Genomic DNA, 57671 nt, shown 5'->3' on the forward strand with positions numbered 1-57671 from the left:
CCCGGTGTCACATGTCACCGAGCACCGCCCCGCCCCAGGCCCTGCCCCAGGCCCTGCCCGGGGCACCCTTCAGGGGCGGGGCACGTTCCGCAGGTTGGAGCGGGCCAGCTGGACCATCCGGCCCACTCCCCCGTCCAGCACGATCTTGCTCGCGGAGAGCGCGAAGCCGGTCACCATGTCGGCGCTGATCTTCGGCGGGATGGAGAGGGCGTTGGGGTCGGTGACGACATCGACGAGCGCCGGACCCTTGTGCTTGAAGGCGTCCTTCAGTGCGCTTTCGAGCTGCTTGGGCTTCTCCACCCGCACGCCGTACGCCCCGCAGGCGCGGGCGACCGCGGCGAAGTCCGGGTTCTTGTTGGACGTACCGAACGACGGCAGGCCGGCGACCAGCATCTCCAACTCGACCATGCTCAGCGAGGAGTTGTTGAACAGCACGACCTTCACCGGCAGGTCGTACTGCACCAGCGTCAGGAAGTCGCCCATCAGCATGGTGAATCCGCCGTCGCCGGACATCGAGACCACTTGCCGGTTCCGGTCGGTGAACTGGGCCCCGATGGCCTGCGGGAGCGCGTTGGCCATCGAGCCGTGGCTGAACGATCCGATGACCCGGCGCTTGCCGTTGGGGGAGAGATAGCGCGCGGCCCACACGTTGCACATACCGGTGTCGACGGTGAACACGGCGTCGTCGTCGGCCAGTTCGTCCAGCACCGAGGCGACGTACTCCGGATGGATCGGGACGTGCTTCTCAACCTTGCGGGTGTACGCCTTGACCACGCCCTCCAGCGCTTCGGCGTGCTTCTTCAGCATCCGGTCGAGGAACTTGCGGTCGCTCTTGGCCTTCACCCGCGGGGTCAGACAGCGCAGGGTCTCGCGGACATCGCCCCAGACCGCCAGATCCAGCTTGGAACGACGGCCCAGGTGCTCGGGACGCACATCGACCTGGACGATCTTCACATCGGTCGGGAGGAAGGCGTTGTACGGGAAGTCGGTGCCGAGCAGGATGAGGAGATCGCACTCGTTGGTCGCCTCGTACGCGGCGCCGTAGCCGAGCAGGCCGCTCATCCCGACGTCGTACGGGTTGTCGTACTGGATCCATTCCTTGCCGCGCAGCGCGTGCCCCACCGGGGCCTTCACCCGTTCGGCGAACTCCATCACCTCGGCGTGGGCGCCCGCCGTGCCGCTGCCGCAGAACAATGTCACACGTTTCGCCTCGTCGACCATCCGGCAGAGCTTGTCGATCTCCTCGTCACCGGGCCGGACCGTCGGCCGCGAGGTGACCAGCGCGTGCTCGATGGACTTCTCCGGGGCGGGCTGCGAGGCGATGTCGCCCGGCATCGTGACGACGCTGACCCCGCCCCGGCCGATCGCATGCTGGATGGCCGTCTGGAGCAGTCGCGGCATCTGCTGCGGATTGGAAATCATCTCGTTGTAGTGGCTGCACTCCTGAAAGAGCAGCTCCGGGTGGGTCTCCTGGAAGTAGCCGAGACCGATCTCGCTCGATGGGATGTGCGAGGCGAGAGCGAGCACGGGAGCCATGGAACGGTGGGCGTCGTAGAGACCGTTGATGAGGTGCAGATTGCCGGGGCCGCACGATCCTGCGCAGGCCGCCAGCGAGCCCGTGATCTGGGCCTCCGCGCCCGCGGCGAAAGCGGCGGTCTCCTCGTGCCGGACCTGGATCCAGTCGATGTCCCGGTTGCGGCGGATGGCGTCGACGACCGGGTTGAGGCTGTCGCCGACGACACCGTACATACGCTTGACGCCCGCCCGGACGAGGATGTCGACGAACTGCTCCGACACGTTCTGCTTGGCCATGGGTGCGTACCCTTTCCGCGCTTCGGCTTCCGGACTCCGCATCCATCAACCCATGGCGCGCGCGGTTACGCCTCCCAGACGCCCACGCCCGTACGGTCGTCGGCGTACCCCTTCACCCGCAGTTGGGTGTCCGCGAGGAAGGTGACAAGACCCGGCGCCGTGCCGGGGGCCCAGCGTCCGGCGAGCTCCCGGGCCAGGGCGGGCTCGCCGCGCAGCGGTTCGGCCAGTCCGGGGCTGCACAGCAGCAGGGTGTCCCCCGGTCGGGCCACCGAGCCCCGGAACCGGAACGGTTCTGCTGGTGGGTCGAGCGGGGTCCCGGCGTACGACGACGCGGGGGCGGTGACGGCCGGATCCATGGTGAGGCGGTCACTGTCGGGGCCGTTCCCGGGGGACGCGGGGCCGGATCCGGCCCCGGAGTCCGCGCAGGTGTCGCCGGCGGCTGCCGGAACCTCCGGTTCGAGGTCCTGCCAGATGCCGTCGCGCAGCCGGAGGAGTCCACCGGCGCCGATGCCGAAGAAGATCCTCGTACGGCATTCGGGGTCCGCCGGCAGCAGGAGGCAGCGCAGGCCCGCGGTGTACTGCCGCGGTTCGGTCCCCAGCTCGGCGGCGCGGGCGCGCAGCTTGCCGTACGTGCGGTCGGTGAGGCGGTTCAGGCCGGACTTGAGGTCTCCGCGGCGGCCCGCCCTTATGTCCTCGGAGAGCCGGGCATGGCTGCGGCCGACCGCTGCGCCGATCCAGCGGCAGGCATCGGCCGCCGCCAGATGCGCCGACTCGGTGGCGCGGGCCCCGGTCGCGACGGCGACCAGGACCAGTGCGTGCTGGTCGGTGCCGAAACGCGCGGTGAGCAGCGCGTCACGGCGGGGCTCGCCGCGAAACCGTGCGGAGTCCCCGCGCACGGAGGCGGCGCGCAGGGTGTACGTGCCGTAGCGGGCACCGTCGAGCACGGTGTCGGAGACGAGACCGTCCAGCTCCTGCGGGACGGTGGTGGGCAGCGCGGTGGGCTCGGCGTCGTAGGTGGGCGGTCGGTCACCCACATGGCCGATCACGGAACGGGGGACGGACGCGGTTTCGCGCTCGGCCTCCGGTGCGGGTGCGGCAGGTACGGCGGCCGTGGTGTCAGGGGCGGACGGGGCGACGGGCACCAGCGGGGCGGCGGGCCTCTCGGCGACCGGCCGTCTGGGCAGCGGCGGCACGGACGGGACCGGCGGCACCGGCGGCACGGACACCGAGTCGCCGATCGGCGGCTCGATCGACGGCCCGATCGGCGGCTCCGGGGCCGGCGGCCGGTCGGGCGCGGGAGGGGGATCCGCAGGAACCGGAGGTGCGGCGAAGGTACGCGGCTGCGACGGGCCGGCCGGGGACGCCCCCGACACCCGTACGGTCGCGGCGGGCGGCTCCCACGGCGCACGCTCCCCCGCCGGCCGGGGCACGGCCACCGCGCTCCGGGACCCGCCCTCCGCCTTCCCCCTCGGAGGCGCCGCCTCTCCCGCGGGCGTCGTCCCCGTCTCCCCGTCGGATCCCCCGCGCCCGCCCGGACCGCGCCCGCCCGGACCGCGCCCGCCCGGACCGAGCGCGTCCGGACCGAGCGCGTCCGGACCGAGCGCGTCCGGACCGAGCGCGTCCGACGCCGAGTCGAAGCGGTCGTCGAGACTGTCGGCCGCGTCGCTCGTCCCGGTGTCCCGGGCGTTCTCGTCGTACAGCCTGCGCCACCAGTCGTCCTCGTGGGTGGCGGACCTCTCCCCCTGCTGACTCATGACCTTATTGTCGACCGCGGGGGCCGTACGAAAACGGGTCATCCGGAAAAAGTGGCCGCGAACATGGGTCCGCCGGGCGCCCCCACCCCCCACGGGAGGGACCCCCGGCGGACCGGTCAGGTCGTGATCAGCGCACGGCGTACGCGTCGTTCACGGTCTGGATGACGGAGTTGCCGTTGGCGTCCGTCAGTTCGGTCTTCAGGGTGACCGGCTTGCCGGCCGCGCCCGCGTGGTTCACGGTCGCGGTCCAACGGCCGCCCCGCTGTGCGGTGGTCGCGTCGATCCAGGTCTCCCCGCCGTCGTAGGAGTACGAGACCTTGGCCGCGGTCAGCTTGCCGGGCGTGTAGCCGGCGTGACCGGTGACGCTGAGGCCGATCGTCTGACCGTCCTTCGCCGCGAGGGTCTTGAGCCCGTCGGCCGCCAGGTCGTAGCCCGGGAAGAGCAGCGGAAGGCCCTGGGAGTAGGCGTTCTCGTCGCGCTTCGAACGGAACTTCCACGTGGTCTCGGTGCTGGTGGACCGCTTCCACACGGCAGAGGGCTGACCGAACTTGGCGGTCTCCATGGTGAGTTCGTACGCGGCGTCCTCCGCCGGGACGGTGAACGCCCCGGACGGCCAGCCGGACTCGCCGATCACCTTGCCACCACTGCTCAGGCGTATGTTGCCCATGTCACCGAAGGAGCCCTGGAGACCGGCGTGCTCGCTGTCGCTCCAGAAGCCCGGGGCGACACCGATCAGGTTGTCCTGGCGCTCGCCGGCGAGCTGGAGCTTTCCGGCGGCGTCGCGCGGGGCGGCCGGAACGGGGATGCCCCGGTACCAGTTCTCCGTACGCTTCGAGCCCGCCGTGTAGGTGCGCGGCTGGTCGACCATCATCTCGCCCCAGGGGAAGCTGGAGGAGAGGTACCGCACCCACGCGGTGTCGCCCGCCGAGTAGTACTCGGTGCGCTTGCCGGGGACGGCGACGTAGTCGGTGACGGCGGAGAACGTCCCGCCGTACGGCCGGTTGATGATCATCGTGTCGACGTAGTCCGCCGCGACGCCCATCGCCTCGTAGTCGGCGGTGACCTTGCCGAGCTTGGTGTCGCGGACCTTGTAGGTGCGGTCCGAGGTGACCGGTCCGGTCTCGGGGAACGCGAGGTTGTAGACGAACGGGCTGACCGCGGTGGCCTTCCAGCGCAGCTTGACCGGGCCGTCGGCCAGGGCGGCCTTCAGCGCATCGGCCTCGCCCGCCTCGATGCCGAGCGCGGGCAGCGCCGACGAGGCGTAGCCGACGGACGGCTGCCAGGGGCCCGCGGAGGGGCGGTGGGCGATGACGGCCTTGGCACCGGCGGCCTGGGCGTCGCGCGCCTGGGTGTACACATTGCCGGCGTCGTCACCGACCTCGACCAGGGCGATCTTCCCTGCGACGCCCGCGGCCCTCAGCTCGTCGGGGGTACCCGTACCGGCGTCGACGAGTGCGGCCTCGCCCGTGCCGTCGAGGTTGGCGGAACCGGTGCTCGCCGTCTTCGGGTGCAGTTCGACGCCGCCGACGACCGACAGCTTCTCGATCTGCGGGGCGTAGGCGCGCCAGAAGCTGGTGAACTCGAAGTCGCCGTCACTCGCCCTGCCCTGCACATCGGCCAGGTAGTTCTTGACCGCGGAGCCGCCGGTGATGGAGCCCGAGTGCAGCCAGACATCGTCCCAGCTGCGGCCGAACGCGAGCGTCGTGGAGCGGTTCTCGGAGGCGCGGTCCTCGGTCTTCACCTGGATCCGGTGGGCCTTGCGGGCGTCCAGGACCAGGGTGGTGTCCTTGGTGACGTTCAGCTGCGGCCGCGCGAGGTAGGCGACGGAATCGGCCAGGCTTCCGGTGGCGTCCTTCGGGTCGGGCGAGGTGACGAAGCCGGAGACGAAGTACGCGCCGGGGCGCACCTGGTAGACCTGGTCGGTGGCACCCTCGTTGAAGCGGCGTTCGCCGCTGGCGTTGTCGGTACCGATGAGGTCCAGCGACGAGGAGCCGGCGGCGGGCTTGCCGGTGCGGTCGACGAGCTTGACCCGCAGGGTGACGGTCTCGGCCCCGACGTACAGCGAGAACGGGGTGGAGACCTTGACGCCGCCGGGGCCGGTGGCCAGCACACGTCCGGTGACGTCGCCGTACTGCGCGGCCTTCAGCTTCGCCGTCGGGTCGATCTTCAGCGGGACCTTGACGGTGGCTCCGGCCGGAACGGTGACGGTGCTCGCGTCGAGCTTCGCGACGGAGGAGCGGACGGCGGAGCCGTCGTTTCCGGTGACGCCCTGGACCTTCAGCGACAGCTTCACCGGCTTGGTGCCGGAGTTGGTGTACGGGACGTCGACCGTGGTGCGGTCGCTGTTGTCCTGCGGCCAGTTGAAGGTGCCGCCCTGGATGGCGGGGGCGCCGACGAGGGTGGTGTCGATGGCGGCCTTGACGTCGAGGCGACCGCCGCCGGTCTCGCGTACGTCGCCGGGGATGTCGCTCTTCGCGGACGAGACGAGCGCCGCCTTGATCTGCTGGGCGGTCCAGTCGGGGTGACGCTGCTTCACGATGGCCGCGGCGCCCGCGACATGCGGGGTGGCCATCGACGTGCCGGACATCGTCTGGTACGCGTAGATGCCGCGGCCACCGGCCGCAGCGGCCGAGATGCCGACGCCGGGGGCGGCGATCTCGGGCTTGAGGGTGTGCGATCCGGTCACGGGTCCGCGGCTGGAGAACTGGGCCGTGGAGTCGTCGCGGTCGACGGCGCCGACGGTCAGCACGCTCGGGGCGCAGCCGGGCGAGGAGACGGTGTTCAGCGTCGGGCCCGAGTTGCCGGCCGCGATCACGAACAGGGTGCCCTTGTTCTGGGCGAGTTCCTCGGCGGCGACGCTCATCGGGTCGGTGCAGTCGGTCGGCTCCGGGCTGCCGAGGCTCATGGAGACGACGTCGGCCTTCTGGTCGACGGCCCACTGCATGCCGGCGATGATCCAGGACTCGGCGCCGGAGCCGCTGTCGTTGAGGACCTTGCCCGCGAGCAGGTCGGCGCCGGGGGCGACGCCCTTCTTCTTGCCGCCGCTGGCCGCGCCGGAGCCGCCGACGGTGGAGATGGTGTGGGTGCCGTGGCCCTGCCGGTCGTCGGTGCTGTCGGAGTCGGTGAAGTTCTCCGAGGCGGTGACCCGGCCCTTGAGGTCGGGGTGTTCGGCGTCGACACCGGTGTCGAGCACGGCGACCTTGGTGCCCTTGCCGTCGTATCCGGCGGCCCAGGCGAGGTCGGCGCCGATCTGCTTGGTGGACCGGTCGAGGGTGGCCTGAACCTTGCGGTCGAGCCAGAGCTTCTTCAGGCCGGAGGCCGAGCGGGACCGGGTGTTGGTGACGTCCGACCAGAAGTCGGCGGCCTTCGTCTTCTCGGCCTTGAGGGCGACACCGTCGATGGCGTCGAGCGCGACTCCGCGCTTGGCGCCGCGCGGGGTGGCGGGCACGGAGCGGGCCTGCTCCTTGCCGTAGACCGCGATCAGCGGCAGCGACTTGGCGTGCGCGTCGTCGTAGCCCTGCCGGATGAGGCCGGTGACGTTGAAGAGTTCCTCGTCGACCTTGCCCGCGGCCAGCGCGGCGGCGGCGGTGTCGGGGTAGACGTACAGGCCCTTGCCGGACTGCCTGGTCTGTACGAGGGGTACGGTCCCGTCCTCACGGGGCAGCGCGGTGACCGACGCGGCTCCCGAACTGCCCGTACTCACCAGGACCTTGTCGCCGGTGACCAGCGTCACGGTGACCGGCTTGCCCTTCTTCGCCTCGGCGGCGACGCTGCCGGTCAGTGGTCTCTTCCCTGTCGCGTCGTCCTGCGGCGCTGCCGCTGACGGTGCGATCGCGGTGACGGCCAGGACGGCGGCGGTGGCCGCTCCCAGCGCCGTGCGCGATATCGGACGCATCGCTCTCCCCAAGTGAATCCGGAATCAACTACGCAAACCGCAGCCTTCCGGCGGTTGTTGGTACTGCGGTGGCGCCACATTGGCAGAGCGAAGAGCGTTAAAGGGATGATGTACACGGCGGGTTTACGCCGTGGCCGCTTTCCGCCATGGCTGGACACCCGGCGACTGCGACATCGTGCGGAATGAGCGCGTCCAGGAAAGGGCCGGGGATGCTGGGAGCCATAGGTCTCGACGAGATACAGGAGTCGACGTACCGCGCGCTCGTGGCGGTGGGAGCCGCGGAGGTCGCCGATCTCGCGCACCGACTGGGCCTTCCCGAGCCGGACACCGAGCGGGCCTTGCGCAGGCTGGAGCAGCACGGCCTGGCCGCGCAGGCGTCGGCCCGCACCGGACGCTGGGTGGCGGCGCCGCCGGGTGTGGCGCTCGGGGCGCTGCTCACCCAGCAGCGCCATGAGCTGGAGCAGGCGGAGCTGGCGGCGGCGCTGCTCGCCGAGGAGTACCGGGCGGAGGCCGCCGAACCGGCCGTGCACGATCTGGTCGAGGTGGTCACGGGGGCGAGCGCGGTGTCGCACCGCTTCCACCAGTTGCAGCTCGGTGCGACGAGCGAGGTGTGCGCCCTGGTGACCGGGAAACCGATCGCCGTCAGCGGGATGGAGAACGAGGCCGAGGAGCGGGCCGCGACGCGCGGGGTGTCGTACCGGGTGGTGGTCGAGCGGGAGCTGCTGTCGCTGCCGTCCGGGATTCTGGAGCTGTCGGCGGCGCTGAGCCGGGACGAGCAGTGCCGGGTCATCGACCGGGTGCCGACCAAGCTGGTCGTCGCCGACCGCGCCCTGGCGATGGTGCCGCTGACCGGACACGGCGCCGAGCCCGCCGCCCTGGTGGTCCATGCCTCCGGGCTGCTGGAGTCGCTGATGGGGCTCTTCGAGGCGGTGTGGCGCGAGGCGATGCCGCTCAGGCTGGGCGAGAGCGGCCGGCTGCAGGAGGAGGACATGGGGCCCGATCCGACGGACCTGGAGATCCTGTCGCTGCTGCTGGCCGGGCTGACGGACGCGAGCGTGGCGAAACAGCTGGAGCTGGGGTTGCGGACCGTGCAGCGAAGGGTGAAGGGCCTGATGGAGCTGACGGGCGTCTCGACCCGGCTGCAATTGGGCTGGCACGCGTACGAACGGGGCTGGGTGTCCCGCGCGCCACGGGCCTGAGCAGGGCCCCCGCCGGACGCCCCGGGCCGGTGCGAGGGCGGCGCCGACGGCGTGCCGACATGGCTCCGGTACGGCTCTGAGCTGCGCCGACGGCCTCCGCCTCCGGGAGCGCTGACGGGCGGGACCGGCCGGACTCCGGCAGGCTGGACAGATGGGTGTGTGGCAACTCGTCGCCGTCGGCCTCGTCATGCTCCTCGGCCTGCTGGGCGTGCTGGTGCCGGGGGCACCGGGGCAGGCGATCGTCTGGGCCGCCGTGCTGTGGTGGGCGCTCACCGACATGACGCCGGTCGCCTGGGGCGTACTCATGGGCGCGACGGCGCTGCTGCTGCTGAACCAGGCGCTGAAGCCGTTGCTGCCGCCGCGCCGCCCGCGTGAGACGGGGGCGCCGCGCAAGACGCTGGTGCTCGGCGGGATCGGCGCGATCGTGGGCTTCTTCGTGGTGCCGGTGATCGGCGGAGTGGCCGGATACGTGGGGGCCATCTACGGGGCGGAGCGGCTGCGGCTCGGCAGCCGCGGGGCGGGCTGGACATCGGTGCGCTCGGTGATGCGGGCGACCGGCTATTCGGTACTCGTCGAGCTCTTCGCGTGCCTCCTGGTGGCGGGGGCCTGGCTGGGCGCGGTGATCTGGGGCTGATCACGCCCCGCCCTCCCGTACAGCTGGCTGGACTCCATCCAGATACGCGGCGACACATCGGATCTCTCCCGCTCCATTGACGCAGCAATGCCTCGCGCCTACCTTCCCTCAAGAAATAGCTCGGATGAATTGAGCGCCTGCGTACGAGCCGCCAGGAGAAGCCTTGTCCACAGCACCGGACCCCTCCCGCACGCCCCGGACCGAAGCCTCGTCACCGTCCCCTTCCCGGCCGTCCCCTTCCCGGAGAACGGTTCTCGCCACCGGCACCGCGATCGGCGGCACCCTCGTGGTCGGCGGTGCGGCCCTTCCGGCCCGAGCAGCCACCCCGGCCGCGCCGGGGCACGCCGCCCCGGCGCCCACCACCGTGCATTCCCCCGGCGACAGCTGGCGCACCGTCCTCGACGACGCCGACCTGCTCTGGCAGAAGCTGCCGAAGACCTGGTACGAGGGCCCGTATCTGGGCAACGGCCGCCTGGGCTCCGGCATCTACGCGGAGCCCGGCGCCACCACCCGGGCCATCCGCTTCAACGTCCAGCACTCCGAGGTCCAGGACCACCGCCCCGAGTTCGGTTCGCTCTTCGGCCTCGCCCGCCTCCCCATCGGCCACTTCACCCTGGAGCCGGTCGGCACCATCACGGGCGTCGAGTGGTGGATGCGGCTGCGCACCGCCCAGCTCGAAGGCACCGTCACCACGACCGCCGGCACCCTGGAGCTCCGCGCCTTCGTCCACTCCACCAGCGATCTGCTCACCGTGGAGGTCACCCCGAGCGCGGGCGAACAGGACTTCCGCTGGGTCTTCCACCCGGCCGAGGCGATCAGCCCGCGAGCCGCCTTCAAGCCCCTGCCGGACGGCTACACCGGCAACCCTCCCGCGGTGACCGAGCAGCACGGCGGGACCACCGCGGCCGTCCAGCCGCTGCTCGCGGGCGGTCAGCACGTCACCGCCTGGCGCGAACGCACCAGGGGCACCAGCCGCACCCTGTACGTCACGGTCGCGCACTCCCACCCCACGACAACGGCCCGGGACCGTGCGCTGCGTACCGTGAAGACCGCTTCCGCGCTCCCGTACGGTCCGCTCGCCGCACCCCATCGCACCTGGTGGGACCGGTTCTACCGGAAGAGCTTCCTGTCCCTGCCCGATGCCCGGCTCCAGCGCTTCTACTGGATCCAGCTCTACAAGACCGCGTCGGCGGCCCGCAAGGACGCCCCGGTGATGGCCACCTCCGGCCCCTGGCTGGAGCCCACCCCCTGGCCCAACACCTGGTGGAACCTCAACGTCCAGCTGGAGTACTGGCTGATCCACGGCTCCAACCACCTGGAGCTGGACGCGGTCACGCGCGCCCTGAGCGAATTCCGCGACCAGCTCTCGCGCGAGGTCGCCGCCCCCTACCGGGCCGACTCGGCCGGCATCCCCCGCACCACCGACCCCCAACTGGTCAATGGCGCCTCGGTGGCCGACGGCGGCTACGGGGTCGGCATCCCCGGCCAGGACCCGCCCACCCCCGAGGTCGGCAATCTGACCTGGGCGCTGCACAACGTGTGGCTCTCCTACCGCCACACCATGGACGAGTCGATCCTGCGCGACACGCTCTTCCCGTTGCTGCGCAAGGCGGTCAACTACTACCTGCACTTCCTGACGCCCTGCGCGGACGGCAGGCTGCACCTCCCGGCGACGTTCTCCCCCGAGTACGGTGTCAACGCCCCCGACTGCAACTACGACCTCATGCTGCTGCGTTGGGGCTGCCGCACCCTGCTGGAGTCCGCCGGACAGCTCGGCGTCCACGACCCGCTGACGGCCCGCTGGCAGGAGGTCCTGGCCAGGCTCGCGCCGTACCCGGTCGACGCCAACGGGTTCATGATCGGCGCCGGGGTCCCGTTCGCGCAGTCGCACCGCCACTACTCGCACATGCTCGCGGTGTATCCGCTGTACGAGCTGACGGGCGCGACGGCCGGCGAACGCGCCCTGATCGAGAAGTCCCTCGCCCACTGGGTGGGCTTCGAAGGCGCCCTGCAGGGCTACACCTTCACCGGCGCCGCGTCGATGTCCGCGCTGCTCGGCAAGGGCGAGGACGCGCTGAAGTACCTCGGTCAGCTGATGAGCCGCTTCATCCGGGCGAACACCATGTACAAGGAGTCGGGCCCGGTCATCGAGACCCCGCTGTCGGCGGCCCAGTCCCTGCACGACATGGTCTGCCAGTCGTGGGGCGGCACGATCAGGGTCTTTCCGGCACTGCCCGCCGCCTGGCGGGAGCTGACCGTGCACGACTTCCGGACGCAGGGCGCGTTCCTGCTCAGCGCGGTACGCGAGGAGGGCCGGACCCGCTGGGTGCGGCTGACCAGCGAAGCCGGCGCACCCTGCGTCGTACACCACGGCATCGACGGGCCGGTGGAGATCCGGGACCGGCACGGACGGCCGCTGGCTCACGAGGAGCCGGCCGAGGGCACGGTGCGCATCCGCCTCCGCAAGGGCGAATCGGCACTGATCACGGCGAGGGGCGACCGCCCGGACCTGACCGTCCGCCCGGTGACGGCGAACGAACCCGCGCCGCGCTGGGGCCTGCCGGCGTAGGCCCCAGGCCCCCGGGCCCACTCACAACAGGCCCAGGAGCCCCAGGTGGCGCACCCCGTACGAACGCCAGGGCCGCCACGGATCCGACTCGGGCCGCCCTTCCGGATCCACATCCGGATCACCGAGCGCACGCATCCTGATCAGCGCCGCGGCTGCCGGGCCGATCCCCGGCAGCCGCAGCAGTGCCCGCTCGGCCTCGTCGCGGTCGGCCCCGGCGTCGAGCCGTACGTCCCCGTCGGCGAGCGCGGACGCCAGCGCCCTGAGTTCCGGGCCGTCCGCCGCCCCGGCCAGCACACCCGGCTCGGGGAACACATGCGTGAGCCCGCCGCAGGGCACGTCCAGGAGCTTCCCGTACGTCTCCACGAGCCGCTCCGCCTCGTCCCTGCCCACCAGCGTCCGTACGGCGAACTCCTCCGGGTCCGCGGCACCCGGCGAACGCAGCCCGGGGCGGGCGGCGATGCCCGGTGCGAGTCGCGGGTCGGCGCCGAGCCGCTCGTCGACGGCGTACGGATCGGCGTCCAGGTCGAAGAGCCGCCGCAGCCGCTGGACGGCCGTCGTCAGGTCCCGCAGGTCCGTGAGGTGGATCCGGGCCTCCAGCCAGGACCCGGCGGACCGCTCGTCGACGGCCACGATGCCCGTGCCGTACGGAAGCCGCAGGGTGCGCCGGTAGGTACGGGCACCGGCCGCACCGCTGACCTCCTCGACCCGGGCGACCGTCTCAGCGGCCAGGAGATCGAAGACCTCGCGGGCCGCGTACGGCCCCCGGTGGGCGAGCCGCAGCGGGATCCCGGTGGTCCGCGCCTCCCGGACCGCCGCTCCCAGCCCCGTCCCGGCCTCGGCCCGCAGCGCACTCGGCGTGCGGGCGTAGATCTGCCGGATCGTGTCGTTGAACTGGCGCACACTGGCGAAGCCCGCGGCGAAGGCGATCTCCGTCACGGGCAGCCCGGTCGTCTGGAGCAGCACGCGCGCGGTGTGGGCCCGCTGGGCGCGGGCGAGCGCGACCGGGCCCGCGCCCAGCTCGGCGTTGAGCTGCCGCTGCACCTGGCGCGAGCTGTAGCCGAGCCGGTGGGCGAGACCGGGCACGCCCTCCCGGTCGACCACACCGTCGCCGATCATCCGCATGGCCCGGCCCACGACATCGGCCCGGACGTTCCAGTCCGCCGAGCCGGGCACGGCGTCCGGGCGGCAGCGCCGGCAGGCCCGGAAACCATGGCCCTGCGCGGCGGCCGCGGTCGGGTAGAAGCGGACGTTCTTCCGCTTGGGCGTGACGGCGGGGCAGCTCGGCCGACAGTAGATGCCGGTCGTTTCGACGGCGAAGAAGAACTCCCCGTCGAATCGGGCATCGCGGCTGCTCACCGCCTCGTACCTGGTCCGTTCGTCCATCACACCGTCCAGTGTGCGGCACCCGCCGGTACCGCACTCGCGGTTTTCGGACGTGGACCACCGGCCGACGACCGTGGCCGGTCGCGGAGCGGGGAACCGCCTCTACCGCACCCGGCCCCGCTTGGCGTTCATGGCGGCCCGGCCCTCGGCGCCCTTGCGCTTCCAGTCGCGCAGGATCTCCGACCGCATCCGGGCGTCGGTCTTGGCGACGATGCGCTGGTTCTCGCGCAGCAGCTTGCGGAAGCTGTCGAGGCGCCGTTCGTGCAGCGAACCGTCCTCGATCGCGGCGAGCACCGCGCAGCCGGGCTCCGCCTCATGGGCGCAGTCGTGGAACCGGCACTGCTCGGCCAGCTCCTCGATCTCGGAGAAGACCTGGCCGACACCGGCCTCCGCGTCCCAGAGCCCGACCCCGCGCAGCCCGGGGGTGTCGATCAGTACGCCCCCGGAGGGCAGGACCAGCAGATTGCGGGTGGTGGTGGTGTGCCGGCCCTTGCCGTCGACGTCACGGGCGGCCTGCACCTCCATCACGTCGTCGCCGAGAAGGGTGTTGGCGAGGGTCGACTTGCCCGCGCCGGACGCCCCGAGCAGCACGCTCGTGCCGCCCGAGACGATGGCGGAGAAGACATCCAGCCCCTCCCCCGTGGCGGAGCTGACGGTCAGCACCTGGACACCAGGGGCGACGCCCTCGATGTCCTGGACGAGGTACGACAGCGTGGCGGCATCCGGTACGAGGTCGGCCTTGGTCAGCACCACGATCGGCTCGGCGGCGCCGTCCCCGGCCGACCCGCCGTCCCGCAGCAGCGCGTCACCGCTGGAGCTGGACATGGCGAGCGCGAGGAAGCGCTCCACCCGCCCCAGGTCGAACTCGACCGCGAGCGAGAGGCAGATGACGATGTGGTCCACATTGGTGGCGAGCACCTGTCCTTCGGAGCGCTGCGACGAGGTCGAGCGGACGAAGGCGGTACGCCGCGGCAGCAGCGTCCGTACGAACTGCGGATCACCGTCCGGGTCGACGGCGACCCAGTCGCCGGTGCAGACGATCCGCATCGGATCGCGCGGGACGACGAAAGCGGTGTCGGCCCGGAGCGTGCCGTGCGGGGTGACGACGTCGCACTGGCCGCGGTCCACCCGCACCACGCGTCCGGGCAGCAGACCCTGCTCGGCGTACGGTGCGAATTCGGCCGCCCACGCGTCGTCCCAGCCGTACGGGGTCAGCGGATGCGACGCGGACGAGCCCTGAAGAGAAGAAGCGGACGGAAAAGACGGGAAAGACAAGGGAAACCCTTCAAAGGGGTGGCCCCGGCAACGCGCGAACGGCGCGGAGAGTTACGGAGTAGGTCAGCCGGCGACCACGGGGGTGGGAACGATGCTCTTCGGGTTGTGGGCAGCGCCCATCGCAGCGACAGTCATCACGATCCTCACCTCCTGGTTCAAGCACGGGACCGACAGCGGTGGTTGATCTCCGCCGTCCGGAACAGTGGACACCATAGTCCGTCCACGTCGGGCGGCTCAACACATTTGATCGAAGCCGCCATGGCAGCCGGCGGGCGGAGACGATTCGAGCCGCATCCACCAGAGATATCCGGCTATCTCCCTCGATCAGGTGATACTCATGCACAACGACCGGTCCGGGGCCGTTATGGTGCCGAGCATGACCTCACCCCAGACCTCCACCGGCACGTTCACGCAAGCCCAGTTGGGCACGATCACACTGATCGGGTGGAGCGGCGAACACCCCGCCGACGGCAACGACGTCACCTTCCTTCTCGTCTACTCGCTGGGCGACGGTACCGACGGCCCCGCCGCCGGCGAGGCCGCCATGCGCGTGGCCCTGGAACGCACCGGGCTGCCGGTCGGCAGCGCTCCCGTCTACGCCGCCGAGACCCCGGGGCTCCAGGTGAAGCTGCTCGTCCAGGCCGGGCAGGCGGTCCTGACGCTGCCTCACTTCACGGCCCAGTACCCCGCACCGCCCGAGTGGCTGGCCGCGGCCGGCCAGCGGGGCGAGGTGCATGCGATGTTCGCCACCCGCCCGTGGCCCCAGGGCGCGCCGGGCCGGCCGGTGAGCGAGGTGCTGCTGCGGTCCTTCGCGGCCGACCCGGAGGTCATCACGACCGCCGCCCACTGCGTCCTGCCGGTACGCAGCCTGGGCTGACCCGCCCGGGTACGCCGGATGCCCACCGCCCCCGTGGCGCGGTGGGCATCCTCACGCGTGGAGACCTGGGGCAGTGCCCCGGATCCTGCCTGTGCGGCGCGGTGCGGGCGACCTCGGGGAATCCCGCGGGCAGCCCGCACGTCGGTCACATCAGTCGTTGGCGATCCCGTTGCCCGAGAGCACCGGGATGTCGTCGACGAGGTGCGACAGCGGCTCGTCACCCTTGACCTGGGTGGAGTTGTCGGCGCACTGCTGGTTCTGCGGCGAGGCCAGGACATTGACGTCCTGGACCGCGACCGGCACCAGCAGACCGGCGAGCGAACCGACGTTGGCCTTGAGCGGCAGGCCGACGCAGGCCTTGTTCAGCGTGCCCTGGACGAGCTGAACCTGCGGGCTGCCGTCGCCCCGGGTCACGCTGTTGCCGAACTCGTCCACGGCGCCGTTGCCGTTGACCGACGTGGTGCCCCCGTCATTGCCGATCGCCATGGCCGCGGGGGCCGCTGCGGCGGACAGGCCGACCAGGGACACGGCCACTGCTGCGCCGGCCATCATCTTCTTCATCACGCTTCACCTTTCGGAGCGTCCCGTTGTGGAACGTACTGATCAACCCGCTACGGAAGCGTCGGTTCCGCAGTACCACTCAAACGGGTTCGATCCGGCATGAGTTCGATCGCCTTCGGTCACCCGTCGACAGCTTCGCCGGAGGTGCGGGCTGCGGGGACCCGGCTTCCCGCGCACGGCCGGTCGGGCTCCGCGGGGGGCGCCGGCTCCTGACGGCCGTGGGCCGCCTGCCACTCGGCGAGCAGCCGGTCGTAGATGGGTGTGCCGTCCTGTGCGTGCCGCTGTCGGCCGCGGGGGCGTTGACTGTCGTACTGGTCCATGAGTGGCCCCTACCCGGTGCGGCGGGTGACGTGCGCCGTCACTACGGCAACCGGCCCAGTCCACCCGCCCTTTCGAGGGCCGTGGCGCCCCGGACACACGAGTCCGGACACACGAGTGGGGCCGACGCGTCCGGGCGGCCGATGAACGGCTGCCGTGCGGATGCGTCGACCCCACGGGTGTTTCGGGTACTGCGTACAGGCGGGCTCGAAGCTGCCCGCGGCACGCTCCCCTGCCGGTTCGAACACCGGCGAGGAGCGCCCGGAGCGGTACGGCCTTAGTTGTTGCCGGCGCCGTTGCCGGACAGGACCGGGATGTCGTCCAGGATGTGCGACAGCGGCTCGTCACCCTTGACCTGGGTGGAGTTCTCCGTGCACTGCTGGTTCTGGGGCGAGGACAGGACGTTGAGGTCCTGGACCGAGATCGGAATGGCCCCGAGGACCGAACCGACGTTGGCCTTGGCCGGCAGCGCGATGCAGGGCTTGTTGAGCGAGCCCTGGATGAGCGCGAACTGCGGGCTCATGTCGCCGTGGGTGGCGGAGTTGCCGTACGACTGGATGGCGTCGTTGCCGTTGACCGACGTCGTGCCACCATCGTTGCCGATGGCCATGGCCTGTGGGGCGATCGCGGCGGAGACGCCGACGATCGAAGCAGCGACGGCTGCCGAGGCCATAATTTTCTTGATCATGAAATAGCCCTTCTGGGTTTTCTGTTGCCCGCCTGTCCGGAGCGCCCTGATCAACTCACGACAACGGGGATGGTTGTGCCGATTCACTCGAACGGTGCTTTTACGTTCGGTTGTTCGCCGAATTCACCACACCGGAGGAATACGAAAGGCCGGGGCCGGCGGGAAACTGCCGTGGTGCGACGGATCAGCCGCCGAGCGGCAGGCCGCCCATGAGCGGGGCCGCACCCTTGGCCGCGCCGGTCGCCTGGCCGGCCAGCTTGGCAACGGTGCTGTTCTTCTGCACCGAATCCGCGGCGCCGCCGACCGTGTTCACGATCGGGTCGACAGCCTTCGGGGCACTCTCCACCACCTGGTTGACGCCTCCGTTGAGGCTGAAGTTGGGGGCCGTGGCGTTGGTGACGGCGAAGGCGGGAGCAGCCGTTCCGAGAGCAACCACGGAACCGGCAACGAACGCAGCAGTCTTCGCGTACTTCACTATCGGGTTCCCTTCTGCAGCGGCATCTGTTTCGGTCGCGTACCCGCGCCGCACGAGCCTTCTTTAGCCGTGCCTTCTGCCGCTTTCACCCTGGGTAACGATGCGGTTGCGACACGGCAACTGGACGGGGTCGGTTTTTCTGCGGGACCACCCGATCGAATGCCGGAAGGAAAGGGGGAAGGCCCCGGATCGCATGGGAATGGGATCCGGGGCCTTCGGTCATGAGCAACCGGCTCGTCCGACCAGAGGTCAGACGTTGCCGCAGGCGTGGCCGAAAGTGGGGTTGAGCAGACCGACCGCGTCCACAGTGTTGCCGCACAGGTTGACCGGAACGTGGACCGGAGCCTGGATGTTGTTGCCGGACACCACACCCGGGGAGAAAGCAGCGCCACCCTCGGAACCGGAGTCGGCGAATGCGGGCGCGGCGGCACCCATCGCCATCAGGGTTCCGGCGGCGATGGCGGCAACCTTGGTGTACTTCACTTTGTTCCCTTTCTTGGACGGAGTCCGAAGCGGCCACGTCTTTCGTGCCGCACGAGTGCGAAACCGATCACTCGTAACCCCGCCGATGTAATTCGTAACGATTTCAGACCGCAGGCGAAACTCTTTTGGCGGAAGATTCTCGAAAGGTCGCCCGAACGATGCAATATCGATCGCTCGATGTCACCGGAAAGTTCTTCCGACAATCGGATGCGTCACTGCCGGGGGATGGCAGCAACAGGCCCGGGACGCGCGGAGGAGGAACGCCGGCGGCCCGGGCCTGTCGTTGCGGCTGGATCAGCTGCGGATCAGCTGTTGCCGGCGCCGTTGCCGGAGAGCACCGGGATGCCGTCCAGGATGTGCGACAGCGGCTCGTCGCCCTTGGCCTGGGTGGAGTTCTCGGTGCATTGCTGGTTCTGCGGCGAGGACAGCACGTTGATGTCCTGGACCGCGACCGGGATCAGGCCGATGAGCGAGCCGACGCCGGCCTTGGCCGGCAGGCCGATGCACGGCTTGTTCAGGCTGCCCTGGACCAGACCGAACTGCGGGCTGCCGTCACCGTGGGTCTCGGCGTTGCCGAACGACTGCGAGGCTCCGTTGCCGTTGATCGAGGTCGTACCGCCGTCGTCGCCGATGGCCATGGCCTGCGTCGCGCCCAGACCGAGGATGGAGGCGGCAACGGCACCCGTAGCCAGAACCTTCTTGATCACGATTAACCCTTCTCGTACTGAATGCCCCTTGCCGGAGCGCCCTGCCCAACTCACGACCGGGCGTTTGGTTCTCTCCATTCACCCGAATGCCAGAGGTTCACGCACAGCAGTACGAAACGGCGCTTCAAGGGCTCGCGGACAGAATCGATCCGCCCGGTTGCTCCCCGGCCCCCAGCAGCCATTTTTCCATCCGCCGATCCGAGCCCCCTACACGCCGGGCGGGGTCGGTTCCCACCCGTACGCGTACGCCATTCGTGTGGACACACAACTTCCACGACCATTCTGGTTTCCTCAACTAACCCTCCTCGTTATGAGTGTCACAAGCGTGCAGTTCGGGCGCTTGACCGGCAGAAGCCAAGGACTCTTCCACATGAAGCGCACGTCTTCGTGGTCTCTGCGCTTTCCGTAACCGCCGCTTACCGAGTCGCGCACGGGCACCGCCGGGGTGGCCTCCGGCGGCGCCCGCACCGGCCTGACGAATGAACTGCGAGCGTTCCGCTCGCACGGAATGTCCTAAGAAGGGGCAATCAATGCGAAAAGCCTTGAGTAAGAGCGTGTTGGTGATGGCGGCGGCATCAGGGATCCTGACCGCAGCCGGCGGATACGCGTTCGCGGATGCCTCCGCCGACGGCGCGGCCCTCGGTTCGCCCGGCGTCGGCTCGGGCAACAACGTGCAGGTCCCGGTGCACGTGCCGGTCAATGTGTGTGACAACACGGTGAATGTGATCGGTCTGCTGAACCCCGCGTTCGGCAACGAGTGCGTGAACCCGGACGGTCAGGGCGGCGGGGGCCAGGATGCGAGCGCCGAGGGCGGCGCGGTCGGCTCCCCCGGGGTGCTGTCCGGCAACAACATCGAGGCTCCGGTGGACGTTCCGGTCAATGTGTGCGGCGACACCGTCGACGTCATCGGTGCGCTGAACCCTGCGTTCGGGAACAAGTGCGGCAACGAGTCCGGTGAGCAGGAGACCCCGCCGCCGGTGCACCCGCCGCACGAGCCCCCGGTCCACCCGCCGCACAAGCCGCCGACGACGCACAAGCCGCCGCACCACCACACTCCGGACTGCCCTCCCCCGCACCACAAGCCGCACCACCACCACAAGCCCCCGACCCACCACCAGCCGCCGGCGCATCACCACCAGCCGCCGGTGCATCACCACCACCAGCCCCCGACCCACCACCACAAGCCGCACCACCACCACAAGCCGCCGCAGCTGGCGCACACCGGTGCCGACGCCAACCTGGGGATGGCCGGCGGAGCCGCCGCGGCCATGGTGCTCGGTGGAACCGTGCTGGTCCGCCGTACCCGCGCCTCGAAGAGCTGACCGGCGCGGTCGACAGCTAGCGGACCGAAAAGAAGCGGTCCGTCGTCACAGCCGGGGCTGTGACGACGGACCGCTGTCCTTTGATTCGGGCCGGCTCACACCCGGGCGAGCCCCGCGCGGTCCAGGCAGGCCGCGATCTCGGCGGTCTCGGCCGTGTCCAGGCGACGCATCGGCGCGCTCATCGCATTCGTGTCGATGATCCCGCGCAGCATGAGTGCCGTCTTGAACGCGCCGAGTCCCGCGGCGGTGGCGGACGCCGTGCCCGGACGGGCCACACGGACGATGTCGAAGAGCGCGACCAGGCGGTCCTGTTCGGCCCTGGCGGTGGCCCAGTCACCCCGTACCGCGGCCTCGTGGAGACGTACGTACCCGTGCGGGTCCACGTTTCCGAGCCCGGGGACCGAACCGTCGGCGCCGCCGAGCATCATCGCGTCGACGACCAGCTCGTGCCCGGTGAGCACGGAGAACTCCGGGAGCTCACGAGCGCCGATGGCCAGGCGGCGGAACGAGCCGTCGTCGCCGCTGGAGTCCTTGACCCCGGCCAGCACGCCGTCCGCGGCGAGCGGCAGCAGCAGCTCCGGGTCGAGCTTGCTGTGCACGCAGACCGGTACGTCGTACGCCAGGACCGGCAGGTCGAGAGCGGCGGCGATGTCGCGGAAGTGGCGGTCGATCTCGGTGTCGTGCGTGCGCGTGTAGAAGGGGGCGGTGACGACGACGGCGTCGGCGCCGAGCGCTTCGGCAGCGCGGGCCCGCTCGATCGCCCGGCCGGTGGCGGTCTCGATCGCGCCGGCGAGCACCGGGACCTGACCGGCGCAGGCGGCCGTGATGACCTTGATGACCTCGTCCTGTCGTCCAGGCGTCAGATAGGCGGTCTCCCCCGAGCTGCCGAGGGCGAACAGGCCACTGACGCCGCCGTCGAGCAGATGCCCCACGACCCGCTCCAGGGAGGGGCGGTCGATCTCGCCGTCCGCGGTGAGCGGCGTGACGACGGGTGGGATCACTCCGGTGTAGCGGGGGTTCCGGGCGGTCATGCGGTGCTCCTTGCGGACGGTACGGGGGCCGGGTGCCCGGCGGGGGACGTGGGGTTCCGGGGGTGGACGCAGTGCCAGCGGTGTCCGTCCGGTCCGGAGGCCGCGGCGGGAAAGACCGTGGCGCAGGCGTCGTCGGCCTTCCAGCAGCGGGTGCGGAACGGGCAGCCGGACGGCGGGTTGGTCGCCGAGGGCACCGGCCCGGTGAGCACGATGCGTTCGGTGGTCTCCAGCAGGCTCGGGGTCGCGGAGAGCAGTGCCTCGGTGTACGGGTGCACCGGGGCGCCCGCCACGTCGGCCGCACGCCCTTCCTCCACGATCCGGCCGAGGTAGAGGACGGCGAGGCGGTCTGCGAGGTAGCGCACGGTCTGGATGTCGTGCGAGATGAACACCATGCCGAGCCCCAGGCGTTCACGCAGATCGACCAGGAGGTTGAGCACCTGGGCGCGGACGGAGACATCGAGGGCGGAGGTCGGTTCGTCGGCGACGATCAGTGCCGGTTCCAGGGCCAGGGCGCGGGCGATGGCGACGCGCTGGCGCTGGCCGCCGGAGAGCTGTCCGGGGAGCGCGGCGAGGGTGTGGCCGGGCAGGCCGACCAGGTCGAGGAGTTCCTCGACGCGTGCCTCGCGCTCCTCGCGGGTGCCCCGCTTGTGCACGTCGAGCGGGTCACGGAGGACCTGACGGACCGTCAGCCGCGGGTTGAGGGCGGTGGCCGGGTCCTGGAAGACGACGCCGACGGCGGAGCCGAAGTCGTCGCGGCGCTGCGCCGCGGACATCGTCCACAGGTCGCGGCCGTGGAAGGTGACCTCGCCCTCGGTGGGCTTCTGCAGGCCGGTCAGTACCCGGGCCAGGGTGGACTTGCCGCAGCCGGACTCACCGACCAGGCCGACGATCTCGCCGCGCTCGACCTCCAGGGTGGCGTCGGTGAGGGCGTGCACCGCGTCCCGGCGGAAGACTCCGCCGCTGCGTGCCTTGTGGCGTACGTGGACGCCGTCGAGCCTGATCACCGGGCGCTCCCTTCCAGTTGTGCGGCCTTCGCCGGGTGGTGGCAGGCGAAGCCGTGGTCGTTCGCGGCGTCGCGGGCGGTGACTTCGGGTGCGGTGGTACGGCACAGGTCGGTGGCCGCTTCGCAGCGCGAGGCGAAGCGGCAGCCGCTGCCGAAGCCCTGGGGTGCGGGGACGATGCCGCGGATCTGGTGCAGCCGGTCGGCGCCGGCCTCCAGGGAGACGACCGAGCCGAGCAGGCCGCGGCTGTAGTGGTGGGTGGGGCCGGTGAGTACGGAGCGCGTGGCACCGATCTCGGCGAGGCGGCCCGCGTACATCACGGCGACCCGGTGCGAGAGGTCGCCGACGAGGGCGAGGTCGTGGGAGACGAGGACCATGGCGAAGCCGAGTTCGTCGCGCAGTTCCACGAGGAGTTCGACGACCTGGGCCTGGACGGTGACGTCGAGGGCGGTGGTCGGTTCGTCGGCGATCAGCAGGCGGGGGTCGCGGGAGAGCGCCATCGCGATCAGGACGCGCTGGCGCTGGCCGCCGGAGAGCTCGTGGGGGTAGCTGCGCAGGGTGCGTTCGGGTGCGAGACCGACGAGTTCCAGGAGTTCGGCAGGGGTCTTCGTACCGCCGCGCGAGGTGAGCTGCCCCAGCTGGGTGCCGACGAGGTCGGAGGGGTTGAGGGAGGAGAGCGCGTCCTGGTAGACCATCGCGATCTCCGGGCCCATCAGCGCACGGCGTTCCTTCGGCGTGAGCTTCAGCAGGTTCCGGCCGCGGTACAGGATCTCGCCGCCGACCTCGGCGTTGCGGGCGAGCAGGCCCATGACGGCGAGGCTGGTGATGGATTTGCCGCAGCCGGACTCACCGACCAGGCCGAGGGTCTCGCCCTCGTGGACGGTGAAGTTCAGTGAGTCGACGACGGGGATCTGCCCGTAGCGGTCGGGGAAGCGGATCGACAGATCCCGTACGACGAGCAGTTCGGCGGCGTCGTCCCGTACCGGGGTGATGGTCGGCTCGGTGGCGTTGATGCGGTCGGCGAGCCTGGTGAGGGCGGCGTCGATGTCCACGGTGGCGGTGGCCTCGACCGGGTCGGGTGCGGTGGCCGCGGTGGGTGCGACGGCGGCCCTGGCGCTCCTGGGCGCCGCGGAGGCGTCGGTGAGGCCCTCGGAGAGGATGTTGAGGGCGAGGACGGTGATCAGCAGTGCGAGGCCGGGAAAGAACGTGGCCCACCAGCCGCCGGCGAGGAGGATCTGCCGGCCGTAGGCGAGGACGCTGCCCCAGCTGGGGTCGGGGTCCTGCACTCCGGCGCCGATGAAGGAGAGGCTGGCCTCGAAGATGATCGCCTCGGCGACCATGACGGTGGCGAACACCATGACCGGGGCCATGCAGTTGACGGCGACGTGGCGGAGCACGATGTAGCCGCGGCGGGCGCCGATGACCTTCTCGGCGGCCACGTAGTCCTCGCCGTACTGGGAGAGGACGTTGGCGCGGACCACGCGGGCCAGCGACGGGGTGTAGACGAAGGCGATGGTGAAGATGATCACCGGGATGCTGGTACCGAAGACCGCGACGAGGACGGCGGCCAGTGCGATCGGCGGGAACGACATCACGATGTCGAGGGTCCGCATCACGGACTCGTCGCCGAGCTTGCGCGAGGTGGCGGCGATCGAGCCGAGCAGCGCGCCCGCGACCAGTGCGAGCGCGGTCGCACCGAGGCCGATCACCAGCGAGTAGCGCGAGCCGTGCACGACCCGGGCGAAGACGTCGCGGCCGGCCCGGTCGGTGCCGAACCAGTGGTCGCCGCCGGGTGCCTGGACCGGGGTGCCGGTGGTCAGCGGGTCCTGGGTGAACAGGGGGGCGAGTACGGCGCCGAGGACGACGACGATCAGTACGCCGAGGGCGATGCGGGAGGTGACCGGGAGGGCGCGGAACGCGATGCCCGGTCGGGACAGTTTGTTGGCCAGACGGCCGGTGGCGAACATGTCACACCGTCCTGATACGCGGGTTGACCAGCAGATAGAGCAGGTCGACGATGACGTTGACCACCAGGAACGCGATGGCGATGGTCAGTACGGTGCCCTGGACCAGGGCGACATCGCCGCCGGTGACACCTTCGAGGATGAGCTTGCCCATGCCGGGCAAGTCGAAGATCGCTTCGATGACGACCGCGCCGCTGAGCATGTAGCCGACCTTGATGCCGAGCACGGTCAGCGGGGTGACGAGCGCGTTGCGCAGCACCGAGCGGATGACCAGCAGCGGCGGGAGGCCGTTGCCGCGGGCGGTGCGTACGTAGTCGCGGTCGAGTTCGGCGACCATCGAGGTCCGGACGAGGCGGGCGAGGGAGGCGGAGACCGGGAGCGCGAGCGAGATCGCGGGCAGGGCCATGGTGGTGAGCCAGCCGCTGAAGGAGTCGGCCGGGTTGGTGTAGCCGCCGGTCGGGAAGATCCGGGTGTTCAGCGCGAACTGCTGGATGAGCAGCACGCCGAGCCAGAAGGACGGGATGGCGACCCCGGCCATGGAGACCACCCGGAACAGCTGGTCGGGCCAGCGGTCCCGGTACATCGCTCCGGTCACTCCGAACAGCACGGCCAGCACGACCGCGAGGAGCAGTCCGAGCAGGGTCAGCTGGAGGGTGAGCGGGAAGGCGGCCGTGATCCGGTCGACCACGGGCTGGCTCGGCGGGACGGTCATCCCGAGGTCGAAGTGGAGCAACTGGCCGAGGAAGTGGAAGTACCTGACCGGGAGCGGGTCGTTGAGGCCGTTGGCCTCCGCGAACGCCGCTCGGGCCTCGGGGGTGGCGCTCTCCCCGAGCGCGTTGAAGGCCGGGTCGGCCGGCGAGAACTGGAGCACCACGAAGACGAGCAGCGCGATGCCGAGGATCATCACCGGCATCATCGCGACGCGGCGCAGCGCGAGCCGGAGAAAAGCAACCATCGTCGGGTTCCTTGCGGTTGGGCGGCCTGGTGGCCCGAGCACCGGGGGGCGGGGTGCCGGACCGGACTGTCGGCCACCTGTGACATGTCATCGGCGCACCGTCCGCGGCACGGCGGTCAGGTGACATGTCACAGGTGGCCTGTGCGCTTTGGTCAGGCGCGGCTGACGTCCAGGAAGGAAAGGCCCGTGGTGGGCAGCGGCTTGAAGCCGGGCAGCGCCTTCTCGTTCCAGGCGGTGGGCAGCTTGCGGTGGAGGATCGGGTAGAGCGCGGCCTCGTCGGCGACCAGGTCGGTGACCTCGCCCCACAGCTCCTTGCGCTTCGCCTCGTCGGCGGCCTGCGCCGCCTTGTCAAGGGTCTGCCTTACCTTTTTGTACGCGTCGGACTTGCCCCAGCCGTAGCGGTTCTCGGGCCAGAAGCCGTAGTAGAACCAGCGCAGCAGGAGGTCGGCGTCGTTGCCGAAGACGGACGGGTCGCCGGGGGCGACCAGCACCTCGAAGGCACCCTTGTCGATCTTGGCGTACTGGGCCGGGGACTGGGCGATGTCGAGGGTGACCTTGACGCCGGCCGCCTCCCAGCTCTCCTTCAGCAGCGGGGCGATGTCCTTGACCCAGCCGGTGTCGGTGGTGAGGACGGTGAAGGAGAGGTTCTTGACGCCCGCGTCGGCGAGGAGCTGCTTGGCCTTCGCCACGTCGTGCGTGTAGACCGTGGCGGCCTTGCGGTAGTCGGGGTGGGTGGCGGGGACGTACCCGGTGGCGGCTGCGGCGTTGCCCACCATCGCGGTCGAGATGATCTTCTCGGTGTCCAGGGCGTAGTGCAGTGCCTGGCGCACGCGCTTGTCCGCGAAGCGCTTGTCGGCGGTGTTGAACATCAGGAAGAGCAGGCCGAAGGACTGCACGGACTCGGTCTTCGAGGCGCCCGCGAGCCGCTTGACGTCGATGTAGGGGACGTCCTCGATGGCCTGGACCCGGCCCGACTCCATGGCGCTGACGCGGGCCGACTGGTCGGACATCAGCCGCCAGATCATCTTCTTGGCCTTGGCCGGGTGCGCGCCGTTGTACTTGTCGTACGCCTCGAAGACGATCTTGTCCTCGCGGGTCGCCTCGATGAACCTGTACGGTCCCGAGCCGACCGGCTTGGCGTCGAATGCCTTGGGGTCCGGTTCGACGATCTTCTTCGGGACGATCCGGGCCACGGCGATGCGGGACGGGAAGAGCGCGAAGGGGTACTTCAGCTTGAACTCGACCGTGCCGGCGTCGACGGCCTTCACCGTGTCGATGAAGGGCACGAACTGCGCCATGAGCGAGGCGTTCTTCGGGTCCAGGATGCGTTCGAAGCTGAACACCACGTCGTCGGCGGTGACCGGTGATTCGTCGTGGAAGGTCGCGCCCTTGCGGAGCGCGGCCCGGTAGGTGGTGGCGTTGATCTTCTTCAGCATCTCGGTGGCAAGTGCGGGACGGGCCACGAGTGTTGCCGGATCGAGATCCACGAGGCCCTCGAAGATGTGCATATTGGCGGCGTACGGAGTCGCGCCCGAGGTGATCATCGGGTCGAAGCCGGTGGACAGGGGGTACGAGAGACCGGCCTCGATGAGGCCGCTGCCGCTGCCCTTGTCCGCCGTGCCGTCAGCGGTCGAGGACGGTCCGCCGCAGGCGGAAAGGCTCGCCGTGAAGGCTGCTGCCGCGCCGACAGCGCCGGTGTATCGCAGGAAGGTGCGGCGCTCGACACCGGCTGGTCTCAGCTCGGGCACGGGTCCTCCAGGGACGTCGAAGGTGGAACGTAAGGGCGGAAAACTGGCGGGGAAACGGGTGACGGAACGCGGGATCGCGAGAGATCGAGGAACCGAGAGCATCAGACGTCAGATGTCTGATGCCTTGATAGCGTGGGAACGTAGCTGGACAATCGAGAGGGGTCAAGAGGTGGGGAGTTCACATATGTCCGGTGCGAGGCCCGGCCGGCAGCTGCTCCGGCAGGAAGTCGTCGAGGGCATCAAGCGCTACATCCTCGAAGAGCGACTCCGCCCCGGGGACCCGCTGCCCACCGAGCCGGCCCTGTGCGAGGCGCTCGGCGCCAGCCGCTCCAGCGTCCGCGAGGCGGTCAAGATCCTCAACGCGCTGGACATCGTGGAGGTGCGGCACGGGCACGGCACGTACGTGGGCAGGCTGAGCCTGTCGGCCCTGGTGGAGAGCCTGACCTTTCGCGGGCTGCTCTCCCCCGACGACGACTTCCAGGTGATGGCCGACCTCGTCGACGTACGCGAGCTCTTCGAGCGCGGGATGGCCGACCGGATCGTCTCGCTGCTCAGCAAGGACCAGCTCGACGCGCTGGACGGCCTGGTCGCCACGATGCGCAGGACCGGCGCCCAGGAGGGGCACGGCTTCGTGGAAGCGGACCGGGCGTTCCACGCGCTCCTGGTGGCGCCGCTCGGCAATGAGCTGATCGGCCAGCTCTCGATGGCCTTCTGGGACGTGTACTCGATCGTCGCGCCGCATCTCGACGGATTCACGCACGCCGACGAGATGGCGACGATCGTGGCCCACCAGAACATCGTGGACGCCGCGCGAGCCGGGGACATCACCGGCTTCATGAAGGCGCTGGGCGAGCACTACGCCCCGGTCAGGCGCCGGATCTCCGAGGCCCGCGCCCGCGACAACGCCCCGGACTGACCCTGCCGGCCGCCCTTCCGGGGAGACGCGACCGGGCCCTGCCGGGACAGGTCCCGGTCCGGCGGGGCCCTTGACGGCCGCCGCGAGCGCTGCCTAGGGTCCGTGTGCCGCCAGGACATCTGACGTCTTCTGTCTTGATGCCCGGCATTCACACCCCCGGCGCATCCCAGGAGGGCACCTCCATGCCGTTGACGGACCTCTCGCTCGCGGACTGCCGCGAATACCGGCCCGAGTTGCCGGTTCCGGACGGCTTCGACGCCTTCTGGTCGAGCACCCTGAGCGAGGCGTCCGCCGCCGGCGGTCCGGTGCCGAAGCCGGTGTTCGCGCCCGTGGACACCGGGCTCACCCAGGTCCGTACGTACGATGTGACATTGCCCGGCTTCGCCGGACGTCCGGTCCACGGCTGGCTGCATCTGCCGGCCGGGGCCACCGAACCCCTCGGCTGCGTGGTCGAGTTCCTCGGTTACGGACGTGGGCGCGGCCTGGCGCACGAGAATCCGCTCTGGGCTTCCGCCGGTCACGCACACCTGATCATGGACACCCGCGGTCAGGGCTGGTCGGCCGCGAGCGGTTCCACCGCCGATACGGACGCCGGTGCGGCCGGCACCGTACCCGGCTTCCTCACCCGCGGCATCGAAAGCCCCGAAACGTACTACTACCGGCGGGTGTTCACCGACGCGGTGCGCTGTGTCGAGGCGATGCGCGAGCACCCCGCGGTCGATCCGGACCGGATCGTCGTGACCGGGGTCAGCCAGGGCGGCGGCATCGCCCTGGCGGTGTCGGGGCTGGTGCCGGGGCTGGCCGGGGTGATGCCGGACGTGCCGTTCCTCTGCAACTTCCGGCGCGGCGCGGAGATTTCGGGCCGGCCGCCCTACACCGAGATCGCCGAATACCTCAAGCTCCACCGCGACCGCACCGGGACGGCCTTCACCACCCTGTCGTACTTCGATGCCGCACTGCTCGCCACCCGCGCCACCGCTCCCGCGCTGTTCTCGATCGCGATGATGGACGAGATCTGCCCGCCCTCCACCTGCTTCACCGCGTACAACCACTACGCGGGCCCCAAGGACGTACGCGTCTACGAGTTCAACGGGCACGAGGGTGGCGCGGCGCATCAGCAGCGGGAGCAACTGGCCTGGGTGCGTTCCCTGTTCGCAGGCCCGCCGTCGGGGCGGGCCGGCCACTCCTGACCGGAGGCACCTTCCGTGCGCAGACGATCCATGCTTCTTGCCGCCGGCGCGGCGGCCCTGAGCACCCGGCTCGGCGGCCGCGCCTTCGCCGCCGCTTCGGGCGGCGGCCCGCTCCTGGACCACGACACCCCCGTGGACCTGGACGGCAGCGAGTACGTCGACCTGTCGAACCGGGTCGGCGCACTCGCCCCGCTCACCACGGGGACCATCGTCGTCACCTTCCGCACCACCAGCCACAACGAGGCGATGACCCTGCTCAGCGCCTCCGATCCGACCGAGCTTTCGTCCGACATCACGCTGAACCTGAGCGGCGGCGCCCTTCAGTTCTCCGTGCGCGAGAAGGGTGCGGTGCTGATCAATGTCATGACCAGGACACGCTATGACGACGGGTTGCGTCATACCGTCGCCGTCACCGTCGACTCCTCCGGCACCCGGCTGCACGCCGGCGGACGCAAGGTCTTCGAGACGGCGCGGCACTCCTTCTTCGCCGCCGTCTCCGGGCTGAGCGCACTCGCTCTCGGCCGCAATCTCGACAGCGACCACCCCGGCGGCGAGTGGTTCTGCACCGGCACGATCGAGCGGGCCGCGGTCTGGGACCGGGTGCTCGACGAGGCCGAACTGGTCGCGCAGAGCCCCCGCCCCGACCTCGCCGATCTGGGCAGGATCTCCACGGTCCTGAACAGCGACACTCCCGCCACCTGGGTCGTCACCGGTGACAGCATCACCCACGGCGCCCTGCACACCAACGGCCGGCGCAGCTACCCGGAGCACTGGACGGAGCGGGTCCGCTGGGAGCTGGGCAAGCCGAAGAACCGGGACTTCGTGATCGATTCCGGCGTGAGCGGCGCCACCAGCGCCGAACTCGTCGCCATGTTCGGGGAGCGGGTCACCGCCTTCTCGCCCCGGGTGGTCTCGATCATGATCGGTACGAACGACATCGCGACGCCCGGCCTCGGCCCCGAGGCCTACCGGGCCAACCTCGTCTCGCTCGTCCGCTCGGTGCGGGCACTGCCCGGCTCGCCGGTTCCGGTACTCCAGTCACCCAACCCGGTCGATCCGGCCAAGTGGCCCGGCCGGGTGGGACTTTCACGGTACGCACAGGTCATGGGCGAGGTCGCGGCGGAGCAGAACGCCGTGTTCATCGACCACCACAACGACTGGCTGAGCGGCAACGGCGGCCAGGTCCCGCTCTCCCTGCTCAACGACGGGCTCCATCCCAATGAGCGGGGACATCACCGCCTCGCACTGAAGATGATCAAGGACTTGCGGGTCTTCGACATCGACAGCCGGGTCTGCTCGCTGCGCATCCCGTAGCGGCGCGCGGGGCTCGGCACCCGCTCCCACCCCCTGGCCCGGCCTTCCCAGAAGCACCACCCCTTCCGAGAAGAGAGATCGTCCATGCAGCGAAAAGTCTCCGTCGCCCTGCTCGGCGCCGCCATGCTGGTGGTCACCGCGACCGGCACCGCCGACGCCGCCTCCCCCGCCCCCGGTCAGCTGACCTCGCAGGACCTGACCGTCGACGGGGTGGGCTCGCCCCACTACCGCATCCCGGCACTCACCACCTCCGTCAAGGGCACGGTGCTCGCGGCCTACGACGCCCGCCCCACCCTCGGCGACCTGCCGAGCAACATCTCCATCGTGCTGCGCCGCAGCACCGACAAAGGTGTGACATGGCAGCCGCAGCAGGTGGTCCGCCAGGACGCCGCGCCCAAGGGCTACGGCGACCCGAGTCTGCTCGTGGACCGCACCACCGGCCGGATCTTCCTGTTCTACGCGGCCTCGGTGAACCAGGGCTTCTTCGGCTCGGGCACCGGCAATGACGAGACCGACCCGAACGTCCTCCAGGCCGACTACAGCTACTCCGACGACGACGGGGTGACCTGGACCCATCGCCGTATCACCAAGCAGATCAAGAACCCCGCCTGGGCGGGCATGTTCGCGGCCTCCGGCGAGGGCATCCAGCTGCGCCGGGGCCCGTACAAGGGCCGGCTGATCCAGCAGTACGCGGTCCGCATCAACGGTGCCAACTACGCGGCGAGCGCCTACAGCGACGACCACGGCGAGACCTGGAAGATGGGCAATCCGGTCGGTCCCGGCGGCGACGAGAACAAGACCGTCGAGCTGTCCGACGGCAGGGTCATGCTCAACAACCGTTCGAAGCCGTACCGGACGATCGCGTACTCCACCGACGGAGGGGTCAACTACACCCCGTTCGAGGAGGACACGCAGCTCACCGACCCGGCGAACAACGCCTCGGTGATGCGGTACGCCCCCGATGCCGCACCGTCCGACCCGCAGTCCTCGTGGCTGCTGTTCAGCAACACGGAGGACGCCTCGGCACGGCGCAACCTCACAGTGAAGATGTCCTGCGACAACGGGAGGACCTGGCCGATCCGGAAGGTCGTCGACCCCGGCGCCGCGGCCTACTCGACGCTGACCCGGCTGCCCGACGGCCGCCTCGGGCTGCTCTACGAACGGGCCGACTACCAGCACATCACCTACGCGTCCTTCGACCTGAAGTGGCTCGGCGGCACCTGCGCCGACATCACGATCACCCCGCCGGCGGCGCTCAGGGCCGGTACCGGCACCGAGGTGACAGTGCGGGTGGTCAACCGGATGGACGTGCGCCGTGACCGGGGCACCGTCGATCTCACCGTGCCCGGCGGATGGACGACGAGCCAGGTCGTCGTCCCGGCGCTCAACCCCGGCCAGGGAGCGAATGTGAAGGTCCCGGTGACCGTCGCGGCGGGCGCCTCGGGCAGTGTCACGCTCACCGCCACGTACCGGGCGAGCGGCAAGCAGGCGTCCGGCAGCGCGACGGCGACCGTGACTCCTTAGGGTCCGGCCCCCGGAAGGCGCCGCGCGTTCCCGTCCCGCACCTGCCCTCGCACGGGTGCGACGATGTGGGCGTCCAGCACCTCCCGGAGCGTCGGAACAGGCGGTAGCACGGTGGCAGTGACAGGTTTACGCATCGGGGTGGTGGGCGGCAGCATCGCCGGCTGCGCGATGGCGATCGCGGGGGCGCGGGCCGGGGCGGACGTCACCGTCCACGAGCGCAGCGACGGCGCGTTGCAGGACCGGGGATTCGGCATCGTCATCCCTCCGCCGCTCCATCAGGAGCTGGTCGCGAGCGGGTATCTGGGCGCGGACATGCCGACGACACCGGTCGCCGCCCGGGTCTGGCTCGCACGGGCGCCGGGGCGTCGGACGGCACGTGAGCTGGCACGGCAGCAGGCCCCGGTCGCGGCGTGCAACTGGGGTCTGCTGTGGCGGGCGTTGCGTTCGAACATCGGGGACAGCACCTACCACCGCGGGCGGCCCGTCGGCTCCGTCGTCCGTACCGCCTCCGGCGGCGCCCTGATCCGTACCGCGGACGGCGAGCGGGAGTACGACATCGTCGTCGGGGCGGACGGGCACCGGTCCGTCACCCGCGAACTGATCGCACCCGAGGTGCGGCCGGTTCCCGCCGGATATCTGGTCTGGCGTGGCACGATCCCGGCGAGCGCGCTCCGCGACCATCCGGAGCAGCTGGCACTGCTGGAGAGCGCCTGGGTCACCCTGGGTTTCCCCGGCGGACACGGTGTCTTCTACCTGATCCCGGGAACGGAACCGGGATCGCGGCTGCTGGCGTACGCCATCTACGCGCCTCCCCCGGCGTCGATGCCGGCACCGGGGGCCGGTGCCCCGGTCTCCGCCGCGTACGTGCGGCACATCGCCGGGGAACACTTCCCCGCGGAGTGGGCCGACATCGTCGCCCGGGGCGAGCACACCTCCCAGGCGCTCCACCCGGTCGCCGACTTCGTCGTGCCCCGGGCGGCGGAACCCCCCTTCCTGCTGGCCGGCGACGCGGCGAGCGTGACCCGGCCGCACACCGCGAGCGGGGCGGTCAAGGCGCTCCAGGACGCGTTGTGCCTGGAACGGTCACTGCGCGCGTCCTCCTCGGCGGCGGAGGCCCTGCACCGGTACGCGGAGGAGCGTTCAGCCGAGGGGGCCCGCCTGGTCGGACTCGGCCGCAGGCTGGGGCGGGAACTCGTCGAGAACACGCCCGACTGGCCGACGATGGGGCCGGCCGAGGTGGACGCGCTCAGCCGCGCCGCGTTGAACGGCGCCGACAGTTATCTGTACGGCAGCGTCCAGCGGCAATGACGGATCTGGACCCGGGCCGGTCCAGGTCCAGGTCCCGGTCCCGGTCGCGGTCGCGGTCGCGGGGCGGGGTCAGCGGCCGGGCCGTGCGGTCGGAGCCGCGTCGACGGTCAGCGCGGCCATGTCCACGACCCGGTCGGCGGCCTCCGCCACGGCCGGGTCGTGCGTGGCCACGACCGTGACGCAGTCGTCCTGGCGGGTGCGTTCGGCGAGGAGCGCGGCCGGTTCGGCGGCCTGGGACCGGTCGACGGCCGCCGTCGATTCGTCGATGAGCAGCAGTTTCGGGGAGAGGAAGAGCGCACGGACCAGGGCGACGCGCTGGCGTTCGCCGCCGGAGAGCTGTTCGGGGCGGTGGCGCAGGCGATGGCCGAGGCCCACCCGGGTCAGGGCCTCCTCGGCGCGGGAGCGGTGCGCGCGGGGGCGTCGGCCACCGATGTACACCGCGGCGAGCAGCTGGTCGACGGCGGCCAGTCCGGAGAGCGGATTGCCGCTCTGGAACATGTAGCCGATCCGTTCGCGGCGCGCCTCGGCGCGCCGGGCGTCGAAGAGTCGGAGAGTCGGGCATCGGAGAGTCCGGCGTCGGAGAGTCCGGCGTCGGAGAGTCCGGCGTCGGAGAGTCGGGCAAGGTCCTCGCCGTCCAGCAGGACCTGTCCCTCGGTGGGCCGCAGCAGTGCTCCCGCGACGGCGAGCAGCGTGGACTTGCCGGAGCCCGACGGGCCGACGAGGGCCGTCATCCGGCCGGGTCCGGAGGTGACGCCGAGGCCGTGACCTTCACCCCGGTCGCCAGGGCCACGGGCCTCGCCCGCAACAGGGCGGTGACGGACCCGGCGGCCCGGATGGCCGTCACCGCGATCACCGGGGCGACGCCGGGGCGGTGAGGGACCGGGCGGCCCCTCGCCCCCGCCGCCGGAAGGCGTCCGTCACCCCGGCTGCGGGACCGGCGACGGTGCGAGGCGGGTGCGGATGCCGTCGAAGTGGGTGCGCATGGCGCGCACCGCGCGTTCGCCGTCGGCCGCCGCGACCGCCTCGACGATCTCGCGGTGCTGGGCGCAGGTGGCCATGGGGTCCTGATGGCCGTCGTCGAGATCTTCGCGCACCCGGTCCATGGCCGCCCAGAACGCGTCGAGCACCTCGCTGAGCAGGTGGTTGTCGAGCGAGGCGTAGAGCGCGAGGTGGAAGGCGCGGTCGGTGCCGCGCGCCACCCGGCCGCCGTCGCTGGCCTCGGCGTCCATCTTCGCGACGAGGCCACGCAGCACGTCGAGGTCCTCGTCGGGGATGCCGGCCGTGACGGCGCCGACCAGGCCGGCCTCCAGCGCCTCCCGCACCTTCATCAGCTCGAAGAGGCCCGGCTCCCCCTGCCGGTGACGGACGGCGGCACGGAAGGCGAGCCCTTCGGCGAAGGGTGACAGGGAGAGCGAGCCGACGAAGGTGCCGTAGCCGCGGCGGATCTCCACGACGTTGACGGCCTGGAGCGCCTTGAGGGCTTCGCGCACCGATACCCGGCCGGCCCCGAAGAGCTCCATCAGCTCCGCCTCGGTGGGCAGCGCGTCACCGGGGCCGAGTCTGCGTTCCAGGATCAGCTCCTTGAGCCGGCGCTCTATGTCCTGAGCCATGGTGGGGCGCGCCACAACATCCTCCCGAGGTGCGATTGCCCCTTGACCGGTCACAGGAGCATCTGTTTAAGGTGAGCCAGACATAGGACATCTTACGTCTCACGTCTCGATCCGTGCAGCTGCCTCGGGCCACGGATCGGCGCATCGACCGAGCTGGTGCCCTCACCATGTCCCTGACCTCACCGCTGCACGGCGTCGTCCCGCCGGTCTGCACCCCGCTCGACCCCCGGGGGGAGGTCGACACCGCGTCCCTCGCCCGGCTCGTCGAGCACCTCATCGGCGGTGGTGTGCACGGGCTGTTCGCGCTCGGCTCCACCAGCGAGGTCGCGTACCTCACCGACGAGCAGCGCGCCACGGCACTGGAGACCGTGGTCAATACGGCCGACGGCCGGGTCCCGGTCCTCGCCGGTGTCATCGACACCACCACCGCTCGTGTCGTCGAGCACGCCAGGTCCGCCGCCGAACTGGGTGCGGACGCCCTGGTGGCGACCGCACCGTTCTACACCCGCACCCACGGCAAGGAGATCGCCCAGCACTTCCGGCGGCTGCGCGCGGCGGTCGACCTGCCGCTGTTCGCGTACGACATCCCGGTCGCCGTGCACAGCAAGCTCTCCCCCGCGCTGGTGCGCGAGCTCGCCGAGGACGGCACGCTGGCCGGCCTCAAGGACAGCAGCGGCGACGAGGGCGGACTGCGCCGACTGATCGTCGAGCTGGGTGGCCGCGAGGGCCGCACGGACGGGCCGGCGCCGCGCTTCAGCATCCTCACCGGCTCCGAACTCACCGCGGACGCGGCCCTGTTGGCCGGAGCCGACGGTGTCGTGCCGGGTATCGGCAATGTCGACCCGGCCGGTTATGTACGGCTCTACGACGCCGCGCGGGCCGGGAAGTGGGAGCTGGCCGCGAAGGAGCAGGAGCGGCTCGTCGAGCTGTTCGCCATGGTCGACGCCGGTCCGGAGACGGACATGGGCCGCAGCTCCTCGGCGCTCGGCTCCTTCAAGGCGGCGCTCCAGCTGCTCGGCGTCATCGCCTGCGGCGACACCGCCTTCCCGCAGATCCAGCTGAGCGCCGAGTCCGTCGCCCTGGTCTCCCAGCGCCTGCGCGCCGCCGGCCTGCCGCCGGTCCGATGAACGACCGCTCCCGGCCGTCCGCCGACAGTACAGGTGCCGCGGTGATCGGGCTCGACCTCGGCGGTACGAAGATCGCCGCCGCACTCCTCGGACCCGACGGCGCGATCCTGTCCCGGCACACCCGGCCCACCCCGGCCCGGGACGGCGCGGCGGCCGTGCTGGACGCTCTCGCCGGGGCGGCCGCGGCCGTCGATCCGGGGCGGCTGGCCACGGCGCTCGGCATCGCGGCGGCCGGGGTCGTCGATCCCCGTACCGGCATGGTCACCAGCGCCACCGACTCCATCCGCGGCTGGGCAGGCACCGCCCTGGGCGCCGGCCTCGCGGACCGCACCGGATATCCGGTGGCCTGCGACAACGACGTACGCGCCACGGCGGGTCCGGAACTCGCGGCGCTGACGGCGGACGGCGGACCGGACCGGGCGGACCAGGGGTCGCTGCTGTTCGTGGCGGTCGGTACGGGCGTGGGCGGCGCCATAGCCGTCGACGGGCGGATGCTGCACGGCGCGGCCGGTCTCGCCGGGCATCTCGGCCATCTGCCCAGCCCGGAGGCCGCCGGACTGCCCTGCACCTGCGGCGCCGCCGGACACCTGGAGGTCATCGCCTCCGGCCCCGGCATCGCCGCCCACTACGCCCGGCTGACCGGCGCCCCCGTGGACCGGCTCGAAACCGTGGCCGCGCGGGCCGGGCAGGGCGACGCGTCGGCCGTCCGCGCCATCACCACCGGCGCGGCCGCCACCGGCCAGGTGCTCGGCGGGCTCGCCAACGCCCTGGGGCCCGACCGGGTCGTCGTCGGCGGCGGTGTGCCGCGGATCGGCCCGCTGTACGGGGACGCCCTGGCCGCCGCCTTCACCGCGGAACTGATGCCGCCGCTGCGCGGACTCGTGCCCCGGGCGCCTCTGTTCGGCGCCGACGCGGCGGTGCTCGGCGCCGCCGCCCTGACCACCACACTTCCCCTCCACCACCCGGGAGTCCTTCGATGACCGCTCAGGAACTGGCCACCACCCTCCAGGGCAAGCTGATCGTGTCCTGCCAGGCGCCCCCCGGCGATCCGATGCGGGAGACCGGCACCCTGGTCCGGCTCGCCCGGTCGGCCGTGGCCGGTGGCGGCGCCGCGATCCGCGCCAATGAGCCGGAGGTCGTCGCCGCGATCGTCGCGGCCGTGGACCTGCCGGTCATCGGCCTGTGGAAGGACGGAGACGTCGGCGTCTACATCACCCCGACCGTCCGGCACGCCCTGGCGATCGTGGAGGCCGGTGCCGATGTGGTCGCCGCCGACGCCACCGACCGGCCGCGCCCCGACGGCTCCACCTTCGCCGAGCTGATCGCGGCGGTGCACGGGGCGGGCGCCCTGGTGATGGCCGACGTCTCCACGCTCGCCGAAGGCATCGCGGCGGCCGGGCAGGGCGCGGACTTCGTCTCCACCACCCTCTCCGGCTATGTGCCGGGCACGCCGGAGCAGACCGGCCCCGATCTCGCCCTGGTCTCCGCGCTCGCCGCCGCGATCGACGTCCCGGTGGTCGCCGAAGGCCGTATCAACACCCCCGCAGAGGCCGCCGACGCCCTGGCACGCGGCGCCCACAGCGTCGTCGTCGGCACCGCCATCACCGCACCCACCGCCCTGACCGCCCGCTTCGTCGCAGGCATCGCCCGGCCCTGACCGTCCCCCACCACGCGGGCCGGCGGTTCAACGACGAGCCCCGTCCCGCATCCTGGAGTCACCGTGCAGACCACATCACCCGCCGAGCTCCCCTGGTATCGAGAAGTGAGCGGTACCCAGTGGAAGTCGTTCTTCGCCGCCTGGATCGGCTACGTCCTCGACGGCTTCGACTTCGTGCTGATCACTCTCGTGCTCACCGAGATCAGTGACGACTTCGGGCTGAGCACGGTGCAGGCCGCCAGCCTGATCTCCGGTGCGTTCATCACCCGCTGGCTGGGCGGCGCGGTGCTCGGCGCCATCGGCGACCGGTACGGGCGCAAGCTCTCCATGGTCCTGAGCATCCTGCTGTACTCGCTCGGCACCTTCGCCTGCGGATTCGCCTGGAACTACCAGAGCCTGTTCGCCGCCCGGCTCGCCATCGGCATGGGCATGGCCGGGGAGTACAGCGCCAGCGCCACGTACGTCATGGAGAGCTGGCCCGCGAGGCTCCGCAGCCGGGCCAGCGGCTTCCTGATCTCCGGTTTCTCGGTCGGCTCGGTGCTCGCCGCGCAGGTCTACAACTGGGTGGTGCCCTCGCTCGGCTGGCGGTGGATGTTCTACCTCGGTCTGATACCGATCGCCATCGCGCTGTGGATGCGGCGGGCGCTGCCCGAGGCCGAGGAGTGGACGGAGAACGTCGCGGACAAGGGCGCCAAGCCCAATCCGTTCCGGCCGCTGTTCGTGACCCGGGGCCGGGCAATCGTCAATACGGTCCTGGTCGTCGTCGCCACCGTCTCGCTCTTCCTGGTCTTCACCCCGGGCGGCGCCGGAATGGTTCCGGTGCTCTCGGTGGTCGCCGGACTGGCCCTCGCCGCGTTCGCCGTGCAGATGGGCGGGAGGCGTAGCTGGGTGCTGTATCTGTCGATGATCGTGACGCTGTTCTTCGCGTTCCTGTACTCGTGGCCGATCCAGGCGCTGCTGCCCACGTATCTGAAGACCGAACTCGGCTACTCCACCGACCAGGTCACCGACGTCCTGTACTTCGCGGGCTTCGGGACCATGGTCGGCTGCTGGACCGCGGGCTTCCTCGGTGACCGGATCGGTGCGAAGAAGGCGTACGCGCTGACGCTGCTCGCCTCGCTGGCCTTCGTCTATCCGGTCTTCGCCGTGCACGACAATCTGCTGCTGCTCGGCATCCTGCTCTTCCTGCTGCAGGCGACCAGCTTCGGCATCTCCGGGCTGCTGCCCCGATACATCGGCGGGCACTTCCCGACGGCGAGCAGGGGCGCGGCGCTCGGCTTCACGTACAACGTGGGGGCGCTGGGCGGTGCGGTTGCTCCGGTCCTGGGGGCGCATCTGGCGTCCGGGATGGATCTGGGGCAGGCACTGGCCGTGCTGACCTTCGCGGGCACGGTGATCGTGGTGCTGCTGGTCGGGTTCGACGTACCGGCCCGGCTGAACCGGCTGACCGATCCCGATGCCGAGCCGGACCATCTCGCGGTGCCGCCGGCGACGGAGCGCGGCGGGGCCTCGCGCACGAAGGCCGCCGGCTGACCCGACGGGAGCGCGGGCGCGGGGCGGGCCCCTTCACCCCGGCGACGGCGGCATGCAGCCGCACCCGGCTGCCGACCGGCACGGGCGCCGGGTAACGGACCCGATTGACGCCGTAGTTGAAGGCGCGGCCCACGCCCTCGACCCGGAGCAGCTCGGCAAACATCGGGATGCCCCAGCCGAGCACCGTGTACCCGTGCGCGATGGTCCGTCCGTACGGGCCGGACGCGGCGCGTTCGACATCGGTGTGGATCCGCTGGTGGTCCCCGGAGACGTGCGCGTACGCGTCGATGAGTTCCTGGGTGCTCTCCTTCCGGTCGGAGTGTCCGAGGTCGCGCCCGCTCAGCGCGAGGATCTCCGGGATGCCGTTCACGGTCAGCGGCATGGCGGCCGGCCTCTCGTCTCTCTTCTCGTGGGGCAGGGGTCTGCACCTGTCGGCCGAACCTCAGAGCCTGTCGGGTGACCTCTGACCGGGCGGCCACGCCCTGACACGCACGCTTCCGGCGTTGCCGAAACGCCCTAGTAGTTCCTTCCCCGAACTCTCAACTTCGTTCGAGCAGGGGAGGCCCCATCCGAGGCCATCCCGGCGTCTTGGAATCGCACGCACCATGCCGCGTCCGCTCTCCGATCGAAGGTCACCCGACAGGCTCTCAGGCCGCGATCCGCTCGAAGACCGCGGCGAGACCCTGTCCGCCGCCGATGCACATGGCCTCCAGCCCGTACCGGGCCTCGCGGCGGTGCAGCTCACGGGTCAGCGTGGCGAGGATACGGGCGCCGGTGGCGCCGACCGGGTGGCCGAGGGAGACGCCGGAACCGTTGACGTTGACGCGCTGCTCGTGGTCCTTCTCGCCGAGGCCCAACTCGCGGGTGCAGGCGAGCACCTGGGCGGCGAAGGCCTCGTTGAGCTCGATCAGGTCGAGGTCGGCGAGGGTGAGTCCGGCGCGGTCGAGGGCGGCCCGGGTCGCCGGGACGGGGCCGATGCCCATCGTCGCGGCGGGCACCCCGGCACGGGCGAAGGAGACCAGCCGGACCAGCGGGGTGAGGCCGAGTCGTTCGGCGGTGGCGGCGCTGGTGACCAGGCAGGCGGCGGCCGCGTCGTTCTGGCCGCTGGCGTTGCCCGCGGTGACGGTCGCCTCCGGGTCGGACTTCGCCATGATCGGGCGCAGCGCGGCGAGTTGTTCGGCGGTGGTGTCGGGGCGGGGGTGCTCGTCGGCGGTGACGACGGTCTCGCCCTTGCGGGTGTGTACGGTGACCGGGACGGTCTCCGCGTCGTACCGGCCCTCCGCCGCTGCCCGGCCGGCGCGCTGCTGCGAGCGCAGGGCGAGGGCGTCCTGGTCGGCACGGCTGATGCCGTAGGCGCGCCGGAGGTTCTCGGCGGTCTCGATCATGCCGCCCGGCACGGGATGGTTGACGCCGCCCGCGGTGACCCTGCCCCGGGCCAGCGAGTCGTGGAGCTGGAGGCCGGGGCCCTTGATGCCCCAGCGGCCGTCGTGCGTGTAGTACGGGGCGGCGCTCATCACGTCGACGCCGCCCGCGACGACGACCTCGCTGAACCCGGCCCGGATCTGCATCGCCGCGTCGAGCACGGCCTGGAGGCCCGATCCGCAGCGGCGGTCGACCTGGGAGCCGGTGACGGTCTCGGGCAGTCCGGCGTCGAGAGCGGCGACCCGGCCGATGGCGGGGGCCTCGGCGGAGGGGTAGGAGTGCCCGAGGATGACCTCGTCGACGTCGGCGGGGTCGATTCCGGTACGGGCCATGACCTCGGCGATGACGCGTGCGGCGAGTGCGGCCGGCGTCTGCTGTGCGAACACTCCGCCGAAACGGCCGATGGGGGTGCGCAGTGGTTCACAGATGACGACATCGAGCTGCTGATCGGGCACGGCGTGACCTTTCGGAGGCGAGTGGCGCGTGCCGCCGACCCTTGCACCCGGCGACTGAGTCGGTCCAATATCCAGTTCGCCCTGGTTCAAGACGTGGTGCGTCTCAATGCGGGCTTGCGGCGGTTCGGTCCGCGGCCGGGCCCGACGGCGTGGGCAGGGCCTCCTCCGCCACCGCCAGTACCGCCCGCAGCGCGGCGGAGGGGGTGTCGGCGCGCCAGGCCAGCGCGGCCTGGAGCCGGATCGGCGGGCCGGCCAGGGGCCGGTAGACGAGGCCGTTCTGCTGGATGTGCTCGACGGAGGTGACGGTGAGCGTGACGCCGACACCTGCGGCGACCAGCGCCAGGATGGTGTACGAGTCGGGCGCCTCCTGGACCACCCGGGGGTTGAACCCGGCGGCCTCGCAGGCCCCGACCATCGCGTCGCGCACGGTGGAGCCGGTGTTGGCGGGAAAGGAGACGAAGGGCTCCTCGGCCAGGAGGCCGATGGGGACGCTCTCCAGCCGGGCGAGCGGGTGGTCGAAGGGCAGCGCGCACACCAGCTCCTCCTCGTCGATCACCCGGTACGCCACCCCCGGCTGGGTCACCGGCAGCCGGACGAAGCCCAGGTCGAGCGAGCCGTCGGCGACCCGGTCGAGGGCGACGTTGGCGTAGGTCTGCCCCTTCATGACCAGTTCGAGGGCGGGGTGGGCGGCGCGCACGGCCCGGGTGAGGAGCGGCAGCGTCTCGTGGCTGGAGGCGCCCGCGAAGCCGATGGTGACCCGCCCGTACTCGCCGCGGCCCGCCGCCTTCGCGGCGCGCACCGCGGTGTCGAGGTCGTCGAGCACGGTCCGTACCGGCTGGAGGAAGGACTCCCCCGCGCTGGTGAGCCGCACCGACCGGGTGTTGCGTTCGAAGAGCTGGACACCCAGCTCCTTCTCCAGCCGGCGGATCTGCTGGCTCAGCGGCGGCTGGGCCATCTGCAGCCGTTTCGCGGCCCGCCCGAAGTGCAGCTCCTCGGCCACGGCGACGAACGCGGACAGATGACGCAACTCCATGCACGCTCCTTCGGCTACTGGCCGCCGGCCGTCGTCGGTCACCAGTCGATGTTCGGTGACCGGTGACCGACTGATCCGATTCATTAATCAGACGTCTCGATACGACCTTAATTTGGTATTGGACAGCAATCAATAGCCGCTGACACGGTGGGGCGACGTGCATACCCAGGACGCGCCAGCAGAGCCGGAGGAGCACCGTGGCCACGACGGACCGGAAAGACAAGACGATGTCGATGAAGGCGGCGATCACCGCCTTCGTCCACGACGGCGGCACCGTCTGTCTCGAAGGCTTCACCCATCTCGTCCCGACCGCCGCGGGCCACGAGATCATCCGCCAGGGCCGCCGCGACCTCACCGTGGTCCGGATGACCGCGGACATCGTGGTGGACCAGATGATCGCCGCGGGCTGTGTCTCGCGGCTGGTCTCCTCCTTCGTCGGCAACTCCTCCGCCGGGTCGCTCGGCGAACTGCGCCGCCGCATCGAGACCGGCGAACCGGCGCCGCTCGCCTTCGAGGAGTACAGCCACTACGGAATGATCTGCCGCTACCTGGCCGGCGCCCAGCGGCTGCCGTTCCATCCGCTGCGCAGCTACGGCGGCAGCGATCTGCCGTCCGTCAACAGCGGTCTGCGCAAGGTCACTTCGCCCTACCTCGGCCCGGACGGCGAACCCGAGCAGATCTATGTCGTACCGCCCGTCAACCCGGATGTGACGATCATCCACGCCCAGCGTGCCGACCGCGGCGGCAACACCCAGATCTGGGGCCTGACCGGCATCCAGGCCGAGGCGGTGTACGCGGCGGACAAGGCGGTCGTCGTCGTGGAGGAGATCGTCGACGACGAGGTGATCCGCTCGGACCCGAACCGTACGCTCGTCCCCGCCCACGCGGTCGACGCGGTCGTCGTCTGTCCGCGCGGCGCGCACCCCTCCTTCGCGCAGGGGTACTACGACCGGGACAACGCCTTCTACCGCGCCTGGTCGCACATCAGCAAGGATCCGCAGCGGCTCCAGGAGTGGCTGGCCGAATGGGTGCTCGGGACGGCCGACCACGCGGAGTACGTCGACAAGCTCGGCGAGGAGTACTGGGCGGGCCTGGCGGTCGGCGAGGCGCTGAGCCTGCCGGTGAACTACGGGCGGCGGCTGTGAGCGGACAGGCAGGACGGGCGACGGAATCGGGACACGATAAGGAACGCGCCATGACCATCACCACCACCGCACCGGACAGCATCACCTCGTCGGAGCTGCTCTCCGTCGTCGCCTCCCGTGAACTGGCCGCGCACCGCACCGTGTTCGCCGGCATCGGCCTGCCGACGCTCGCCACCGAGCTGGCGCATCTGACGGTCGCCCCGGAGATCGAGGTCGTGTACGAGTCCGGGGTGTGCGGCGCGCACCCCTCGCACCTGCCGGAGACCATCGCCGACGCGGTCCTGATCACCGGTGCCGAGGCGGTGCTGTCGATGCCCGCGCTCTTCGGCTGTGTCCTGCAGGGCGGCCATATCGACGTGGGGTTCCTGGGCGCCGCGCAGATCGACCGGTGGGGCAATCTCAACACGTCCGTGATCGGTGACTGGGACAGCCCCGCGGTCCGGCTGCCCGGTTCCGGCGGTGGCATCGAGGTGATGGCCAACTCCCGTGAGGTCTTCGTCGTGATGCGCCGCCACAATCCGCGTTCCTTCACCGGGACCCTCGACTTCTGCACCACCCCCGGCCCCGACCGGGCACTGGCCGAGGGCATCCGGCCCCTGGGCGCCGGTGTCACCCGGGTCATCACCGAACTGGGCATCCTGGCGCGCACGGGCGTCGGCGAGGAGCTGAGGCTGGTCGCCGTCCACCCCGGCGTCACCGTCGAACAGGTACGGGCGGCAACCGGCTGGGACCTGAAGGCGGCCGGCACGGTCGGGACCGTACCGCCGCCGACGGAGGCCGAACTCCGGCTGCTGCGCGAGGACGTGGACCCGGAACGCGTCTACCTTCGCTGAGACGCATCACATGTCACAGCCGCTCGCTTGGACGGATCACATGTCACAGCCGCTCGACCGGACGGATCACATGTCACACCCCGAGAGGACCGCAACCGCCATGCGTATCAGGATCGTCGGCGCCGGGGCCATGGGCCGCGGCATCGCCCAGTGGGCGGCGACCGCCGGACACACCGTCGAACTGTGCGACGTGCGCACGGAGGCCGTGACGGCCGCCGTGGACTTCGTACGGTCCATGCTCGAACGGGCCGTCCAGAAGGGCCGGATGTCCGCCGAGGACCGCGCCGCCGCCCTGGAGCGGCTGGTCCCGCTCGACGACCCCTGGGCGGAGGGGCCGGACGTCGAGCTGGTCGTCGAGGCCGTGCGGGAGGACCTCGACACCAAGACGGAGGTCTTCGGCAGGCTGGAGCGGGTGCTGCCCGCGACGGCGGTCTTCGCGACCAACACCTCGTCCCTGTCGGTCACCCGGATCGCCGCGGCGCTGAAGGACCCGACGCGCCTGGCCGGGCTGCACTTCTTCAATCCGGTGCCGCTGATGAAGATCGTCGAGATCGTGCCCGGCGCGGCCACCCGCCCGGAGATCCCGCCGGTCCTCACCGCGCTCGTCGAGAGCTGCGGACACCGCGCGGTCACCGTCGCCGACACCCCCGGCTTCCTGGTCAACCACGCCGGCCGCGGTCTGGTCACCGAGGCCCTCGCGCTGCTGGAGGAGACGGTCGGCGACCCGGCGGACATCGACCGGATCGCCCGCGACGTACTGGGCCTGCGGATGGGCCCGTTCGAGCTGATGGACCTCACCGGGCTGGATGTGACGGCCGCGGTGATCGACTCGATCTGGCAGGGCTTCCGGTACGCGGACCGGCTCCGCCCCTCCTACCTCACCCCCAACCGGGTGGCGGCCGGACTGCACGGCCGCAAGACCGGGCACGGCTGGTACACGTACGGTGCCGAGGCGCCCGCCCCCGCGCCGGAACCGCCGGTCACGGGTGACGCGGACCGTCCGGTGTTCGTCCACGGCACCGCGGGGCAGGACCGGGACGCGGCCGCGCTGCGGGCGGCGCTGACCGCCGCGGGCGCCGTCGTCGAGACCGGCACCGGGCCGTCCGCCGAAGCCCTGGTACTGGTTCCGGTCTGGGGCACCGCGGTCGCCGAGGCGGTCGCCGGGAACGGGCTACCCGCGGGGCGCACCTTCGGCGTGGACCCACTGCCCGCGGCCGGCCGGCGCCGGGTGCTGGCCGTGACCCCGGCGGCGGACCCGGCCGCCGCGCGTGACGCCCGCGCGGTGCTGGCCCGCGCGGCGGAGGGCGACGAGCCCTGGGCGGTCTCGGTGGTGCGGGACACCGCGGGCTCGGTCGCCCAGCGGCTGCTCGCCTCGATCGTGTCGGTCGCGGCGGGCATCGCGGAGCGCTCCATCGCCGTCCCCGCCGATATCGACCTGGCCGTCACCACCGGACTCGGCTACCCCGTCGGCCCGCTGGCCTGGGGCGACCGGATCGGCGCGGACCGGATGCTGGAGCTGCACCGGGCGCTGCACCGCACGACGGGCGATCCGCGCCACCGCCCGAGCCGCTGGGTCACCGAACGCGCCCAGCTCGGTCTCACGCTGACGGACCCCGGCACCTCGCCCGCCGACTGCACGACCGGCGCCGCGCCCTCGTAGGACTCGTAGGACTCGTAGGACTCGTAGGACTCATGGGGCTCATGGGGCTCGTTGACTCGTAGGGCTCGTAGACGCGGGCGGGGGTGCTGTCGGTCGGCTGCGGCACTCCCGTTCGCACTCGTCCTCGCGGATGTCCGTTTCGTACAAGACCCGCGCCGGGGCCCGGCATACGGTCGGGACATGACTCCACGCATGGACGCGACCGGCATCGTCACGGCGGATCTGGCCGCATCGCTCACCTTCTACCGCCGGCTCGGCCTCGACATCCCCGCCGGAGCGGAATCCGCACCTCATGTCGAAGTGACACTGCCGGGCGGGCAGCGACTCCTCTGGGACACCGAGGACGTCACCCGCTCCTTCGACCCCGGATGGACCCCGCCGACCGGCGGCGACCGCCTCTCGCTGGCCTTCCTGTGCGACAGCCCGGCAGAGGTGGACGCGGTGTACGACGACCTGACCGGCGCGGGATACCGCGGGCATCTGAAGCCGTGGGACGCGGTGTGGGGGCAGCGTTACGCGACGGTCCTCGACCCGGACGGCTGCGCGGTGTCGTTGTTCGCCGCCAACGGCTGAGGCCGGGGGCCCGGACGCGAGCGGCTACCGGACAGACCCTAGGTGGGCGGTCAGGGTGGTCCCGGCCAGGTCACGCATCTCCCGGGCGAGATGGGCCTGGTCGGTGCAGCCCGCCTCGACCGCCGCCTCGGCGTACGGCGTCCCGGCCCGTGCGAGGGCGAGCGCGCGCTGCAGCCGCAGGACCCGGGCGAGCGTCTTGGGCCCGTAACCGAAGGCCGCGAGCGAACGCCGGTGCAGTTGGCGGGCGCCGAGGCCGGCCCGGTGCGCGGTGTCCGCGACGGACCGTCCGGCGCCGAGCCGGTCCGCGACGTACCGCATCAGCGGGTCCGGCGGTGCACTCTCGGCCGCCCGGCGCAGCGCGATGTTCTCCAGCGCGGCAGCCGGCTCGGGCGCTTCGGCGAGCTGCTCGGTGAGTACGCGGACCCGTTCTCCGGGCCACAGGTCCGCGAGCTCGACGCGCCGGTCGCGCAACTCGTGCGCCGGCACACCGAGCAGCGCGGGGGCCGTGCCGGGTGCGAAGCGGATGCCGACGCACTGCCCGCCGGCCGGGGCGGACGGCGTCGCGGCACGGGTGTCGGGGCCCGCGACGAGCAGCCGCCCGCCGATCCAGAGCAGGTCCATGCAGCCGTCGGGCAGCACCGGATGGACCGCGCCCTCCGGCACGCCCAGTGTCCACACGATCGCACCGTCGAACCGCGACGTCCGCTCTTCGTACCTGTCGCCCATACCCCACACGCTAATCTCGTCGGCGGACGGAATCGGCTTCCCGGGGGCGGTCATGACGGCACTGATGGAGTTCACCACCGACAACGGCGCCACCGTGACGGTCGAGGTCGACCGTCACACCCAGGGCGCGCAGCTGGTCGCGCTGGGCGACGACAACACCCTGGCCAGGGCCGGGCGTACGTTCGACAGCGCACTCACGGGGATCCGGTCGGCGGCCGAGTCCGCCCTCGCGGTGTTCCGGGACGGCGACCTGAAACCGGACGGTGTGGAGCTCGAATTCGGGGTCAAGATCACGGCGGAGGCCGGGGCGGTGATCGCCAGGAGCGCGGTCGAGGGCCATCTGGTGGTCAAGCTGTCCTGGTCTCCCGGCGCGACCCCGTCGGTTCCGGCGGCACCGACCGTCCCGGCACCCGCGCCCGCCCCCTAGGGTCCGTCCGGCGGGCACGCTCAGCCGTCGGACGCGTCGTCCGGCTTGTCCGGGTTCGGCTTGTCCGGGTTCGGCTTGTCCGGCTCCTTGTCGCGGCTCGGTTGAAGTCTGGACTTCACATCGTCCGGCGGCAGGAACTTCGACCAGCGTTCGGGGAACTCGGACGGCATGTAGGGGCTGTCGCCTTCATCGTCGCCCTCGTCGTCGTCCTCGTCATCGTCGTCCCAGTACCCGTCGTCCTGGTTCCCCGCCTGCGCCCGCGCGACCAGCTCCGCCGCCTGGGCCGCGCGTACCCGGTCGTTCGCCGCGCGGGCGGCGGCCGTCGCCAGTGAGGGCCACACCCGGTCGATGGCCGCGTTCACCGCCGCTCCCACCAGCACCGCGAACGCGGAGATGCCGATCCACAGCAGGACGGCGATCGGGGCCGCCAACGAACCGTAGATCGTGGGCCCCTCGACCGTACTGGTGAGATAGATCCGCAGCAGGAAGCTGCCGAGCACCCACATCGCGAGCGCCACCAGCGCACCGGGCATGTCCTCGATCCAGGGCGAACGGACCGGCACGGACACGTGGTAGAGCGTCGTGAGGAACGCGATCGACAGCAGGATCACCAGCGGCCAGTACAGGACGCTTATGAGCTCGGTGCCCCATGGGACGAACTCCACGACCCGGTCGGGGCCGACGACGAGCAGCGGCAGCACGACGGAACCGAGCAGCAGCGCGACGACGTACAGCAGGAAGGAGAGCAGTCGCGTCTTGACGATGCCGCGCTGGCCGTCGAGGCCGTACATCACGGTGATCGTGTCGATGAAGACATTGACCGCGCGGGAGCCGGACCAGAGTGCGATGGCGAAGCCGATCGAGATGACATCGGGCCGGGCGCCGGTGGTGACGTCCGCCAGGAGCGGCTTGGCGAAGTCGTTGACGCCCCGCTCGCTGAGCACCGTCTGGGCGGCGTTGAGGATGTTGCGCTCGATGGAGGCGACCGTGGTGGTGCTGGTCCACTCGTCGACGTACCCGAGCAGCCCGATCAGGCCGAGGAGCAGGGGCGGCAGGGACAGCAGGGTGAAGAACGCCGCCTCGGCGGCGAGCCCGAGAATGCGGTACTCCATGCACGAGTTGACGGTGTCCTTGAGCAACTGCCAGGCCATCTGCCGCTTGGATACGTTGCGGTAGAGGACTCGGGCCCGGTGGAGCCGGCCCGGTGGCCGCTCGGGTGTTTCATTTGCTGCCTGCACGTCCTTACCGTATCGGCATGGCAGCCACCACCCACACCGTGTCCAACCAGGTACCACCGCTGACCGGCTACGACGTCTTCGCCGCCGACCGGGCACTCACCGAGGCGGTGCAACGTCACACGTCACCCGGGCTCCTGGCCGAAGTCCGGGGCGAGCTCGGTGAACTGGGCAGATCCGCAGGTTCCGCGCAGGTGCAGGAGTGGGGTGCGCAGGCGAACGGGAATCCGCCGGTGCTGCGTACCCACGACCGGTACGGCCACCGCATCGACGAGGTCGGGTTCCACCCGGCCTGGCACCGCCTGCTCGGCCACGCGGTCACCGCGGGCCTGACCGACGCCTGGGGCAGGCCGGGCGGTCATGTACGGCGGGCGGCCGGCTTCCTCGTGTGGACGCAGGCCGAGGCGGGCCACGGCTGCCCGCTGTCGATGACGCACGCGGCGGTGCCCGCGCTGCGCACCGATCCGGCACTGGCCGCCGAGTGGGAGCCGCTGCTCACCTCGACGGTGTACGAGCAGGGGCTGCGGCCCGCCGCACGGAAGGCCGGTGTGCTCTTCGGGATGGGGATGACGGAGAAGCAGGGCGGCACGGACGTACGGTCGAACACGACCCGCGCCGAGCCGCTGGCCGCGGAGGGCGAGTATCTGCTCACCGGGCACAAGTGGTTCTGCTCGGCGCCGATGTCCGACGGTTTCCTGGTACTGGCCCAGGCGCCGGGCGGCCTGACGTGTTTTCTGCTGCCCCGGGTACTGCCCGACGGCACCCGCAACACGTTCGCGATCCAGCGGCTCAAGGACAAGCTGGGAAACCGGTCGAACGCGTCGGCCGAGGTCGAGTTCGACGGCACGTGGGCGCGCCGGGTCGGCGAGGAGGGGCGCGGGGTGCGCACCATCATCGGGATGGTGGCGGCGACCCGGCTGGACTGTGTGGTCGGTTCGGCGGCGCTGATGCGGCAGGCGGTGGCGCAGGCGATCCACCACTGCACGTACCGCAGCGTGTTCGGCGGGGTGCTGATCGAGAAGCCGCTGATGCGCAATGTGCTGGCCGATCTGGCACTGGAGTCGGAGGCCGCGACGGTGCTGGCGATGCGGCTGGCCGCGGCCTACGACGACGGCTCGGAGAGCGAGCGGGCCTTCCTGCGGATCGCGGTGCCCGCGGCGAAGTACTGGGTGACCAAGCAGTGCACGCCGATGGTGGCCGAGGCACTGGAGTGTCTCGGCGGCAACGGCTACGTCGAGGAGTCCGGGATGCCCCGGCTGCTGCGCGAGGCGCCGCTCAACTCGATCTGGGAGGGCTCGGGGAATGTGCAGGCGCTGGACGTGCTGCGGGCGCTGCAGCGTGAGCCGATGGCGCTGAACGCGTTCCTCCAGGAGGTCGGCAGGGCACGCGGAGCCGATCACCGGCTGGACGGGGCGATCAGGGACATGCTGACGGAGCTCGCCGATCTGGACGGGATCGAGGCGCGGGCCCGCCGGCTGGTCGAGCGGATGGCGCTGGTGCTCCAGGGTTCGCTGCTGGTGCGGTGGGCGCCGCCGGAGGTGGCCGACGCGTTCTGCGCGTCACGGCTGGGCGGGGACCGGGGCGCGGCCTTCGGGACACTGCCGCACAGCCTCGATCTGGCTTCGATCGTCGAACGGGCGCGGCCCGTCGGGCCCTGACCGGCCCTGCCCGTAGCTGTACAGCAACGGAGGGTGGTGCTGCGCCGACACGGCACCACCCTCCATGCTGTGCACACCGAGCAGTGGGGCACGCGCTCCGCCGCACGGTGGTTCCACCACTCTCATACGGTCGCGCACCCCCTCGCCAGAGTTGCAAAGGGTTGCAACCATTGTGCGGAGTGTGCGGTGCCGGTCCCCTCGCAGCGGCAGGATGGGGCCCGTGGATCGTCGAGCCGGCCTGGCATGTGGGGGGAACCGAGAGTGGAGACAAGCGCCTCCGGGGTGACGCGAGCGGACGCCCGGCAGTCCGCCGCGGCCCTTCGCATGATCCACCGGGCCAGGGAGGCCAGGCTCGTCGGCGACCACCCGACGGTCGCCCCGCGGGCCGAGATCGGCGCCTCGTGGGACCGGGTGCTGCGCAGCGGCATCGATCCGGACCAGTCCACCGAGAGCGTGCTGCTCGATGTGGACGAGATCGAGCACCGGCGCCGGAGCTCGACGCTGAGCGAGGTGATGCCGCTGCTGAACGACGGCCTGCTCTCCCTGGCGGACGCCGCCCAGCAGATCCTGGTGGTCACCGACGTGGAGTGCCGGGTGCTGTGGCGCCGGGGCAACGCGGGAGTGCTGCGCCGGGCGGACGACGTCTGTCTGGCGGAGGGCGCGGCCTGGGCGGAGGAGAGTACGGGGACGAACGCGATAGGTACGGCGCTATTCTCCCGCGTCCCGGTCCAGGTCCATTCCTCGGAGCACTTCGTCCGCACCCTGCACAACTGGACGTGCGCGGCGGCCCCGGTCCGGGACCCGCGCGACGGCAAGGTGAAGGGCATCGTCGACATGAGCGGCCCCGCCTCCACGTTCCATCCGACGACGCTCGCCCTGGTCAGTTCGGTCGCCAGGCTGGCGGAGAGCGAGATCAGGAACCGGCATCTGCAGGCGATCGACCGGCTGCGTTCGGTGGCGGCACCGCTGGTGTGCCGGCTGGGCGGCCGGACCCTGGCGGTGGACACCCACGGCTGGCTCGCCGCGGTGACCGGGATGCCTCCGGTCGACCGGCTGCCGCTGCCCAAGTCCTTGCGGCCGGGCCGGGTGTGGCTGCCGTCGCTCGGCATGTGCCGAGTCGAGCCGCTGCCCGGCGGCTGGCTGCTCCAGGTCGCGGACGGGCCTTCGGACGGGGCTCCGCAGCGGGTGGTGCTGGATCTGAGCCGGCCACGCGGACTCACGGTCAATGTGGTGGGCGCGGTGGGCACCTGGACGCAGCGGCTCTCGCCCCGCCACGCGGAGCTGCTGTACGCCCTGGCGCTGCACCGTGAGGGGCGTACGGCGTCCGAGCTCGCCCAGGACATCTTCGGCGACGCGACCCGGACGGTGACGGTGCGGGCGGAGATCTCCCGGATGCGCCGCCATCTCGCCCAGGTGCTCGCGCACCGCCCGTACCGCTTCGGCGAGGACGTCGAGGTGGAGGTGGTCCACCCGGACCACCCGGCCGATCTGCTGCCGCACTCGACGGCTCCGGTGGTGGTCAGGGCGCGTACGGGCGACTGAGAGCCTGTCGGGTGACCTCTGAACGGCGGATCAGTCCCCGGTCCGCCGTCCGCGCTTCGGGACCGGCTTTGGCGCGGGAGACGGGGCGTGGTTCCCTGGCAGTCATGAGCAACCCCGTACATACCGCCGCCACCGCCACCACCGAGGTGACCATCTGGTCCCTGGAACAGACCTCCCCCGACGATCTGCGGCCCGCCGCGGTCCCGGAGGGCGATGTGCGGATCGTGCGGTCGGAGACAGCGCTGCCCGAGTTCAGCCGGTTCCTCTACACGGCGGTCGGCGGCGACATCCGGTGGACGGACCGGCTCGGCATGACGTACGCGCAGTGGCAGGAGGCCCTGGACCGGCCGGGGGCCGAGACCTGGGTGGCGTACGCGAACGGCACCCCGGCGGGATACATCGAGCTGGACCCGCAGGACGAGGGCGAGGTCGAGATCATGTACTTCGGGCTGATCCCGGCGTTCCGGGGGCGGCGGATCGGTGGCCATCTGCTCTCGTACGGGGTCGCCCGTGCCTGGGACCTGGCGGAGCGCTGGCCGGAGCGGACGCCGACGAAGCGGGTGTGGCTGCACACCTGCTCCAAGGACGGCCCGCACGCCATGGACAACTATCTGCGGCGCGGCTTCCGGCTGTTCGACACGAAGGTGGAGCTGGAGCCGGAGGTGGCGACGCCGGGGCCGTGGCCGGGGGCCGGGCGATAGCGGTTCGGGCGGTAGCGGTTCGGGCGGTAGCGGTTCGGGCGGCCGCCCTCCGCTTCCGGGTGCACGCCCCGGCGACAAGTGGGGGGATTGCGGCGATTACGGGCGGGCCGGTCCCGGCGTTCCAAGTGACGAGCACCACACCGTCTTGCGATGCGGGACACTCTCGTCCACATCTTGGATAGTGGTGGACTGGCCCGAGATCCGCGTGCCACGCTTCCGTCATGCCTGGAACTGGAATTGCCTTGGTGAGTCGACGCCACGTCGACCTCGGCCGCGTGTCCAGCGCCATCTGTCCGGCGAGCTGAGAGTCCCAGCACCGCCGCGCTCCCCCTTTTTTCTCTGCAATCCCTGCGCACCGCCGCGCCTTGACGCGAGTGTGCAGTTCAGAGCCGCCCTCCTGCAGTCCCGAAGGACGTACCGTCATGGCCGCTACCCCGGAACAGCCTGCGACCACCACGCCCCGCCGCAAGGCCGGACGCCATCGTGGCGAAGGCCAGTGGGCCGTGGGGCACCACACTCCGCTCAACGGCAATGAGCAGTTCAAGAAGGACGACGACGGTCTCAATGTGCGGACACGCATTGAGACGATCTACTCCAAGCGCGGCTTCGACTCGATCGACCCCAACGACCTGCGTGGACGCATGCGCTGGTGGGGTCTCTACACCCAGCGCAAGCCCGGGATCGACGGCGGCAAGACGGCGATCCTGGAGCCGGAGGAGCTGGACGACAAGTACTTCATGCTGCGGGTACGGATCGACGGCGGCCGGCTGACCACCGCGCAGCTGCGGGTGATCGGCGAGATCTCGCAGGAGTACGCACGCGGCACCGCGGACATCACCGACCGGCAGAACATCCAGCTGCACTGGATCCGCATCGAGGACGTCCCGGCGATCTGGGAGAAGCTGGAGGCCGTCGGGCTCTCCACCACCGAGGCGTGCGGTGACTGCCCCCGCGTGATCATCGGCTCCCCCGTGGCCGGCATCGCCGCCGACGAGATCATCGACGGCACGCCGGCCGTCGACGAGATCCACGACCGGTACATCGGCAACAAGGAATTCTCCAACCTGCCGCGCAAGTTCAAGACCGCGATCTCCGGTTCGCCGGTGCAGGACGTGGTGCACGAGATCAACGACATCGCGTTCGTCGGCGTGGTCCACCCCGAGCACGGTCCGGGCTTCGACGTCTGGGTCGGTGGCGGGCTCTCCACCAACCCGCGGCTCGCCGAACGGCTGGGCGCGTGGGTGCCGCTCGACGAGGTTCCGGACGTCTGGGCCGGAGTCGTCGGCATCTTCCGCGACTACGGATACCGGCGGCTGCGCAACCGCGCCCGGCTGAAGTTCCTGATGGCCGACTGGGGCCCGGCGAAGTTCCGCCAGGTGCTGGAGGACGAGTACCTGAAGCGTCCGCTGACCGACGGTCCCGCACCCGAGCAGCCCAGCAGCCGCTGGCGCGACCACGTGGGTGTGCACCAGCAGCAGGACGGCCGTTACTACGTCGGTTTCGCCCCCCGGGTCGGCCGGGTGGACGGCTCCACGCTCGCCAAGATCGCCGACCTGGCCGCCGCACACGGCTCGGACCGGCTGCGCACCACCGTCGAGCAGAAGATGATCATCCTCGATGTGGCGCAGGACCAGGTGGACTCCCTGGTCGCCGGACTGGAGGCGCTCGACTTCCAGGTGAAGCCGTCACCGTTCCGGCGCGGCACGATGGCCTGCACCGGCATCGAGTTCTGCAAGCTGGCGATCGTCGAGACCAAGGCGCGCGGCGCGGCGCTCATCGACGAACTGGAGCGCCGCCTGCCGGACTTCGACGAGCCGCTCACCATCAACCTCAACGGCTGCCCCAACGCGTGCGCCCGCATCCAGACCGCCGACATCGGCCTCAAGGGCCAGCTCGTGCTGGACGACGACGGCAACCAGGTCGAGGGCTATCAGGTGCACCTGGGCGGCGCCCTGGGCCTGGAGGCCGGGTTCGGCCGCAAGGTCCGCGGCCTGAAGGTCACTTCGGCCGAGCTGCCCGACTACGTCGAGCGGGTGCTGGGCCGCTTCCAGGAGGAGCGCGAGGACGGCGAGCGGTTCGCGACCTGGGCGGCGCGGGCCGGTGCGGAGTCGCTGTCATGAGCGAACGCGCCGCACCGTTCCACTGCCCGTACTGCGGGGACGAGGACCTGCGCCCGCACGAGACGGGCCACGGCGCCTGGGAATGTGCCTCGTGCAACCGCGCGTTCCAGCTCAAGTTCCTGGGTCTGCTGACCCGGGGGCTGCGGCGCAACGACGGTGAAGGGGACGGGATATGACGGAGACTCCGCTGACCGAGGACCTCGAAGGCCTGGCCGAGCGGGCCGGCCGGGAGCTGGAGGACGCCTCCGCGCCGGAGATCCTGAAGTGGGCCGCCGACACCTTCGGGGGGAGGTTCTGCGTCACGTCCTCGATGGAGGACGCGGTCGTCGCGCACCTCGCCTCGCGCGTCTTCCCCGGCGTCGACGTGGTCTTCCTCGACACCGGCTACCACTTCCCGGAGACGATCGGCACCCGCGACGCGGTCGAGGCCGTGATGGACGTCCGCGTCATCACACTGACCCCCCGGCAGACGGTGGCCGAGCAGGACGCCGAGTACGGGCCGAAGCTGCACGACCGCGACCCCGATCTGTGCTGCAAGCTGCGCAAGGTCAAACCGCTCGAAGAGGGTTTGACCGCCTACACCGCCTGGGCGACCGGGCTGCGCCGCGACGAGTCCCCCACCCGGGCGAACACCCCGGTCGTCGGCTGGGACAGCAGGCGGCGGAAGGTGAAGATCTCGCCGATCGCCCGCTGGACGCAGGACGACGTCGACGCGTACGTCGCGGAGCACGGCGTACTCACCAACCCGCTGCTGATGGACGGCTACGCCTCCGTGGGCTGCGCGCCCTGCACCCGCCGGGTGCTGGAGGGCGAGGACGTCCGCGCCGGACGCTGGGCCGGCCGGGGCAAGACCGAGTGCGGGCTGCACGACTGATGACGACTGATCAGGAGACTTCGATGAGCGTGACGGAGACGGGAGCCACCATCTGGCTGACCGGTCTGCCGAGCGCGGGCAAGACCACCATCGCGTACGAACTCGCCGGGCGGCTGCGCGGCGAGGGCCATCGCGTGGAGGTGCTCGACGGCGACGAGATCCGGGAGTTCCTCTCCGCGGGCCTCGGCTTCTCCCGCGAGGACCGCCACACCAACGTCCAGCGGATCGGCTTCGTCGCCGAGCTGCTGGCGGCCAACGGCGTGAAGGTGCTGGTCCCGGTCATCGCCCCGTACGCGGACAGCCGGGACGCGGTGCGCAAGCGGCACCAGACCGAGGGCACCGCCTATCTGGAGGTGCATGTCGCGACTCCGGTCGAGGTGTGCTCCGAACGCGATGTGAAGGGTCTCTACGCCAAGCAGGCGGCGGGCGAGATCAGCGGGCTCACCGGGGTCGACGACCCGTACGAGGCTCCCGAGTCGCCCGACCTGCGGATCGAATCGCACCGGCAGACCGTGCAGGAGTCCGCGGCGGAGCTTTACGCGCTGCTGAGCGAGAGGGGTGCGGCGTGACGACCGTCGCGACCGTGTCGGAAGGCACCGGCAATCCGTACGCACTCAGCCACCTGGACTCCCTGGAGTCCGAGGCCGTGCACATCTTCCGCGAGGTGGCGGGCGAGTTCGAGCGGCCGGTGATCCTGTTCTCCGGCGGCAAGGACTCCATCGTGATGCTGCACCTGGCGCTCAAGGCGTTCGCGCCCGCGCCGGTGCCGTTCACGCTGCTGCACGTCGACACCGGGCACAACTTCCCCGAGGTGCTGGAGTACCGGGACCGCACGGTGGTCCGGCACGGACTGCGGCTCCATGTCGCCTCCGTGCAGGAGTACATCGACGCCGGAAAGCTCCGCGAGCGCCCGGACGGCACCCGCAACCCGCTGCAGACCGTGCCGCTGACCGAGGCGATCCAGCAGCACCGCTTCGACGCGGTGTTCGGCGGCGGGCGCCGGGACGAGGAGAAGGCGCGCGCCAAGGAGCGGGTCTTCTCGCTGCGCGACGAGTTCTCCCAGTGGGACCCGCGCCGCCAGCGCCCCGAGCTGTGGCAGCTCTACAACGGCCGGCACGCCCCCGGCGAGCACGTCCGGGTCTTCCCGATCTCCAACTGGACCGAGCTGGACGTCTGGCAGTACATCGCCCGCGAGGGCATCGAGCTCCCGGAGATCTACTTCGCCCATGAGCGCGAGGTCTTCAGCCGCTCCGGCATGTGGCTGACCGCGGGCGACTGGGGCGGCCCCAAGGACGGCGAGCGGGTCGAGACCCGTCAGGTGCGCTACCGCACGGTCGGCGACATGTCGTGCACCGGCGCCGTCGACTCGGACGCGACGACGCTGGACGACGTGATCATCGAGATCGCCGCCTCCCGGCTCACCGAGCGGGGCGCGACGCGTGCCGACGACAAGATGTCCGAGGCCGCGATGGAAGACCGCAAGCGCGAGGGGTACTTCTAAATGACCACACCCACCCAGCACGCAGAGCAGTTGTCGGCCACCACCCTGCTGCGGTTCGCCACCGCGGGGTCCGTCGACGACGGCAAGTCCACCCTCGTGGGACGGCTGCTGCACGACTCCAAGTCGGTCCTCACCGACCAGCTGGAGGCCGTCGAGCACGCCTCGCGCAGCCGGGGCCAGGAGGCGCCCGACCTGGCGCTGCTGACCGACGGGCTGCGGGCCGAGCGCGAGCAGGGCATCACCATCGATGTCGCCTACCGCTACTTCGCGACGCCGCGCCGCCGGTTCATCCTGGCCGACACCCCGGGGCATGTGCAGTACACCCGGAACATGGTGACCGGCGCCTCGACGGCCGAGCTGGCCGTCGTCCTGGTCGACGCCCGCAACGGCGTCGTCGAGCAGACCCGCCGCCATGCCGCCGTCGCCGCGCTGCTGCGGGTGCCGCACGTGGTGCTGGCCGTCAACAAGATGGACCTGGTCGAGTACGCGGAGCCGGTGTTCGCCGCCATCGCCGAGGAGTTCACGGCGTACGCGGCCTCGCTCGGCGTCCCGGGCTGGGGGTCTGGGGGGGACCCCCAGGAAAACTGGTGTACGGCGATCCCGATCTCCGCGCTGGCCGGTGACAACGTCGTGGAGCCGTCCGCGCACATGGACTGGTACGGCGGGCCGACGGTCCTGGAGCACCTGGAGACGGTGCCGGTCAGCCATGACCTCACCGCCTGCCACGCCCGTTTCCCGGTCCAGTACGTCATCCGGCCGCAGACCGCCGAGCACCCCGACTACCGGGGCTACGCGGGCCAGATCGCCGCCGGCGCGTTCCGGGTGGGCGAGGCCGTCACCGTCCTCCCGTCCGGCCGCACGTCGACGATCGCCGGGATCGACGCGCTCGGCGAGAGCGTGGACATCGCCTGGGCGCCCCAGTCGGTGACCATCCGG

The 57671-nt window shown here is 71.2% G+C and carries 50 protein-coding genes and 2 pseudogenes (1 of these 52 only partly in view); 29 read left to right on the forward strand and 23 right to left on the reverse strand.

What is annotated here, in order from left to right; translation table 11 throughout:
* Positions 1-69: 69 nt before the first annotated feature.
* The 3 genes from OG520_RS08185 to OG520_RS08195 all read right to left on the reverse strand — a co-directional run bounded on the left by OG520_RS08185 (position 70) and on the right by OG520_RS08195 (position 7461).
* Positions 70-1812, reverse strand: coding sequence for a pyruvate dehydrogenase (locus OG520_RS08185; RefSeq protein WP_399329118.1), 1743 nt, complete (start codon positions 1810-1812; stop codon positions 70-72).
* Between the two features lie 65 nt (positions 1813-1877).
* Positions 1878-3566: a protein phosphatase 2C domain-containing protein gene (locus OG520_RS08190; protein ID WP_406012728.1), complete on the reverse strand. Its 1689-nt coding sequence runs from the start codon at positions 3564-3566 to the stop codon at positions 1878-1880.
* A 127-nt stretch (positions 3567-3693) separates the two neighbouring features.
* Positions 3694-7461, reverse strand: coding sequence for a S8 family peptidase (locus OG520_RS08195; RefSeq protein WP_406012729.1), 3768 nt, complete (start codon positions 7459-7461; stop codon positions 3694-3696).
* 209 nt (positions 7462-7670) lie between these two features.
* Here OG520_RS08195 and OG520_RS08200 point away from each other — a divergent pair, with 209 nt between their 5' ends.
* The 3 genes from OG520_RS08200 to OG520_RS08210 all read left to right on the forward strand — a co-directional run bounded on the left by OG520_RS08200 (position 7671) and on the right by OG520_RS08210 (position 11863).
* Entirely contained in the window at positions 7671-8660 is a 990-nt protein-coding gene (locus OG520_RS08200; protein WP_399329114.1) for a helix-turn-helix domain-containing protein, read from the forward strand.
* A gap of 151 nt (positions 8661-8811) precedes the next feature.
* Positions 8812-9294, forward strand: coding sequence for a DUF456 domain-containing protein (locus tag OG520_RS08205; protein WP_399329113.1), 483 nt, complete (start codon positions 8812-8814; stop codon positions 9292-9294).
* Between the two features lie 163 nt (positions 9295-9457).
* Entirely contained in the window at positions 9458-11863 is a 2406-nt protein-coding gene (locus OG520_RS08210) for a glycosyl hydrolase family 95 catalytic domain-containing protein (protein ID WP_406012730.1), read from the forward strand.
* 21 nt (positions 11864-11884) lie between these two features.
* Here OG520_RS08210 and OG520_RS08215 read toward each other — a convergent pair whose 3' ends face one another.
* Positions 11885-13246, reverse strand: a complete 1362-nt coding sequence (locus OG520_RS08215; RefSeq protein ID WP_406016442.1) for a DNA-3-methyladenine glycosylase 2 family protein — start codon at positions 13244-13246, stop codon at positions 11885-11887.
* 102 nt (positions 13247-13348) lie between these two features.
* Positions 13349-14521, reverse strand: coding sequence for a ribosome small subunit-dependent GTPase A (gene rsgA, locus OG520_RS08220; RefSeq protein ID WP_406012731.1), 1173 nt, complete (start codon positions 14519-14521; stop codon positions 13349-13351).
* 376 nt (positions 14522-14897) lie between these two features.
* Between rsgA and OG520_RS08225 the strand changes: the two genes are divergently transcribed.
* The gene (locus tag OG520_RS08225; protein WP_406012732.1) at positions 14898-15398 is read left to right on the forward strand and encodes a DUF5949 family protein; all 501 of its coding nucleotides are present in this window, start codon (positions 14898-14900) and stop codon (positions 15396-15398) included.
* 150 nt (positions 15399-15548) lie between these two features.
* Here the strand turns inward: OG520_RS08225 and OG520_RS08230 are convergent, their stop codons facing one another.
* The 6 genes from OG520_RS08230 to OG520_RS08255 all read right to left on the reverse strand — a co-directional run bounded on the left by OG520_RS08230 (position 15549) and on the right by OG520_RS08255 (position 18630).
* The gene (locus OG520_RS08230) at positions 15549-15959 is read right to left on the reverse strand and encodes a rodlin (RefSeq protein ID WP_406012733.1); all 411 of its coding nucleotides are present in this window, start codon (positions 15957-15959) and stop codon (positions 15549-15551) included.
* 119 nt (positions 15960-16078) lie between these two features.
* The gene (locus tag OG520_RS08235) at positions 16079-16279 is read right to left on the reverse strand and encodes a hypothetical protein (RefSeq protein ID WP_406012734.1); all 201 of its coding nucleotides are present in this window, start codon (positions 16277-16279) and stop codon (positions 16079-16081) included.
* Positions 16280-16554: 275 nt separating this feature from the next.
* Positions 16555-16965 carry a rodlin gene (locus OG520_RS08240; RefSeq protein ID WP_406012735.1) on the reverse strand — a complete coding sequence of 137 codons (411 nt, stop codon included), beginning with the start codon at positions 16963-16965 and terminating at the stop codon, positions 16555-16557.
* 184 nt (positions 16966-17149) lie between these two features.
* The gene (locus OG520_RS08245) at positions 17150-17440 is read right to left on the reverse strand and encodes a hypothetical protein (RefSeq protein WP_406012736.1); all 291 of its coding nucleotides are present in this window, start codon (positions 17438-17440) and stop codon (positions 17150-17152) included.
* A gap of 249 nt (positions 17441-17689) precedes the next feature.
* Positions 17690-17923: a chaplin gene (locus OG520_RS08250; RefSeq protein ID WP_406012737.1), complete on the reverse strand. Its 234-nt coding sequence runs from the start codon at positions 17921-17923 to the stop codon at positions 17690-17692.
* 305 nt (positions 17924-18228) lie between these two features.
* Positions 18229-18630: a rodlin gene (locus OG520_RS08255; protein ID WP_406012738.1), complete on the reverse strand. Its 402-nt coding sequence runs from the start codon at positions 18628-18630 to the stop codon at positions 18229-18231.
* Between the two features lie 554 nt (positions 18631-19184).
* On the opposite strand from OG520_RS08255, the gene OG520_RS08260 reads away from it, so the two are divergent.
* A complete protein-coding gene (locus OG520_RS08260) occupies positions 19185-19952 on the forward strand; it encodes a chaplin (protein WP_406016443.1) in 768 nt (255 codons plus the stop codon).
* A 95-nt stretch (positions 19953-20047) separates the two neighbouring features.
* On the opposite strand, the gene OG520_RS08265 is transcribed toward OG520_RS08260, so the two are convergent.
* The 5 genes from OG520_RS08265 to OG520_RS08285 form a co-directional block, all read right to left on the reverse strand.
* Entirely contained in the window at positions 20048-20983 is a 936-nt protein-coding gene (locus tag OG520_RS08265) for a dihydrodipicolinate synthase family protein (RefSeq protein ID WP_406012739.1), read from the reverse strand.
* The gene (locus OG520_RS08270) at positions 20980-21987 is read right to left on the reverse strand and encodes an oligopeptide/dipeptide ABC transporter ATP-binding protein (protein ID WP_406012740.1); all 1008 of its coding nucleotides are present in this window, start codon (positions 21985-21987) and stop codon (positions 20980-20982) included. The genes OG520_RS08265 and OG520_RS08270 overlap by 4 nt, the downstream gene beginning before the upstream one ends.
* A complete protein-coding gene (locus OG520_RS08275) occupies positions 21984-23951 on the reverse strand; it encodes a dipeptide/oligopeptide/nickel ABC transporter permease/ATP-binding protein (RefSeq protein WP_406012741.1) in 1968 nt (655 codons plus the stop codon). The genes OG520_RS08270 and OG520_RS08275 overlap by 4 nt, the downstream gene beginning before the upstream one ends.
* A gap of 1 nt (position 23952) precedes the next feature.
* On the reverse strand, positions 23953-24903 hold the full coding sequence (locus OG520_RS08280; protein ID WP_383207703.1) for an ABC transporter permease: 951 nt from the start codon (positions 24901-24903) through the stop codon (positions 23953-23955).
* Positions 24904-25055: 152 nt separating this feature from the next.
* Positions 25056-26651 (reverse strand): ABC transporter substrate-binding protein, encoded by a 1596-nt coding sequence (locus tag OG520_RS08285; protein WP_406012742.1) that lies wholly within the window; start codon positions 26649-26651, stop codon positions 25056-25058.
* 184 nt (positions 26652-26835) lie between these two features.
* On the opposite strand from OG520_RS08285, the gene OG520_RS08290 reads away from it, so the two are divergent.
* From OG520_RS08290 to OG520_RS08310, 5 genes are all read left to right on the forward strand, one after another.
* Positions 26836-27567, forward strand: a complete 732-nt coding sequence (locus tag OG520_RS08290; RefSeq protein WP_406012743.1) for a FadR/GntR family transcriptional regulator — start codon at positions 26836-26838, stop codon at positions 27565-27567.
* A 182-nt stretch (positions 27568-27749) separates the two neighbouring features.
* Complete coding sequence (locus tag OG520_RS08295; RefSeq protein ID WP_406012744.1) at positions 27750-28757, forward strand: acetylxylan esterase; 1008 nt, start codon at positions 27750-27752, stop codon at positions 28755-28757.
* Between the two features lie 15 nt (positions 28758-28772).
* Positions 28773-30071 (forward strand): GDSL-type esterase/lipase family protein, encoded by a 1299-nt coding sequence (locus OG520_RS08300; RefSeq protein WP_406012745.1) that lies wholly within the window; start codon positions 28773-28775, stop codon positions 30069-30071.
* An 84-nt stretch (positions 30072-30155) separates the two neighbouring features.
* Complete coding sequence (locus tag OG520_RS08305; protein ID WP_406012746.1) at positions 30156-31595, forward strand: exo-alpha-sialidase; 1440 nt, start codon at positions 30156-30158, stop codon at positions 31593-31595.
* Between the two features lie 117 nt (positions 31596-31712).
* Positions 31713-32903, forward strand: a complete 1191-nt coding sequence (locus tag OG520_RS08310) for an FAD-dependent monooxygenase (RefSeq protein ID WP_406012747.1) — start codon at positions 31713-31715, stop codon at positions 32901-32903.
* A 69-nt stretch (positions 32904-32972) separates the two neighbouring features.
* Here the strand turns inward: OG520_RS08310 and OG520_RS08315 are convergent.
* Positions 32973-33634, reverse strand: a pseudogene (locus tag OG520_RS08315) (ABC transporter ATP-binding protein).
* Between the two features lie 186 nt (positions 33635-33820).
* Positions 33821-34528, reverse strand: a complete 708-nt coding sequence (locus tag OG520_RS08320; protein ID WP_399329091.1) for a FadR/GntR family transcriptional regulator — start codon at positions 34526-34528, stop codon at positions 33821-33823.
* 152 nt (positions 34529-34680) lie between these two features.
* On the opposite strand from OG520_RS08320, the gene OG520_RS08325 reads away from it, so the two are divergent.
* From OG520_RS08325 to OG520_RS08340, 4 genes are all read left to right on the forward strand, one after another.
* The gene (locus OG520_RS08325) at positions 34681-35640 is read left to right on the forward strand and encodes a dihydrodipicolinate synthase family protein (protein ID WP_406012748.1); all 960 of its coding nucleotides are present in this window, start codon (positions 34681-34683) and stop codon (positions 35638-35640) included.
* Positions 35637-36620 (forward strand): ROK family protein, encoded by a 984-nt coding sequence (locus tag OG520_RS08330; RefSeq protein ID WP_406012749.1) that lies wholly within the window; start codon positions 35637-35639, stop codon positions 36618-36620. The genes OG520_RS08325 and OG520_RS08330 overlap by 4 nt, the downstream gene beginning before the upstream one ends.
* Positions 36617-37297 (forward strand): N-acetylmannosamine-6-phosphate 2-epimerase, encoded by a 681-nt coding sequence (locus tag OG520_RS08335; protein WP_406012750.1) that lies wholly within the window; start codon positions 36617-36619, stop codon positions 37295-37297. The genes OG520_RS08330 and OG520_RS08335 overlap by 4 nt, the downstream gene beginning before the upstream one ends.
* A gap of 63 nt (positions 37298-37360) precedes the next feature.
* A complete protein-coding gene (locus OG520_RS08340; protein WP_406012751.1) occupies positions 37361-38830 on the forward strand; it encodes a sialate:H+ symport family MFS transporter in 1470 nt (489 codons plus the stop codon).
* A 31-nt stretch (positions 38831-38861) separates the two neighbouring features.
* Here the strand turns inward: OG520_RS08340 and OG520_RS08345 are convergent.
* The 3 genes and pseudogenes from OG520_RS08345 to OG520_RS08355 form a co-directional block, all read right to left on the reverse strand.
* A pseudogene (locus tag OG520_RS08345) lies at positions 38862-39212 on the reverse strand (MaoC/PaaZ C-terminal domain-containing protein); the annotation flags it as partial.
* 265 nt (positions 39213-39477) lie between these two features.
* The gene (locus tag OG520_RS08350; RefSeq protein ID WP_406012752.1) at positions 39478-40707 is read right to left on the reverse strand and encodes an acetyl-CoA C-acetyltransferase; all 1230 of its coding nucleotides are present in this window, start codon (positions 40705-40707) and stop codon (positions 39478-39480) included.
* A 103-nt stretch (positions 40708-40810) separates the two neighbouring features.
* On the reverse strand, positions 40811-41740 hold the full coding sequence (locus tag OG520_RS08355) for a LysR family transcriptional regulator (protein ID WP_406012753.1): 930 nt from the start codon (positions 41738-41740) through the stop codon (positions 40811-40813).
* Between the two features lie 227 nt (positions 41741-41967).
* Here OG520_RS08355 and OG520_RS08360 point away from each other — a divergent pair, with 227 nt between their 5' ends.
* From OG520_RS08360 to OG520_RS08375, 4 genes are all read left to right on the forward strand, one after another.
* Positions 41968-42885 (forward strand): CoA transferase subunit A, encoded by a 918-nt coding sequence (locus OG520_RS08360; RefSeq protein ID WP_406016444.1) that lies wholly within the window; start codon positions 41968-41970, stop codon positions 42883-42885.
* 50 nt (positions 42886-42935) lie between these two features.
* Positions 42936-43718 carry a CoA-transferase subunit beta gene (locus OG520_RS08365; protein ID WP_406012754.1) on the forward strand — a complete coding sequence of 261 codons (783 nt, stop codon included), beginning with the start codon at positions 42936-42938 and terminating at the stop codon, positions 43716-43718.
* Between the two features lie 100 nt (positions 43719-43818).
* Positions 43819-45378 carry a 3-hydroxyacyl-CoA dehydrogenase gene (locus OG520_RS08370; RefSeq protein WP_399329082.1) on the forward strand — a complete coding sequence of 520 codons (1560 nt, stop codon included), beginning with the start codon at positions 43819-43821 and terminating at the stop codon, positions 45376-45378.
* 180 nt (positions 45379-45558) lie between these two features.
* On the forward strand, positions 45559-45951 hold the full coding sequence (locus OG520_RS08375; RefSeq protein WP_406012755.1) for a VOC family protein: 393 nt from the start codon (positions 45559-45561) through the stop codon (positions 45949-45951).
* Between the two features lie 24 nt (positions 45952-45975).
* On the opposite strand, the gene OG520_RS08380 is transcribed toward OG520_RS08375, so the two are convergent.
* The gene (locus OG520_RS08380; protein WP_399329080.1) at positions 45976-46677 is read right to left on the reverse strand and encodes a DUF6597 domain-containing transcriptional factor; all 702 of its coding nucleotides are present in this window, start codon (positions 46675-46677) and stop codon (positions 45976-45978) included.
* Between the two features lie 52 nt (positions 46678-46729).
* Between OG520_RS08380 and OG520_RS08385 the strand changes: the two genes are divergently transcribed.
* Entirely contained in the window at positions 46730-47104 is a 375-nt protein-coding gene (locus OG520_RS08385; protein WP_385328003.1) for a CU044_2847 family protein, read from the forward strand.
* A gap of 20 nt (positions 47105-47124) precedes the next feature.
* Here the strand turns inward: OG520_RS08385 and OG520_RS08390 are convergent, their stop codons facing one another.
* Positions 47125-48255: a YihY/virulence factor BrkB family protein gene (locus tag OG520_RS08390; protein ID WP_406016445.1), complete on the reverse strand. Its 1131-nt coding sequence runs from the start codon at positions 48253-48255 to the stop codon at positions 47125-47127.
* Between the two features lie 104 nt (positions 48256-48359).
* Here OG520_RS08390 and OG520_RS08395 point away from each other — a divergent pair, with 104 nt between their 5' ends.
* The 10 genes from OG520_RS08395 to OG520_RS08440 all read left to right on the forward strand — a co-directional run.
* Positions 48360-49997 carry an acyl-CoA dehydrogenase family protein gene (locus tag OG520_RS08395; protein WP_406012756.1) on the forward strand — a complete coding sequence of 546 codons (1638 nt, stop codon included), beginning with the start codon at positions 48360-48362 and terminating at the stop codon, positions 49995-49997.
* A 324-nt stretch (positions 49998-50321) separates the two neighbouring features.
* Entirely contained in the window at positions 50322-51539 is a 1218-nt protein-coding gene (locus tag OG520_RS08400; RefSeq protein WP_406016446.1) for a GAF domain-containing protein, read from the forward strand.
* A 104-nt stretch (positions 51540-51643) separates the two neighbouring features.
* A complete protein-coding gene (locus OG520_RS08405) occupies positions 51644-52240 on the forward strand; it encodes a GNAT family N-acetyltransferase (RefSeq protein ID WP_399329078.1) in 597 nt (198 codons plus the stop codon).
* A 221-nt stretch (positions 52241-52461) separates the two neighbouring features.
* Positions 52462-52545, forward strand: a complete 84-nt coding sequence (locus OG520_RS08410; RefSeq protein ID WP_317864749.1) for a putative leader peptide — start codon at positions 52462-52464, stop codon at positions 52543-52545.
* Between the two features lie 117 nt (positions 52546-52662).
* Positions 52663-54360, forward strand: coding sequence for a nitrite/sulfite reductase (locus tag OG520_RS08415; RefSeq protein ID WP_266428502.1), 1698 nt, complete (start codon positions 52663-52665; stop codon positions 54358-54360).
* Positions 54357-54536, forward strand: coding sequence for a hypothetical protein (locus OG520_RS08420; RefSeq protein WP_266428501.1), 180 nt, complete (start codon positions 54357-54359; stop codon positions 54534-54536). The genes OG520_RS08415 and OG520_RS08420 overlap by 4 nt, the downstream gene beginning before the upstream one ends.
* Complete coding sequence (locus OG520_RS08425; RefSeq protein WP_406012757.1) at positions 54533-55234, forward strand: phosphoadenylyl-sulfate reductase; 702 nt, start codon at positions 54533-54535, stop codon at positions 55232-55234. The genes OG520_RS08420 and OG520_RS08425 overlap by 4 nt, the downstream gene beginning before the upstream one ends.
* Before the next feature lie 23 nt (positions 55235-55257).
* A complete protein-coding gene (gene cysC / locus OG520_RS08430; protein ID WP_266428495.1) occupies positions 55258-55803 on the forward strand; it encodes an adenylyl-sulfate kinase in 546 nt (181 codons plus the stop codon).
* On the forward strand, positions 55800-56735 hold the full coding sequence (cysD, locus tag OG520_RS08435) for a sulfate adenylyltransferase subunit CysD (protein ID WP_406012758.1): 936 nt from the start codon (positions 55800-55802) through the stop codon (positions 56733-56735). The genes cysC and cysD overlap by 4 nt, the downstream gene beginning before the upstream one ends.
* Positions 56736-57671 carry the 5' portion of a sulfate adenylyltransferase subunit 1 gene (locus tag OG520_RS08440; protein WP_406012759.1) on the forward strand. Its footprint extends 438 nt past the window's final position, so only the first 936 of its 1374 coding nucleotides appear in the window; the start codon lies at positions 56736-56738; the stop codon falls past the right edge of the window. It begins immediately after the preceding gene.

Source organism: Streptomyces sp. NBC_00984 (assembly GCF_045162475.1).
Taxonomy (GTDB): domain Bacteria; phylum Actinomycetota; class Actinomycetes; order Streptomycetales; family Streptomycetaceae; genus Streptomyces.

Excerpts from the sequence above, each read along its gene's own strand:
- OG520_RS08420 (WP_266428501.1), top strand. The coding sequence starts at position 54,357 with ATGAGCGAACGCGCCGCACCGTTCCACTGCCCGTACTGCGGGGACGAG.
- cysC (WP_266428495.1), top strand. The coding sequence starts at position 55,258 with ATGAGCGTGACGGAGACGGGAGCCACCATCTGGCTGACCGGTCTGCCG.
- OG520_RS08230 (WP_406012733.1), bottom strand. The coding sequence starts at position 15,959 with ATGAAGAAGATGATGGCCGGCGCAGCAGTGGCCGTGTCCCTGGTCGGC.
- OG520_RS08375 (WP_406012755.1), top strand. The coding sequence starts at position 45,559 with ATGACTCCACGCATGGACGCGACCGGCATCGTCACGGCGGATCTGGCC.
- OG520_RS08395 (WP_406012756.1), top strand. The coding sequence starts at position 48,360 with ATGGCAGCCACCACCCACACCGTGTCCAACCAGGTACCACCGCTGACC.
- OG520_RS08235 (WP_406012734.1), bottom strand. The coding sequence starts at position 16,279 with ATGGACCAGTACGACAGTCAACGCCCCCGCGGCCGACAGCGGCACGCA.
- OG520_RS08390 (WP_406016445.1), bottom strand. The coding sequence starts at position 48,255 with ATGGCCTGGCAGTTGCTCAAGGACACCGTCAACTCGTGCATGGAGTAC.
- OG520_RS08195 (WP_406012729.1), bottom strand. The coding sequence starts at position 7,461 with ATGCGTCCGATATCGCGCACGGCGCTGGGAGCGGCCACCGCCGCCGTC.
- OG520_RS08240 (WP_406012735.1), bottom strand. The coding sequence starts at position 16,965 with ATGATCAAGAAAATTATGGCCTCGGCAGCCGTCGCTGCTTCGATCGTC.
- OG520_RS08290 (WP_406012743.1), top strand. The coding sequence starts at position 26,836 with ATGTCCGGTGCGAGGCCCGGCCGGCAGCTGCTCCGGCAGGAAGTCGTC.
- OG520_RS08215 (WP_406016442.1), bottom strand. The coding sequence starts at position 13,246 with ATGGACGAACGGACCAGGTACGAGGCGGTGAGCAGCCGCGATGCCCGA.
- OG520_RS08185 (WP_399329118.1), bottom strand. The coding sequence starts at position 1,812 with ATGGCCAAGCAGAACGTGTCGGAGCAGTTCGTCGACATCCTCGTCCGG.
- OG520_RS08205 (WP_399329113.1), top strand. The coding sequence starts at position 8,812 with ATGGGTGTGTGGCAACTCGTCGCCGTCGGCCTCGTCATGCTCCTCGGC.
- OG520_RS08325 (WP_406012748.1), top strand. The coding sequence starts at position 34,681 with ATGTCCCTGACCTCACCGCTGCACGGCGTCGTCCCGCCGGTCTGCACC.
- OG520_RS08280 (WP_383207703.1), bottom strand. The coding sequence starts at position 24,903 with ATGGTTGCTTTTCTCCGGCTCGCGCTGCGCCGCGTCGCGATGATGCCG.
- OG520_RS08405 (WP_399329078.1), top strand. The coding sequence starts at position 51,644 with ATGAGCAACCCCGTACATACCGCCGCCACCGCCACCACCGAGGTGACC.
- OG520_RS08225 (WP_406012732.1), top strand. The coding sequence starts at position 14,898 with ATGACCTCACCCCAGACCTCCACCGGCACGTTCACGCAAGCCCAGTTG.
- OG520_RS08425 (WP_406012757.1), top strand. The coding sequence starts at position 54,533 with ATGACGGAGACTCCGCTGACCGAGGACCTCGAAGGCCTGGCCGAGCGG.
- OG520_RS08190 (WP_406012728.1), bottom strand. The coding sequence starts at position 3,566 with ATGAGTCAGCAGGGGGAGAGGTCCGCCACCCACGAGGACGACTGGTGG.
- OG520_RS08335 (WP_406012750.1), top strand. The coding sequence starts at position 36,617 with ATGACCGCTCAGGAACTGGCCACCACCCTCCAGGGCAAGCTGATCGTG.
- OG520_RS08355 (WP_406012753.1), bottom strand. The coding sequence starts at position 41,740 with ATGGAGTTGCGTCATCTGTCCGCGTTCGTCGCCGTGGCCGAGGAGCTG.
- OG520_RS08265 (WP_406012739.1), bottom strand. The coding sequence starts at position 20,983 with ATGACCGCCCGGAACCCCCGCTACACCGGAGTGATCCCACCCGTCGTC.
- OG520_RS08385 (WP_385328003.1), top strand. The coding sequence starts at position 46,730 with ATGACGGCACTGATGGAGTTCACCACCGACAACGGCGCCACCGTGACG.
- OG520_RS08295 (WP_406012744.1), top strand. The coding sequence starts at position 27,750 with ATGCCGTTGACGGACCTCTCGCTCGCGGACTGCCGCGAATACCGGCCC.
- OG520_RS08365 (WP_406012754.1), top strand. The coding sequence starts at position 42,936 with ATGACCATCACCACCACCGCACCGGACAGCATCACCTCGTCGGAGCTG.
- OG520_RS08370 (WP_399329082.1), top strand. The coding sequence starts at position 43,819 with ATGCGTATCAGGATCGTCGGCGCCGGGGCCATGGGCCGCGGCATCGCC.
- OG520_RS08200 (WP_399329114.1), top strand. The coding sequence starts at position 7,671 with ATGCTGGGAGCCATAGGTCTCGACGAGATACAGGAGTCGACGTACCGC.
- OG520_RS08410 (WP_317864749.1), top strand. The coding sequence starts at position 52,462 with ATGCCTGGAACTGGAATTGCCTTGGTGAGTCGACGCCACGTCGACCTC.
- OG520_RS08305 (WP_406012746.1), top strand. The coding sequence starts at position 30,156 with ATGCAGCGAAAAGTCTCCGTCGCCCTGCTCGGCGCCGCCATGCTGGTG.
- OG520_RS08330 (WP_406012749.1), top strand. The coding sequence starts at position 35,637 with ATGAACGACCGCTCCCGGCCGTCCGCCGACAGTACAGGTGCCGCGGTG.
- OG520_RS08360 (WP_406016444.1), top strand. The coding sequence starts at position 41,968 with ATGTCGATGAAGGCGGCGATCACCGCCTTCGTCCACGACGGCGGCACC.
- OG520_RS08400 (WP_406016446.1), top strand. The coding sequence starts at position 50,322 with ATGATCCACCGGGCCAGGGAGGCCAGGCTCGTCGGCGACCACCCGACG.
- OG520_RS08380 (WP_399329080.1), bottom strand. The coding sequence starts at position 46,677 with ATGGGCGACAGGTACGAAGAGCGGACGTCGCGGTTCGACGGTGCGATC.
- OG520_RS08275 (WP_406012741.1), bottom strand. The coding sequence starts at position 23,951 with ATGTTCGCCACCGGCCGTCTGGCCAACAAACTGTCCCGACCGGGCATC.
- OG520_RS08415 (WP_266428502.1), top strand. The coding sequence starts at position 52,663 with ATGGCCGCTACCCCGGAACAGCCTGCGACCACCACGCCCCGCCGCAAG.